The following is a 56,649-nucleotide window of genomic DNA, read 5'->3' on the forward strand; positions in this document are numbered from 1 at the left end:
CTTCGGCAGGGACATCTCCGTGAGCTCCCGCAGCAGGTACATGGCGATCTGCCGCGCCGTCACGAGCGTGCGGGTGCGGGACTTGCTCGTGAGCTCCTCGAGGGTGAGGTTGAAGTACTCCCCCGTCGCGTGGAGGATCAGCTCCGGCGTGATCTCATGCGCCGTCTCGTCCGTGATCAGGTCCTTGAGCACGTGCTCGGCCAGCTCGATGTCCACGGTCTGGCGGTTCAGCGAGGCGAACGCGGTGACGCGGATCAGGGCGCCCTCGAGCTCGCGGATGTTCGTGGAGATGCGCGAGGCGATGTACTCCAACGCCTCCGGCGGCGCCACGAGCCCCTCGGCCTCGGCCTTCTTGCGCAGGATCGCGATACGGGTCTCGAGGTCCGGCGGCTGGATGTCCGTGATCAGCCCCCACTCGAAGCGGGAGCGCAGGCGGTCCTCGAACCCGGAGAGCTGCTTGGGCGGCAGGTCCGAGGTGATGACCACCTGCTTGTTGTTGTTGTAGAGCGTGTTGAAGGTGTGGAAGAACTCCTCGACCGTCGCCTCCTTGTCCGCCAGGAACTGGATGTCGTCGATCAGCAGGATGTCCACGTTGCGGTAGAGCTGCTTGAACGAGGCGCCCTCGTCGTGGCGGATGGAGTTGATGAAGTCGTTGGTGAACTCCTCCGAGTTCACGTAGCGCACCCGCAGGCCCGGGTAGAGGCGGCGCGCGTAATGGCCGATCGCGTGCAGCAGGTGGGTCTTGCCCAGCCCGGACTCGCCGTAGATGAACAGCGGGTTGTAGGCCTTCGCCGGCGCCTCGGCCACCGCGTTGGCGGCGGCGTGGGCGAAGCGGTTGGACGAGCCGATCACGAAGGTCTCGAAGTGGTACCGGTCGTTGAGGCGGCTGGTCTCCGCGGAGGTCGACGGCGGCGCGGGGGTCGGCTTGCCGGCCTGGGCCCCGGCGGCCTCCGGGGGCACGACGTCGGCCGGCGGCTCGGTGCGGAAGCCCGGCAGCTCCTCGGCGACGGCGCGGCGGGAGGGCTCGCCCGTGCCGGCGGACTGCTCCGGGCCCGGGGCCGCGGGCGCGGCCGGGGTGACGGGCTCGCCGGCGAGGGCGGAGCGGCGGGCCTCGGGCTCGGGGGCGCGGGGCGGCTGCAGGTTCGCGTCGATGGAGATGGCCAGCAGGATCTCCTCGCGGAACTCCGCGGTCAGCGCGTCCGTGAGGGCCTCGGCCACCTGCGCGCCCTGGAGGGTCTCGCGGGTGGTCTCGTTGGGCACCGCCAGCAGGAGGGTGTTGCCGATCAGCCCCTGCGGCTGGGCCAGGTAGACGAAGCCCATCAGGCGGGCGCTGACCCGCGCGTCGTCCTCGAGGGCGCCCACCACGGAGCGCCACGAGCTGAGCACGGCCTGGTCTGCCACCACGGAGGCTTCCTTTCCTGGGGCAGACGGCCCGGAGTGGGGGACGGCTGCGCGGCACGGTCGACGGTGCTGGGAGTCTAACGGTTGTCCACAGGGTTGTGCACAGAGGGTGGACAACCCCTATCATCCTGTGGACGACGCTCCGGACGACCGCTGTTCCGGGGCGTCCTCGCGCACCCGTTTGACCCTCCCGCGCCCCCGGCACTAGAGTTGCCTGGTCCCCCGGGCGTCAATCCATCGTGCCCGCCGGGGATTTCATGTCAGAGCCTCACCGGTCCTTCCCCCTGGTTCACCTGCTCAGGTCGACGGTCGAAGGCACACAACACGTCGTGGAGTGATCACAGTGACCAAGCGCACGTTCCAGCCCAACAACCGCCGTCGTGCCCGCAAGCACGGCTTCCGCGCCCGCATGCGCACCCGCGCCGGCCGCGCCATCCTGGCCGCGCGCCGCGGCAAGGGCCGCGCCGAGCTGTCCGCCTGAGGACGCCGCTTCAGGGCCGGCGCGCTCCGTGCTGCCCCGTGACCGGCGCGTCCGCACCCCCGCGGAGTTCCGCCACCTCGGCCGCACCGGCACCCGAGCGGGCCGGCGCACCGTGGTGGTGAGCGTCGCCACGGACCCCGACCACACCCGGTCCACGTCGCCGAGCGTCCCTCGGCCGCGGGCCGGGTTCGTCGTGTCCAAGGCCGTGGGCAACGCGGTCACCCGCAACCGGGTGAAGCGCCGGCTGCGCGCCGTCGTCGCCGAGCAGATGCGCACCGCCCCGCTGCGGGAGCTGCCCGTGCTGGTGCAGGTCCGCGCGCTGCCGCCGGCGGCCGAGGCGGACCACGCACTGTTGCGCCGCGAGACCGTCGGCGCGCTGGCCAAGGCGCTCAGGCCGCACCTGCCCGCCGTCCCCCGGGACGAGGCCTAGATGGCCGTCACGCCCTCGCCGTTCACCGTGCTCGAGCCCTCCCGCGAGTGGGGGCCGGTGCGCGCGCTGCCCTCCGCCCTACTGGCCGGGCTGCTGACCGTCTACCGGGCGGTCGTCTCCCCGCTGTACGGGCAGGTCTGCCGGTTCTTCCCCAGCTGCTCCGCCTACGGGCTGGAGGCCGTGCACGTGCACGGCGCGGTGAAGGGCTCGTGGCTCGCGGCGCGGCGCATCGGCCGCTGCCACCCCTGGAACGACGGCGGCGTGGACCCGGTCCCGCCCGGCCACCGGCGCTGGCCGCCGGGCCGGCAGCCGCGGATCCTCACCCTGAACCACCCTCCCATCCCACCTGATCTCCCGCAGGAGGATTGACCCCCATGTTCGAAGCCATCCTCGCCCCGTTCCGCTGGCTCATGTCCTGGCTGCTCGGGGCGTTCCACACCGTGCTGGAGTTCGCGGGCATGCCCGCCGACTCCGGCTGGACGTGGGCGCTGTCCATCCTCCTGCTGGTGGTGCTCATCCGCACCCTGCTGATCCCGCTGTTCGTCAAGCAGATCAAGGCGCAGCGCGCCATGCAGGCCATCCAGCCCGAACTGCAGAAGCTGCAGGCCAAGTACAAGGGCAAGAAGGACCAGCTCTCCCGCCAGGCCATGGCCATGGAGCAGCAGGCGCTCATGAAGGAGCACAAGGCGAACCCGTTCGCCGCCTGCCTGCCCCTGCTGATCCAGATGCCGTTCTTCTTCGCCCTGTACCAGGTGCTGATCGGCGCGCGCGGCGCGTCCGAGCGCGGCGAGTCCATGGACGCCCTGTCCGCGGACCAGATCCGCTCCTTCGAGGGCTCCACGATCTTCGGCGCCCGCATGTCGGACACCTTCCTGAACTCCTTCGGCGATCCGGGCAGCGCGCCCGTGATCATCACGGCGATCGTGCTGATCGTGCTGATGTCGGGCTCGATGTTCTACATGCAGAAGATGCTCATGACGAAGAACATGACGCAGCAGGCCCTCTCCGGGCCCATGATGCAGACGCAGCAGATCATGCTCTACGCCATGCCCCTGATCTTCGGCATCGGCGGCATCAACTTCCCCATCGGCGTGCTCCTGTACTGGACCTACTCCAACTTCTGGGCCGTCGGCCAGCAGTGGTGGATCATCCGCAACAACCCCACCCCGGGCTCCCTCGCCGAGCAGGAGCTCAACGAGCGCCGCGCCGCCAAGGGCCTGCCCCCGGTCGGCCAGAAGGTCACCGACTCCAAGGCGGAGCCCTCCTCCGCCCACACCCAGGCCGCCGGCGGCGGCACCGCCACGCTCAACGGCGAGCCGGTGCGCGACTCGGGCCAGCGCGTCCAGCCGCAGCGCAAGAACCGCAGGAGGAAGTGAGCATGTCCGCCGAGAACGTGAACCCGGCCGCCGAGGCCGAGGACGCCGTCGTCGAGACCACCCCGGCCCCCGACGCCCCGCAGGCCCCCGCGGCCGAGGAGCGCACGGGCTCGCACGCGGCCGAGGCCGCCGGCGAGGGCGCCGAGTCCTCCGCCGCGGAGTCCGCCTCGGACGGCGTGCGCCGCCTCGAGGAGGAGGGCGACGTCGCCGCCGACTACGTCGAGGAGCTGCTGGACATCGCGGACCTGGACGGGGACATCGACATCGAGGTCCGCGACGGCCGCACCTACGTGTCCGTGGTGTCCGAGGACCACGACGAGCGCCTGAACGCCCTCGTGGGCCGCGACGGGAAGACCCTCGAGGCCCTGCAGGAGCTCGTGCGCCTGGCCGTCCTGGCCGCCACGGGGCACCGCTCCCGCCTCATCCTGGACATCTGCGGGCACCGGGAGCGCCGCGACGCCGACCTGCGCGAGACCGCCCAGGACGCCGTCGAGCGCGTGCGCGCCGGCGAGGGCCCCGTGCACCTGTCCCCCATGGGCGCGTACGAGCGCAAGATCGTGCACGACGTGGTGGCCGACGCCGGCCTCGCCTCCGCCTCGGAGGGCGAGGGCGCCCGCCGCCACGTGGTGATCTCCGCGGATGCCTGAGCAGGCCTCCCCGTACGAGCGCCGGCCCGGCCTGGACCCGAAGGAGCGCGGCGACCGCCCCGCCCCCGTGGGCCAGCCGGCGCCGCCGCTGACCGACGCCCTGCGACCGGCCGCCGTCGAGCTGTTCGGCGAGGACCTGCCCCGGGCCGAGCGCTACGTGGCGCACCTGGCGGACACCGGCATCGAGTGGGGCCTCATCGGGCCCCGCGAGGCGCCCCGCCTGTGGGAGCGCCACGTGCTCAACTGCGCCGTGGTCGAGGAGCTGATCCCCGAGGGCGCCCTCGTGGCGGACGTCGGCTCCGGCGCCGGGCTGCCCGGCCTCTGCCTCGCCCTGGCCCGCCCGGACTGCCGATTCCTGCTGATCGAGCCCCTCGAGCGGCGCGTGGAGTGGCTGGACATGGTGGTCGAGGACCTGGGGCTGGAGAACGTCGACGTGATCCGCGGCCGCGCCGAGCAGGTCTCCGGGAACCTCGACGTCGACGTCGTCACCGCCCGCGCCGTGTCCGCGCTGAAGACCCTCGTGCCGCTGACCATGCCGATGCTGCAGGGCGACGGCCGGCTGCTGGCGATCAAGGGCCGCGCGGCGGCCGACGAGATCGCCGCCGCCCGCAAGGTCCTGCGCAAGTATGGTGGAGACGAGCCCGAGATCCTCACGGTGGGCGAGGGCCTGCTGCCCGAGACCACCACCGTCGTGCGCGTCAGCGCGCGCGCCCGCTGACCCCTCCCCCACCGGGACGTCGGCGACGCCCGACGGCGAGGGATCCGCACACCCCTGACCAGAGAGGTACAGCCGCATGGCCCAGGAGCAGGAGAGCCGGGGCGGGGCCTGGAGGGCCCTGCGCCAGAAGTGGTCCGGCCGGTCCGCCGAGAAGGGCGCCGGCGAGGCCGAGGAGTCCTCGCGGCTCAAGGCGCGCCGCCTGGCGCGTCCGGAGCGCACCCGCGTGTTCACCACGTCCAACCAGAAGGGCGGCGTCGGCAAGACGACGACGACCGTCAACCTGGCCGCGGCCCTCGCCCGGGCCGGGATGCGGGTGATGGTGATCGACATCGACCCGCAGGGCAACGCGTCCACCGCGCTGAACATCCCCCACACCGGCGACGTCGCCTCCGTGTACGACGTGCTGCTGGGCGAGATGGAGATGCACGACGTGGTGCAGGACGCCCCGGACGTGGACGGCCTGCAGGTGGTGCCCGCGACCATCGACCTGGCCGGCGCCGAGATCGAGCTGGTCTCCCTCGTGGCCCGCGAGCAGCGCCTCTCCCGCGCCCTCGAGGCGTACACCGCCTGGCGCGAGGAGAACGGCCAGGAGCGGCTGGACTACGTGTTCATCGACTGCCCGCCGTCCCTGGGCCTGCTGACCGTGAACGCGTTCGTGGCGGCCGAGGAGGTGCTCATCCCCATCCAGGCCGAGTACTACGCCCTCGAGGGCCTCTCGCAGCTGCTTAAGAACGTGCAGATGATCCAGAAGCACCTGAACCCCAAGCTGCAGGTGAGCACGATCCTGCTCACCATGTTCGACGCGCGGACCAACCTCGCCGTCCAGGTGGCGGAGGAGGTGCGCGCGCACTTCCCCGAGCAGCTGCTGGGCACCGCGATCCCCCGCAACGTGCGCATCTCCGAGGCGCCGAGCTACCAGCAGACGGTGCTCACCTACGACCCGACCTCCGCCGGCGCGGTGGCCTACCGCGAGGCGGCCGCCGAGATCGCCGGACGCGGCGCCCCGGCCGCGAAGGGCTGAGGACCGGCACACGCCGCCTGAGGCGGCCGCTGCGCACGAGCACGACGACGGAGCCCGTCGGTGGGAGCGATCCCGCCGGCGGGCTCTGTGCGTGGGCGTGGTGGCTGTGGGCGGGCGTGGGAAGTGCGGGTGTGGAGCGGCGTGCGCGGATGCCGGCGGTGGCGCGGCATGTGTGGGCCGTTGTGGACGCACCGAGGACGGTCACCCGCCCTACTGTGGACATCCATGCCGAAGAGCAAGCAATTAACCTTGATTCGTATTGATACGCATGTTTCACGTGAAACGTGACGCGGCGCTGAGACCCCACGTCCGGCGAGTCCAGGCTGCGAGCGGACACGGTGGTGACGCCGACGACGGATGGCCCCGTCGTCGATGCCTGATGACCGCGGACAGCATGCACGGGCCAGTGGTCATGAGTGGGGCCGTCGGGCCGTCGGGCCGTCGACGCCGCCGGTTGGCGGCCGAGCGGTCTGAGCGACGCCCCGTGCCTGAAGAGGGCGAGGAGGGCGGGCGTACGCTGCGTGCCAGCCATCGGTCCGGGGCCCCGTGAGTCGGGCACGAGCAGGACAGCCGCGCTGACCGATCCCTCCTCGACCACTCCCGTGCCCACGACTCTCCCCGCCGACCGAACCGGGTGTGCGCGGCGCAGCGAGGGCGGCCGGCGCAGATACGGTCCGCCACTCCCCCGGCCCCGCGCCCGGTCCCTCTCCACCGCGCCTGAGCCAATCACGGGAGAGTGCAAGTATGGGTCTGTGGACAGTGCGCCTGCAGTGGTGTGGATAAGTCCTGAGGCTCATACGGGGCTGCGACCGACCACGTCCGCGAGCTGTGCCCTTCAATGTATACACAAACCCGCATCACTGGGAATTCGGGAACGAAGAGCCCCGATCCCCGTGACGTCGAGCTGTTGATATGTGGACAACGTCTGTGGACAACATCGGTGGTGGAGGCCGACTCCGGGTCGATGTCTGTGAAAAGCGAAGGGCTGACGGAGTGACATGGTGCTTCGGAGACCGCGACCCGGGGACTCGACCCGCCAGTCCACTGAGCCCCTGCGTCGTTCAGCGTCAGCCTCCCCGCCCCGCCCCCGCCCCGCAGCGCGTGCATGCCTCCCCTTCGTCCCGTTGCGGGGCGAGTCCGGTACCGGGGGTGGGGCCAGCCGTCGAGTTCCTGGTCTCCGATGCCTCCTCCCCTCAATCCGCGGCACGGCATCGGACGGGCGTCCCGTCTGAGCTCCGAGCCGCCGACACGGCGTGACCGAGGACCCCTGTTTCACGTGAAACGACGGCCTGCGGTGCGGAACGCGCTGGGCTGGCGGTGGTTCTGGTGTCATCTTCAGTGTCCGGTGGCCGCGCAGCAGGTTCCCACCAGCGCCGGATTCGCACGTGGCACCGAGTGTTCGAATTGACCCGGAGTTGCGCCATGGAAGTGGTATAAGTTGATACCGTGGCCATAGCAGCTTCTCATGAGGTAGATCATCTCCTCGAAGAAGGGTGCGGCGAGGCCGGCTAGCCGGCCCCATTGGATCGGTTTTCCGCATCGACGTCCCCACCGGCAGTGGGAACGGTGCAGCCGATCGAACCTCGCGATGAACTCTCCCACGACCGTTGGTGACTACTCCCCACCGTCATGGAACCCTGCATCGTTTCACGTGAAACATGTCCCGGACCTGCTTGGTCGAGGCCTTGCAACCCGTCTGATGATGGACGTTCCGGTGCCTGAGTACCTTTACGTGGCGTGGAGGATCTCTACCTCGAAGCTAGTACGATCTCGCCCGGAGCCGAGGGTGGGGTCTTCCGCATAAGCCGTCCATGCACGCCGCAACACACAACGGAATGCCGCCCGGGATGTTTCACGTGAAACAGGTGCATCTGCACTGGGCGTTCACGAACCCACTGTGGTTGATCCTAACGCGCCGGGTGTATCGGAAGAACCGGAAGAACCGGAAGAACCGGAAGAACCGGAAGAACCGGAAGAGCCTGACGCGCCGCGCGCCAAAGTGCCCGCTGTATGGGCGATACACCGCCCGGGCTAAACCTGGCTCGCTCTGAGCACCCCCACGATCACCGAGGAGAGCACCTCTGCCACACCCCTCGGCCATGTTTCACGTGAAACGCGCATCTGCTCTAACACTTGGCACCACCTTGTCGGTTCGACGGGACATGAGGGTGCAATTCGCATCGGAGGGGAGGGCGGGGATACTGGCGTGCTGTCGCACCGTGCCATAGGTGAAATCTGATCCCGGTCAGGCAGCTCGAATGCGCAGGCCTGGCCATCACCGTTCGGGTCTTCTCGTCCCCCGGCTGCCGACGGTCCGGGGCGGAACGGCAGATGAGGGGAGTGCTGTCGATTCGGCCAGCAATACATCCACCCTGCAAGAGAATCTCGGAAAAAAGCGTAGGATCTAGTGATATAGGTCGGTATCCAAAGCAAAGCTGGCGACGTCCCGGTGTGTGGAGAATGCGTCCGCTGGTTTTGTTTCACGTGAAACATCAGACAATGACCGGCCCGGACACGGGGGAGCGTGGACGCTGAACATGATCGCCGTGAGTCGGGGTCGGAGAAGACGCAGCGGCCCCGTGGCTTCACTGCCTCACGGGATGAAGTTGTCGGGCGCTTCCAGCACGGTGAACGGAGAACACCGTTTCACGTGAAACACAACCCACCGTCTCACCGCCATGAACCAGGAAACTCGAGGCCGCGCAGACACCCTCCACGGCCTAGACTGAAGGCAGACCCATCACAGCAGGAGGACCCGTTGAAGACGAGCCGTCGAGGAGGCCTGGGCCGAGGCCTCGGCGCCCTGATCCAGAGCACCGCCGAACCCGTTGACGAGGCCCCGCAGGAGGCCGACGCCACGGCCGAGGACACCACCGCTCTGACTGCGGCTCCCGCGGAGAAGAAGAAGGCGGCAACGTCCTCTGCGCGACGCTCGTCCAAGGAGACCTCCGAAGCGAAGACACCTGCTCCTCGTGCTGCGTCCGCATCCAAGACCAGCGGCGGGGCGGCCAAGGAGGCCCTCGCGGACAAGAAGGCCGGGTCTGCAGGACGCGCACCCGCGGCAGCGAAGAAGGCCGCCCCCACCACGAAGGCAAGCTCCTCCACTGGGGAAACCAAGGCGAATTCCGCGGCGGCCCCGGCCGAGGCCCGCAAGACGCCCGCCCGGGCGGCGCAGCGGCCGGTCGACGTCTTCTTCTCCCCGGATCCGGAGGACGCGCCCGCCGCTCGCCGCGGCACCAAGGCGCGCCCGGCCATGCCCACGGTGAAGGCGCCGACCAAGCGTGAGGCCGCGGCGTCGTCGTCGGGGGAAGAGGCCGCCGCCGGCGCGCCCACCGCGGCCGAGGGCACCGTCTCCACGGACATCGCCGTGCTGCGGGAGATCCCGGTCGGGGACATCCACCCGAACCCCCGTCAGCCCCGCGAGGTGTTCGACGAGGAGCACATGGCGGAGCTCGTCACCTCGATCCGCGAGGTCGGCATCCTGCAGCCGATCGTCGTGCGCGAGGTGGACGGGGCCACCCCGTACGAGCTGATCATGGGCGAGCGCCGCTGGCGCGCCACCCAGAAGGCCGGGCTCGACGCGATCCCCGCGATCGTCCGTCAGACGCCGGACCAGGACCTCCTGCGTGACGCCCTGCTGGAGAACCTGCACCGGTCCCAGCTCAACGCCCTCGAAGAGGCGGCGGCCTACCAGCAGCTCATGGAGGACTTCGCCTGCACGCAGGAGGAGCTCGCCGAGCGCATCGGCCGCTCCCGCCCGCAGATCTCCAACACCCTGCGCCTGCTCAAGCTGCCGCCGCTCGTGCAGCGCCGCGTGGCCGCCGGCACCCTGTCCGCGGGGCACGCCCGCGCCCTGCTCGGCCTCACCGACCCCTCGGACATGGAGCGCCTGGCCCAGCGGATCCAGTCAGAGGGCCTGTCCGTGCGCGCCACGGAGGAGGCCGTCGCGCAGCTGCAGGGCGGGCTGCGTCCGGGCCGCACCCCGCGGCGCACGGCCGACGACGCCCGTCACGAGCGCCTGGACCACTACGCCACCGCGCTCACCAGCCGCCTCGACACCTCGGTGAAGATCACCCTGGGCGCCCGCAAGGGCCGCATCGCGATCGACTTCACCACCGTGGAGGACCTGAACCGCATCATGGACGTGATCCAGGGGGAGAAGGGCGGCCGGGGGGCCGCGTCCTGACCCCCATCCGCCCCTGGACGGACGAAGGCCCCGGCCTCCGCAGTGAGCGGGTGCCGGGGCCTTCGCGTGGGGAGGGGTCTCAGCCGAGGAGGGCGGAGAACTCCTTCTCCAGGGCCGCCTTGGGCTTGGCGCCCACGGACTCGGCGACCTTCTCGCCGCCCTGGAAGCCCAGCACGAGGGGGATCGAGGTGACGCCGAAGCGGGCGGCGGTGGCCGGGTTCTCGTCCACGTTGAGCTTGGCGATCACGGCCTTGCCCTCGTGCTCCACGGCCATCTCGTCGAGGACCGGGCCCAGCATGCGGCAGGGACCGCACCACTCGGCCCAGAAGTCCACGAGGACGGGCAGCTCGGACTGGAGGACCTTCTGGTCGAAGTCGGCGTCGGTGACGTTGATGGTGCTCATGGCAACCTCCTTGGTGGGAATACGGGTCTGACCTGGGCGGTCATGCTTGTCAGCAACTTCACTCATGACGGAGTGTCAGGAGCGAAGCCGAAGTGGGTCATGCCGGGTTGGCGTCGGAGTCCGGCCCGGCGGGGGCGGCCTCCTCCACGTCGGCCACGGTCGCGAGGTAGTGCTCCACGTCCTGCGCGGCCACGCAGCCGGAGCCGGCGGCGGTGATGGCCTGGCGGTAGGTGTGGTCCGTGACGTCGCCGGCCGCGAACACGCCCGGCAGGGAGGTGCGCGAGGAGGGGTGCTCGATGCGGATGGTGCCGTGCTCGGTGAGCTCCAGCTGGCCCTGCACCAGGTCGGTGCGCGGGTCCTGGCCGATTGCCACGAACAGGCCGGTGACGTCCAGGGTGGACTCCTCGCCGGTCTGCGTGTCCCGCAGGCGCAGGGTCTGGACCTTGTCCCCGCCGATGACCTCGGCGACCTCCGTGTTCCAGCGGAACTCGATCTTCTCGTTCTCCAGGGCGCGGCGGGCCATCACCTTGGAGGCACGCAGCTCGTCCTTGCGGACCAGGACGGTCACCTTGGAGGCGAACTTGGTGAGGAACAGGGCCTCCTCCATGGCGGAGTCGCCGCCGCCGACCACGGCGATCTCCTGCTCGCGGAAGAAGAAGCCGTCGCACGTGGCGCACCAGCTGACGCCGTGGCCGGAGAGGCGCTCCTCGCCCTCCACGCCGAGCTTCCGGTAGGCGGAGCCGGTGGTGAGGATGACGGCGTGGGCGCGCAGCTCGGTGCCGTCGCCCAGGGTGAGCACCTTCGGGGAGGCCGTCAGGTCGGCCTTCACCACGTCCTCGTAGAGCACCTCGGTGTCGAAGCGGCGGGCCTGCGCCTCGAGGTTCGCCATGAGCTCCGGGCCCTGGATGCCCTCCGGGAAGCCGGGGAAGTTCTCGACCTCGGTGGTGTTCATCAGCTCGCCGCCGGCGGTCACGGAGCCGGCCACCAGCACGGGCTGCAGGTGCGCGCGGGCGGTGTAGATCGCGGCGGTGTAGCCGGCGGGGCCGGAGCCGACGATCACGACGTTGTGGACGCTCTGGTCCTGGGCGGTGGGGGCCACGGGTTCCTCCAGGGGATCGGGGTGGTGGGCGCTCGTCCGGGTCAACGGCGCGGGCACGGGCGGGTATTCCGTGGGGCGCGCCCACGGGGCGGCACGGCACGACGGCGGCCGGCGGGTCCGGCGCGCCGTCGTGCGTGCGCGGGGGTCAGCGGACGCCGATCTCCCCGAGGCGCAGGCCGAAGGGCAGGTCGGGGGTGGTGCCGTCGAGGCGGGGCAGAGAGGTGAGGCTGACGATCACGTACTCCGCCTCGGCCTCCGCGCCGTCGAAGGGCACCGGGACGGTGACGGAGTCCTGGTCGAAGGTGCCGTTGCCGATCTCCCTCGCGTTCTCACCCTCCGGGGAGTCGGCGATGTAGGCGAACCAGGCGCCGCCGGTGGCGCCCATGCTCTGCAGGGTCACCTCGTTCACCTCGGCGCGGTCCTCGAGCTCCACCACGAGGTTCATGCTCTCCACGTAGCCGCCGAAGTTGGGGCGGGCGTAGGCGAACGTGCGCCACGCGGTGGAGGGGTCGCCGTCGATGAGGTTGGGCAGCTCGCCGTCGTGCTCGGACTCGTGCGCGGGCAGGTCTGGGACCATGCGCAGGGCGCGGGCCGGCTGCGGGGCCGCGGCGGCGGTCTCGGACTCCGTGGGGGAGGCCGAGGCGCTCGCGGCGGGGGAGGGCTCGGTGGGGGAGGCCGAGGTGCTCGCGGCGGGGGAGGAATCGGTGGGGGAGGCCTCGTCGGATTGCGTGGGGGCGGCCGATGCCGGGTCCGTGCCCTCGGCGGTCTCGGTGGGGGATGCCGGCGGGGCGGCCTGCTCGGTGGGGGCGCCGCGCAGGTTCTGGGCCAGCAGCACGCCGCCGAGGACGAGGGCGCCCACCAGCACGGCGAGCAGCAGCAGGGCCAGCGGCCATCCGCCGCGGCGGGACCCGCCCTGGTCCGGGTCGACGGGGGCGCCGCCGTCGCCGTCCGCGGGGGACGTGCCCGCGGCGGTCGCCTCGGGGGCGGCGGACGCGGTGCTCGGGGCCGACGTGGCCGACGGCGCGGCACCGGCGGGAGCCGCGCTCGCCGCGGTGGCTCCGGCCGCTGCGACGGCGCCCGCACCGGCGGCGGCCAGGGGCGCGCCCGCGCTGCGGGAGCGCTGAGCATCGGGGGAGCGGTCGGCGTCGGGGGTCGTCGGCTCGACGACCATGGCGCGGCGCGGCACCGGCCGCTGACGGCGCACGGGGATCGCCTCGGTGTCCGGCGCGCTGTCCGGCGCGGGGGAGGCCGGGACGACGGGTGCGGGGGCGGTCGGCTCCGGGTCGACTTCCTCGGCGGGGGCGGTCGCCGTGGACTCCGGCTCTGCCGCGGCGGGCTCGTCGGCCCGGGCCTCCGCGGCGTCCGTCTCTGCGGCACCGGTCGCCACGGTCTCCGTCGCCGCGGTCGCGGGCTGAGGGGTCTCAGCGGGCTCGGGGGACTCGGCCGTCTCGGGCTCCGCGGCGTCGGCCTCCTCGGCCTGCGCAGCCTTGCGGGCCTTCGCAGCCGCCGCGGCACCTGCGGCGGCGGCCCCGGCCGCGGCGCCGGCGGCGACCACCGGCAGGGCGGCCGTGCCGGCGTCGGCCTGCGCGGCCGTGCGGCGCTCGTCCTCGTCCAGGGACGGGGTCTCCTCGGCGGCCGTCTCCGCCTCGGCAGCCTCATCGGCTTCGGCGGCGCGGCGCTCGGCCTCCCGGCGCTCCGCCTCCTCGCGGGCGGCGCGGCGGCGCTCCAGCTCGCGGCGCTCGGCCTCCTCGCGGGCGGCGGCCAGGCGGGCCTGCTCGGCCTCCCGGGCGGCCTCGGCGCGTTCCTGCTCCTCGGCCTCCAGGCGCTCGCGCTCCCGACGCTCCTCCGCCTCGCGGCGCTCCTGCTCCTCGCGCTCGGCCCGCTCGCGCTCCTCGGCCTCGCGGCGTTCGCGCTCGAGGCGCTCCTGCTCGGCACGGGCCTCGGCCTCGCGGCGTTCACGCTCGACCCGCTCGCGCTCCTCCGCCTCACGGCGCTCACGCTCCAGGCGCTCCCGCTCGGCGCGCTCCTCGGCCTCGCGGCGCTCGCGCTCCTCCCGCTCCTTGCGCTCGCGCTCCTCCCGCTCGGCCCGCTCCCGCTCCTCCTGCTGGGCGCGGGTGGCGGCATCGGCCGCGGCGAGGGCGGAGGCGCCGGCGGCCGCCTTGGCCGCGGTGCCGTCGGAGGGGCGCACCCGCTCGCTGATGCGCTCCGAGATGCGGTTCAGGAAGCCGGGGCGGCGCTTCGTCTGGTCCTCGTCCGCGCGCAGCCGGCGGTCGAGGTCGGTGTAGTAGACCTCGTCGTCGTCGTAGGCGTGCGGGTCCTCGGTCCGGGACTCGCCGAAGATCTCCGAGCCGAGCGTGTCCGTCTGGAACGGCTCCACGTACACCTCCTGCGGGTACGCGAGCCCCAGCAGGACGTCCGGGTCCGGGCCGCCGCCGGCGATCAGGTAGGTGCGGCCCTCGGAGAGGCCGAGGTCGAGCACCTGCACGTCGTCCGTGCGCTCGCCCGTGGCCAGCTCCCGCGCGGAGGAGGCCACCTGCGTGGCGTTCTCCCGGGAGGCCACGAGCACGGTGACGCGGCGGTTGAGCACCTGGTCCGCGCCCAGGAACACCATGTCCTGGTCCGCGGACGTCACCACGTGCTCCGTGATGCGGTAGCGGCCGCCCAGGACGGCTCCGACGGAGATGGGCTGAGGCACGGGGTCTTCTCCTGACGAAGGGGGGTGGAGTTCCGATGATACGTGGACACACCGTCCCTGCCAGGGAGTCAGCCGACGCGGAGCAGGCGGCCCAGCGCGGGGACGCGGGAGACGACCGGCCGCAGGGCGTCGTCGAGCTCCGGGAACCGCAGCAGCTTCAGCGCCACCACGTACACGGGGGCCATCACCGCGGCCGCCACGGCGCACGTGATCAGCGCGGTGACGATGGTCTCCCACGCGAACCCGCCGGTGTACCCGCCCAGCAGCCACACGACGACGGCGCCCGCGGCCGCCGCGGCCAGCGCGGCCAGGCCGGTCTGGCCGTGGGCGCGCAGCACGGACGCGAACCCGTAGTCGCCGAAGCGGCGCACGGTGAGCACGTGGGTGAGAGCGAACTGGTACACGTACGAGAGGGAGGAGGCGATCGCCACCCACAGGGCCATCGACCACAGGGGCAGCAGCATGGCCCCGGCCCAGGAGAGCAGCAGCATCAGCAGGGACGCGCTGACCTGCACCACCATGGGCACCTTCGCGTCCTCGGCCGCGTAGAACACGCGCAGCAGGTAGAAGGAGCCGGAGCGGAACGGGATGGACAGCGCCAGGGCCAGCAGCACCGCGCCCACCGCGATGCCCGCGACCATGGCGGTCTCCGCCGTCGAGCCGAACACGCGGCCCAGCGGGCCGGCCAGCACGACGATGCCGGCCAGGGAGAACATCAGCGGCACCGTGAAGGCGCGCAGGCCCTGGGCCGTGGTGCGGCGCACCGCGGGCATGTCCTGGCGGGTCATGGCGCGGGCCAGCCGGTTGAACAGCACCGTGGCCAGGGAGAGCACGAACACGGAGTGCGGCAGCACCGCGATCAGCATGGCCATGTTGTAGGCGGCCACGCCGGGGATGGCCGCCTGGGCCATCTCCGTGCTCCACGCCTCGGTGCCGGGGATGCGCAGCTCGCCGCGGTCGCGGGCCTCGGTGGCGGAGGTGACGTACCGCTGACACAGCAGCAGCACCACGTTCGTCACCATCATGGTGACCAGCGTGTAGCCGGCGATCCGGCCGGTCTCCCGCAGGCCGATGCCCTTCCACCCGAACCGGGGGCGCAGCCCCAGTCCCAGGCCGCGCAGCGGCAGGAAGAGGATGACGGCCTGCAGGATCACGCCCAGGGTGTGCCCGCCGGCCAGGACCAGGGTCTGGGTGCTCGTCCAGCCGGCCACGTCCTCGCCCGCCCGGTAGGCGCCGAACATGGCCAGGTACAGGCCGATCGCGGCGATCGCCACCACGTTGTTCAGCACCGGCGCCCACATGTAGGCGCCGAACCGGCCGTTGGCGTTGAGCACCTGGCCCACGAGCGCGTACATGCCGTAGAAGAACACCTGCGGCAGGCACCACAGCGCGAACACCGTGGCCATCTCGAGCTTCTCCGGGGACCAGCCGCGGGTCAGCGCCGTCATGAGCGGGGCGGCGACGGCCATCACCACGAGCGTGCCGCCGAGCATCACCAGCGTGCCCAGCGTCATGAGCCGGGACGTGTAGTCCGCGCCGCGGTCCGCGTCCCGGGCGTGCTTGATCAGCTGGGGCACGAGCACCACGTTGAACACGCCGCCCACGAGCAGCAGGTAGATCACGTTCGGCAGCGAGTTGGCGATCTCGAAGATGTCCGCCATATCCGTGGACAGGCCGATGGCCACCGTCACCAGCATGGCGCGTACCAGGCCCAGCACGCGGGAGATCAGGGTGCCGGAGGCCATGATGGCCGTGGACCGGCCGGCCCGGCGTTCGCCCTCGGGGGTCTCGTCCGGGCGGTCCTCGCGGGCCGGGGCCTCCGGGTCCGTGGCCGGGGCGGGATCGGCGGTGGTGGGCTCCTCGTCGGCGACGCCGGCGCGGGCGGGGTCCTGCGCGGGGCGCGGGGAGGGGCTGCTGCTCAAGGGTCACCCAATCGTGGTCGGACGAGCCCCGCGTGCGGGGCGGAGGATCAGGGGCGGGGGCCCCGGGCGGGGCCCGGGGGGAAGTGCCGGTCGACGACCTGGCGGGCCAGGTCCACGATCCGGCGCTCGTTCGCGAAGGAGAGGCGGCGGGCCACGTCCTCGAGGCGCACCCACGCGACGTCCACGGCCTCGTGGTCCGGGTCGTTCTCCGTGGTCAGCTCGCCGCCCGTGGCGCGCAGCAGGAAGTGGTGCACGGTCTTGTGGACGCGGTGGCGGGAGACGGTGAACCAGTAGTCGATGGCGCCGAGGGGCTCGAGGATGTCCCCGGCGATCCCGGTCTCCTCCTCCACCTCGCGCACGGCCGCCTGCCGGTGGTCCTCCACGCCCTCGGGGTGGCCCTTGGGCAGGCACCACTCCAGACGTCCGCCGCGGTTGTACCGGGCGATGATCGCGACCTCAAGGCCGCCGTCGTGCTCCCGGACGACGACGCCGCCGGCCGAGACCTCCTCCACGGTGGGCAGGCCCGAGGCGGCCGGACGCGGGCCCGGCGCGGGCGCGGGCTCGGGGCGCGCCGGCGGCTGGGGACGGCGGTGCCAGGCCCCCAGCGCGGAGGGCAGAGGGGCGCCCCGGTGCGCGGAGGGATCGGGGCTGGCCATGCCCTCCACTCTAACGCGGTGCCGTGGGCTCGGGGCCGGGGCGGGTCTGGCACGCTTGTACCCATCATGGATCTGACCACCGCCACCCTCGCGCTGCCCGCCGGCTTCCCCGCGGACGCCGCCCTGCCCGCCGTCGTCGTGGAGCTGGGACGGAGGTTCGAGGCGGCCGGCCACGAGCTGTCCCTCGTGGGCGGGCCGGTGCGGGACCTCTTCCTGGGGCGCGTCTCCGGGGACCTGGACTTCACCACGGACGCCGGCCCGGACGCGGCCGAGGCCGTCGGCGCCGGCTGGGCGGACGCCACGTGGGACGTGGGGCGTCGCTTCGGCACCATCGGCTTCCGCAAGGCCGGCTGGCAGCTCGAGGTCACCACCTATCGGGCCGAGCAGTACGACCCCGCCAGCCGCAAGCCGCAGGTGGCCTTCGGGGACAGCCTCGAGGAGGACCTGCTGCGCCGCGACTTCACGGTCAACGCCATGGCGCTGCGCCTGCCCGGCCTCGAGCTCGTGGACCCCTACGGCGGGGTGCGGGACCTGGCCGCGGGCGTGCTGCGCACCCCGGGCGCCCCGGAGGACTCCTTCTCGGACGACCCGCTGCGCATGCTGCGCGCGGCCCGCTTCGCCTCCCAGCTCGGGTTCACCGTGGCGGACGAGGTGGAGGCCGCCATGACGGCCATGGCCGAGCGCATCGGCATCATCTCCGCCGAGCGCGTGCGCGAGGAGCTCGTCAAGCTCGTGTGCGGGGCGCACCCGCGCGCCGGACTCGACCTGCTGGTGCGCACCGGCCTGGCCGACCACGTCCTGCCCGAGCTGCCTGCCCTGCAGCTCGAGTCGGACGAGCACCACCGCCACAAGGACGTCTACGCCCACTCCCTGACCGTGCTGGAGCAGGCCATGGAGCTGGAGGGCGAGTACGCGCCGTCGACCCCCGACCCCGTGCTGCGCCTGGCGGCGCTGCTGCACGACGTCGGCAAGCCGGCCACGCGCCGCTTCGAGAAGGGCGGGGCCGTCACCTTCCGGCACCACGAGACCGTGGGCGCCAAGCTCGTCCGCAAGCGGCTGCGCGCCCTGAAGTTCGACAACGACACGATCAAGGCGGTGGCCCGCCTGGTGGAGCTGCACATGCGGTTCTACGGCTACGGCGACGCCGGCTGGACCGACTCCGCCGTCCGCCGGTACGCCCACGACGCCGGCGACCTGCTGCCCCGCCTGCACGCCCTGACCCGATCGGACGTGACGACCCGGAACAAGCGGAAGGCCGAGCGGCTGGCCCACGCCTACGACGACCTCGAGCGGCGCATCGCCGAGATCGCCGAGCAGGAGGAGCTCGCCGCCGTCCGCCCGGACCTCGACGGCGAGCAGATCATGGCGCTCCTGGGCATCCGCCCCGGTCCCGTGGTGGGCCGGGCGTACCGGCACCTGCTCGAGTGGCGCCTGGACGAGGGCCCGCACGAGCCGGCCGAGGCCGAGGCCGAGCTGCGCCGCTGGTGGGCCGAGCAGCCGGAGGCCCAGCAGGACTGAGGCGGCGCGGCGGGCCTTCCACCCGTCGTCGGGCCGGGACCACACTGGCCGCATGGCTGAGAAGAAGACCGAGAAGAACGGCGCCCCCATGGGCCCCGGCACCTCCAGCATCAAGGACCCCGAGGTCTACGAGGCGCTGCGCCGCGAGGGCGCGAGCGAGGAGAAGGCCGCGCGGATCGCCAACGCGTCCGCCCGGGACGGCCGGGACGAGGTCGCCGAGCGCGGCGGCGAGGCCGGCTCCTACGCGGACTGGACCAAGGACGAGCTCGCGAAGCGGGCCCGCGAGCTCGACATCGAGGGCCGCTCCACGATGGACAAGGACGAGCTCATCGAAGCGCTGCGGAACCACCGACCGGCGCCCGCCCCCCCCGCTTCCGGGGGCGGAATCCGGTGCTTTGGGAGTGGAGTACCGCCGGAAACCGCCCTCAACGCGGTGGGGCGGGCGGGGACAGCCGGAGGCTTTGGCCCATCCAGGTCCGGATGGGATGATCGACCGCTGTGAGTTCCGTCCAGCGCACCGCGTCCGTGCCCCGCCATGCCCTGTCGCCCGAGGACGGCGTGCCCGCCGTCAAGGCCGGCACGCGGGTCAGCCGCGGCCCCGGCCGGGTGACCGCCCTCGACGGGCTGCGGGGGATCGCGGTGCTCGCCGTGCTCGTCTTCCACGCCTGGCCCACCTTCCTGCGCGGCGGGTTCGTGGGCGTGGACATGTTCTTCGTGCTCTCCGGCTTCCTCATCACCACCGGCCTGGTCCGCGGTGTGGACGCGGGCCGGGGCGTGGCGCTGGGCACCTTCTGGATGAAGCGCATCCGGCGACTCGTCCCGGCCATGCTGATGGCGCTCGTGGGCACCACCGCGCTCGCGTGGCTGGCGGTGGACGAGTTCCCCGCGGGCCTGGGCCGCCAATGGTTCGGCGCCCTGACCTACACCAGCAACTGGGTGATGATCCTGCAGGGCGGGGACTACTTCAACCGCGCCTCGCCGCCCCTGTTCGAGCACCTGTGGTCCCTGGCGATCGAGGAGCAGTTCTACATCCTCTGGCCCCTGCTGATCTGGGGGCTGCTCCTGCTCACCTGGCCGCCGCGCAGCACGGTGAACTCGGGGCGGGTGGCGGACCGACGTCGCATCCTGGTGGTCGCGGTCGTGGCCGTGGCCTCCGCGGCGTGGATGGCCTGGGGCTCGTGGCACGGGTTCGAGCAGGCCCGCCTCTACTTCGGCACGGACACCCACGCCTTCGGCCTGCTGTTCGGCGCGTGCGTGGCGATCGGCCTGGCCCATGTTCCCCGGCCCGAGCACGGCGGCCCGGCGCCGCGGACCTCGGCCACGCGGGTGGCCGTCGCGTGGGGCGCCGTCGCGGTGCTCGCGGCGGGCTTCGCCCTGGTCGACGGCGGCCATGCGAGCACGTACCGAGGGGTGCTGGCGGGCCTGTCCGCCGTCGTCGCGTTCATCGTCTGGCACGTGGTGCAGGGTGACCGGCGCGACTCGCTCTCGCGCGCCCTGGGCAACGGGTTCCTGCGCTGGTGGGGGCGCCGCTCCTACGCCGCGTACTTGTGGCACTGGCCGCTGCTCGTGATCATGCGCGTGATGGTGCCCGTGGACGCCCCCGGGTGGGTCGAGCCCGTGGCCGCCGGCGCGATCCTGCTGCTGACCGCCCTGATCGCCGACCTGAGCACCCGGCTGATCGAGGAGCCCATCCTCCACGAGGGGTTCACGGGCGCCTTCGGTCGCTGGGGCGCGGCCGCGCGGCGGGCGTTCACGGGCGGGGCCGGGCCGATCGGCCGGCTCGCGGCCGCCGCCGCGGCGCTGGGGCTCGTGGCCGTCCCCACGGCGGCCGTGGCCGCCGTGGTGCATTCGCCCGCGCAGACCCAGCTCGAGCAGGACATCGCCCAGGCGGAGGAGTCCCTCAAGGCCGCCCAGGCGGCGCAGCAGGCGGCCCGCGAGTCCCGCGCGGCGGAGCAGTCGAAGCGGGCCGAGGCGTCGGCCTCGGGGTCGCCCGGCTCGGCCGCCCCCGGGGACGCGGAGGGCTCCGCCGGCGCGACGCCCTCGCCCGGATCGTCCGCCGAGCCGTCCGGGCTCGGGCTCGGCGACCCGGCCGTCGCGCGCCCCACGTACTCCAAGGAGCAGCTCACCGCGGCCCTGCCGCCGTCCGAGCTCGGCCCGGACGTCACCCTGATCGGCGACTCCGTCTCGCTCTCGGCTGCGCCCACGCTCATGGAGGAGCTGCCGGGGATGCTGCTCGAGGCCGAGGTGGGCTACCAGATCTGGGACGCCGCGGACGAGATCGAGAAGCTCAAGGCGGACGGCCAGCTGAGCGACGTCGTCGTGGTGGCCCTGGGCGCCAACGGCACCACCCACCGGGGCGACTGGGAGAAGATCCTGGCGGCCGTCGGCGAGGACCGGCTGCTCGTGCTCGTGGTGCCGCACGGCCCGATGGACTGGATCGCGGACGTGCAGAGGCAGATGGAGGCGCAGGCCACGGCCCACCCGGACCGGATCGTCCTGGCGGACTGGGACGCCGTGGCGAAGCAGCACGTCACGGACTTCTCCGCCGACGGCGTGCACCCCCGCGCCGACGGCCAGGCCATGTACGCCCAGCTCGTCCGGCTCACCATCGAGGACCGGCTCGGCGCGCGGCGCTGAGCGCGGTGGCCGGGGCGGCACGCGCCCCCACGACGACGCCGGCCCGTCACCTCCACGGGGGAGGTGACGGGCCGGCGTCGTGCACGGTCCGGGCGGGACCGGGCGGGTCAGCGCTCGATGTCGCCGCGGATGAAGGCCTCGACCAGCTCGCGCGCCTCGTCGTCGTTGTGCTGCACGGGCGGGGACTTCATGAAGTAGGAGGAGGCCGAGAGGATCGGGCCGCCGGTGCCGCGGTCCAGGGCGATCTTGGCCGCGCGGACGGCGTCGATGATCACGCCGGCCGAGTTGGGTGAGTCCCACACCTCGAGCTTGTACTCGAGGGACACGGGGGCGTCGCCGAAGTTGCGGCCCTCGAGGCGCACGAACGCCCACTTGCGGTCGTCCAGCCAGGCCACGTAGTCCGACGGGCCGATGTGCACGTCCTTCTCGCCCAGCTTGGCGGAGGTGTTGGAGGTGACGGCCTGCGTCTTGGAGATCTTCTTGGACTCCAGGCGCTCGCGCTCGAGCATGTTCTTGAAGTCCATGTTGCCGCCCACGTTGAGCTGGTAGGTGCGGTCCAGGGTGACGCCGCGGTCCTCGAACAGCTTGGCCATCACGCGGTGGGTGATGGTGGCGCCGATCTGGGACTTGATGTCGTCGCCCACGATCGGCACGCCGGCGGCGGTGAACTTGTCCGCCCACTCGGGGGTGCCGGCGATGAACACGGGCAGGGCGTTGACGAAGGCGACGCCGGCGTCGATCGCGGCCTGCGCGTAGTGCTCGGTGGCCAGCTGGGAGCCCACGGGCAGGTAGCAGACCAGCACGTCCACCTGGGCGTCGCGCAGGGCCTGGGCCACGTCCACGGGCTCGGCGTCGGACTCCTCGATGGTCTCGGCGTAGTACTTGCCGAGGCCGTCCAGGGTGGGGCCGCGCTGCACGGTGACGTCCGCGTGCGGGACGTCGGCGAGCTTGATGGTGTTGTTCTCGGAGGCGAGGATCGCCTCGGACAGGTCCAGGCCGACCTTCTTGGAATCCACGTCGAACGCGGCCACGAACTGCAGGTCGGACACGTGGTAGTCGCCGAACTGCACGTGCATCAGGCCCGGGACGGTGTCGGTCGCCTTCGCGTCGCGGTAGTACTCCACGCCCTGGATCAGGGACGTTGCGCAGTTGCCCACGCCGGCGATGGCGACGCGGATGGGGGTGGTGGCCACGGTCTGGTTCTCTCCTCGGACTTCCGGGTCGGGTGCAGGCGCGCCTGCAGGCGCGCGAGGGGGCTTACGCCTGTTCGGCGGAGCGCTCACCCGGGGATCAACCCCGCCAGTCTACGTCCGACGACGTCGGCCCGGTCCGCAACGGCGTCCGGCCCGCTTCCTAGGATGGGGGCATGAGACCGGCCCCCGCGCACGCCGCGACCCCCAGTGAGCCGCCCACCCACGCCGTGGACGGGCCCTCGTGGGCCGGGCCGGACGGCCGGGCCGAGGCCGGCGGTTCCGCTGTGAGCGCACCCCCCTCCCGGGGCCCCGCCGCGGTCCCCGCGCCGGTGCCGGCCCCGGGCGACCGCGGGGGGCGCTTCCAGCTGCCCGGCGGCCTCGCCGCCAACCGGTTCACGCTCGGCGGGCGCGGCGGCACGGGCTCCTGGGCGAGCCCCGCGGCCCTGGCCGGGGTGCTGGTGGCCCTGGCCGCCGTCGTCACCGTGCTGCAGAAGGCCCCGTGCCTGCTCCACGGCTGGGGCGCACCGAACGTCTACTACGCCGGCTGCTACTCGGACTGGGCGGCGCTGTACGGCGGGCGCGGGTTCGCGGCGGACCCGTGGGCCCCGTTCCAGGCCGGCTCCACCTTCGAGTACCCGGTGCTGATGTCCCTCGTGGGATCCGTGGGGGCGCAGCTCACCCAGTGGCTGCCGTTCGGCGCGGAGCACGGCACGCTCGTGTTCTGGCTCGTGAACCTGCTGTTCGTGGTGGGGCTGTGGGCCGCCGTCGCGGTGCTCACTGTGCGGATGGCCGGGCGCCGCTGGAGCGACGGGCTCATGGTGGCCGTGGCCCCCGGGGTCATCCTCGCGGGCACCATCAACTGGGACCTGTGGGCCGTGGCCCTGCTCGCGCTGGGCATGTACGCGTGGGCGCGCGAGCGGCCCCTGGCCGCGGGCGTGCTCATCGGGCTCGGGGCGGCCATGAAGATCTACCCGCTCCTGATCCTCGGGCCGCTGCTGATCCTGGCCGTGCGCTCGCGGCGGTGGCGGCCGTTCCTGCTGGCCGCCGGCGGCGCCGTGGCGGCGTGGGCGGCGGTGAACGTGCCGCTCATGGTGGCGAACTTCGAGGCGTGGTCCGTGTTCTTCACCTTCTCCGGCGAGCGCGGGCCGGGCCTGTCCAGCGTGTGGCACGCGTGGGACGTGACCGCCGCGCAGGCCGGGTGGGCGTTCGTGCCGGAGGACTCACTGACCCTGCTGGCCTACGGCGCCTTCGCTGTGTGCTGCCTGGGGATCTTCGTGCTCGGCGTGCGGGTGCGGCACACCCCCCGGCTCGCGCAGCTGACGTTCCTGGTGGTCGCGGCGTTCGTGCTCACCAACAAGGTGTACTCGCCGCAGTTCGTGATCTGGCTGATCCCGCTCGTCGCGCTGGCGCTGCCGCGCTGGCGGGACTTCTGGGCCTGGCAGACGGTGGAGGCGCTGCACTTCTTCGCCGTGTGGATGTACCTGGCCAAGGGGGCCTCGGGCTCCATGCCGCAGCACTCCATGGACGACTCCGTGTACGTGGCCGCGATCCTCGCCCACATGCTCGCCGTCCTGTGGCTCTGCGGGCGCGTGGTGTGGGAGATGCTCCACCCCGAGGACGACCTCGTGCGGCGGGACCACCTGGACCTGCCCGGCGGGGACCCCCTCGCGGGGGCGTACCGGTCCGCTCAGGCGTAGTCCCAGCGGTGGATCGGGCAGTCGGGGGACGGGCTGAAGGTGGATGGCCCGGCGGCGGATACGACGGCGGCCCGCGGGTCGTGTGCCTCGGGGGAGGGGGCGTCGGCGCCCGCCGAGGTGCGCGGGCACGTGCACGCCGCCCCGGAGGCGGCCGTGGCGGCCTTCATCTGCTCGCGCCAGTTCGCGTTCGGGTCTGAAGCCGGGTCCACCGGGGCCGGGCCGTGGTGCGCCGGGTGCGCGCCGTCGTCGTCGTGGGGGAGGGCGCGGGAGGCGGCGTCCGAGTCCCGCGTGAAGCCCATGCGGACGATCACCCAGCCGCCCACGGTCCACGCCACCATGAGGAACACCCCCACGGCCACGACGATCATGATCTCCACGGCGGGCTCCTCCTGCGCTGACGGGACTGGCGGGGCGGCGGGGGACGCTCCCCGGCCAGGCTAGCCCGGCGCGATACGGTCGGGGCATGACCGCTGTGACCCGTGACACCGCACCCGCCCCCGAGATGTCCGCGCACCTGCAGGACCTGGCCGCCTTCGTGACCGCCTCGCCCTCCAGCTACCACGCCGCCGAGGAGGTCGCCCGGCGCCTGGTGGCCGTCGGGTTCACCCGCCTCGACGAGGCCGCCGACTTCCCCGCCGCCCCCGGCGGCTACGTGGTGGTGCGCGACGGCGCGGCCCTCGCCTGGGTCGTGCCGACGGGCGCGGGCTCGGACGGGTCGGATGGTGCCGGGGCGGCCGGCGGCTCCGGTGCCGGCGCCGCGGTGCCGGTGTTCCGCGTGCTCGGCGCCCACACCGACTCCCCGGGCTTCAAGCTCAAGCCGAACCCCGCCACCGTCACCGCGGACGGCTGGGTGCAGGCCGGCGTCGAGGTGTACGGCGGGCCGCTGCTGAACTCCTGGCTGGACCGCGAGCTGCGGTTCGCAGGCCGCCTCGCCCTCGACGACGGCACGCAGGTGCTCGCCGCCACCGGCCCCGTGGGGCGCATCCCGCAGCTGGCCATCCACCTGGACCGCGAGGTCAACGACGGCCTGAAGCTGCAGCGCCAGCGCCACACGAACCCCGTGGTGGGCGCGCTCGCGCCGCGCGGCGAGGGCGCCGGCGAGGCCGTGGCGGACGTGTCCGAGGGCGTGGACGGGCGCAGCGCGCCGCTCGAGCAGGCCGCCGGCGCCGACGCCGAGTCCCGTGCCGGTGCGGGGGCGGGCCTGGAGGCGCGCGCCCCGGGCGACGTGCTGGCCGCCCTGGCCGCCGCGGCCGGCGTCGACCCGGCCGCCGTGCGCGGGCACGACGTCATGGTGGCCGACGCCCAGGCGCCCGGCCTGTTCGGCCTGGCCGGCGAGTTCTTCGCCTCCGGCCGCCTGGACAACCTCAGCTCCGTGCACGCCGGGCTCGTGGCCCTCGAGGAGCTGGCCCGGGCGAACGGCGGCGCCTCCGGGGCGATCGCGTACGCCGGCACCGTGGCCGAGGGCGTGGCGGGGGAGGCCGCCGGCGCGCCGGTGATCCCCGTGCTCGCCGCGTTCGACCACGAGGAGCTCGGGTCGGCGTCGCGGTCCGGGGCGGCCGGGCCGCTGCTCGAGGAGGTCATGGGGCGCGTGCTCGAGTCGCTCGGCGTGGCCGGGCAGGGCCGGGCGCGGGCGATCGCGGGGTCCTGGCTGCTGTCCGCGGACGCGGGACACCTGGTGCACCCGAACTACGCGGAGCGGCACGACCCGGTGAACCACCCGCGCGTGAACCACGGCCCGCTGCTGAAGATCAACGCCAACCAGCGCTACGCCACCGACGCCGGGGGCGAGGCCGCGTTCGCCCGCTGGTGCGGGGTGGCCGGGGTGCCGTTCCAGGAGTTCGTGAGCAACAACGACATGCCCTGCGGCTCCACCATCGGCCCGATCTCCGCGACCCGCCTGGGCATCCGCACGGTGGACGTGGGCCTGGGCCTGCTGTCCATGCACTCCGCCCGCGAGATGTGCGGCGTACGGGACCTCGAGCACCTCACCGCGGCCGTGCGGGAGTTCTTCCGCGGCGTGTGAAGGGTGGCAGGGGCGCTGGCGTCAGTCGCGGGCGCCCCGCTGAGCCGAGACCGCGCGGGCCGGCACCGCGCGGGCCGGCACCGCGCGGGCCGGGCGCACTACTGCCGAGTACTTCCGCTGCTACCTGGCAGTAGTGCCCCCAGCTGCACGGAGGCAGGGTGCGTCGCACCGGCGGTGGGATGAGCGGCCGGCGTCCGGCACCGGCGGCGCTCCTGCACAGCGCTCGGGAAGGGCCCGCTCGTCCCCACCGTCCGGCGCCCCTCGTCCACGACGGCGCGGCACGCGGTCCACTGCCAGGGTGAGCGATCCCCTCGACGCCGTATCCGAGTCCGTCTTCCCCGTCGCCCGCGCCGTCGCGGCCGGACTGGCGACCAGCCGGGCCCGACGGCACGACCTCGTCGCCGTCAGTCGCGGGCTCCGTCGTCGTCGGAATGTGCCTGCGGCCCCGCTCGACGTCGCTCTTGCCCATGCCCGTCGAGACCGGAGCCTGGTCGTGAGCCACGCCTCGGCGGCTCAGGCCTGGGGGATGTGGCTGCCCGCCGAGGCGGAGCAGCGGGTTCACCTGTCGCGCGTGCGGCCCGGTTCGCAGCCCCGCATCGCCGGGGTGGCCGGCCACCGGATCCGGATCGATCCGGCCACCGGACTGACTGTGCTGGGCGTCGGTGACAAGTCCTTCACCGTGACCACGCCGGAGCGGACGTGGACGGACCTGGCGTCCATGGGGCTCACCCGGGAGGACCTCATCGTCGCGGGGGACGCGCTGCTGCGCCGGCGCGACGGGCCCGGCGGCGAGGTGGCGGCCGGGCGCCAGCACCCGCTCTCGAGCCTCGCGGACCTGGGCGTCGCCGTCGCCGAGGCTCGAGGCGTCACGGGATGGCGCCTGCTCGGCGAGGCCCTGCCGCACCTGAGGGAGCGGTCCGACTCGCCGCAGGAGACGCGCCTGCGGGTGCGGCTCGTGGGCGCCGGCTTCCCCGAGCCGCAGGTGAACCCCGAGGTCCCGCTCGTCTGGGATGCGTGGGGTCGGATCCTCCGCTCCACGCCGGTGGACCTCTACTTCGCGGCGGCGAAGGTCGCGCTCCAGTTCGAGGGCGAGCATCACTTCTCCCGAGCCCGCCAGTACCGCAGGGACATGCGACGCGACGAGGAGCTGCGCGATGTGGGGGTCGAGACGGTGCGCGTCGACAGCGCGGTGTTCGGCGCGGGGGAGTGGGCGCGGTTCATGGCGCGCCTGCAGCGGCTCCTCACGACGCGCGGCGGTGCGTGATGGGCGGGCGACGGTGAGGCCGGGCGCACTACTGCCAGGTACGTCGAGATCTACTTGGCAGTAGTGCGCCCAGGGCAGGGAGGGGGGTGGGCATGGGCCGGTACCACGGGGGTGGGCGTGGGTTGGCCCCACGGGGCGGGGGATCGGGTCAGCGGTCGGCGAGGACCCGCACGGTCGCGAGGTTGCGGGCCGTCCCCACGCGGCGCTGCGCCGGCGGCGCGTCACCCGAGGCCGCGCGCTCGATCCGCGGCAGCCCCAGGCGGGAGGAGTGCGAGGGCCCCGCATAGCGGACCCACACGCCCCGGCCCACGACGACGGCGCGGTCGTCCCCGGCGTCCACCGCGGCCAGGGCCTCGCCCGCCTCGGGGTGCGGCACTGTGTCCAGCAGCACGAGGTGGACGGCCTTGGAGTCCACCGAGTCCAGGGTCTCGCCCGGCGCGAGCAGGTCCGAGGCCAGCAGGCCGTCCACCAGGGCCGACAGCTCTGTGCGCGCGGCGGCGTGCACGGACGTGTCCACCCCGAGGCGCTCCGTCAGGAGGGTGCGCAGGCGCGCGGCGACGTCGTCGACGTGGTCTCCGGCGTCCGGCGTGCCGAGCACGTTGCCCGAGTTCAGGGGGACAGCCACGTCCGCGAGCCCGGCCTCGGCGGCCAGCTCCGCGAGATCCGCCTTCGGGACCCTGTTGCGGCCGCCCACGTTCACGGCGCGCAGCAGCAGGACGTGGGTGGGGGAGGCGGGGTGCTCGCTCATGGCCCGATCCTCCCAGCCGGAGGCCTTCCCTGACGGTGGTAGAGTGGATCAGGTTGTCTGTGTGCCGCCGAAGAGCGCGGAGCATCGCACGGACGACGAGCACAGAACCTCCTGCCGCGGAGAGACCGCGGCCGCAAGCCCAGAGGAGGTGGGTTCGCATGCGTGCTTATGAGCTGATGGTGCTGATCGACCCTGAGGTCGACGAGCGCACCGTGGAGCCGACCCTCAAGAAGTACCTCGAGGTCGTCACGAACGCCGGCGGCACCGTCGACAAGGTCGACGTGTGGGGTCGCCGCAAGACCGCCTACGAGATCCAGAAGAAGTCCGAGGCCATCTACGTGGTCGTCGACTTCCACTCGGAGCCGGCCGCCACCCAGGAGCTGGACCGTCTGCTGAACCTCAACGAGACGATCCTGCGCACCAAGATCATCCGTCCGGAGGAGCAGAAGATCACCGCTGAGTGATCCTCGTACCGTGTCCGGCGGGTCTGAGAGCATCGGATCAGTCCCCGACGCCCCCACCGGAACCCCGCCGCCCGCACACCGGATCCCCTGATCCGGCGGACGGACGGAAGAACCCCCGAAGACAGGAGTGACCATGGCAGGCGAGACCGTCATCACCGTGGTCGGCAACCTCACCGCCGACCCCGAGCTGCGCTTCACCCCGAACGGCGCGGCCGTCGCGAACTTCACCGTCGCGTCCACGCCCCGCACGTTCGACCGTCAGACCAACGAGTGGAAGGACGGCGAAGCGCTGTTCCTGCGCTGCTCGGTCTGGCGCGAGGCCGCGGAGAACGTGGCGGAGTCGCTGACCAAGGGCATGCGCGTGATCGTGCAGGGCCGCCTCAAGGCGCGCTCCTACGACGACCGGGACGGCAACCGCCGCACCAGCTGGGAGCTGGACGTGGACGAGGTCGGCCCGGCCCTGAAGTTCGCCACGGCCAAGGTCACCCGCGCCCAGCGCAGCGGTGGCGGCGGTGGCGGCGGCTTCGGCGGCGGCCAGCAGGGGGGCGGCTTCGGCGGCGCCCCGGCCGGCGGCGGCTTCGGCGGGAACAACGACGGCGGCTTCGGCGGCGCCCCTCAGGGCGGCGGCTGGGGCGGCCAGCAGCAGGGCGGCGGCCAGGCCGCACCGCAGGACCCCTGGTCCGGCGGCGGCGGTGGCGGCGGATGGGACACCCCGTCCTCCAACGAGCCCCCGTTCTGATCCTGCGCTGACCGGCCGCGGCCCCTCCCCGGGGCCGCGCCGGACACGGACCACACGGACCTCTCCGTCCGGGCGCACGTCGCCCGGAGGGCCGCCACCGCGGCCCACCCCGCGACCCGGCACCGCCGGGCCGCACCGCACACGGCCCCGTGCGCCGCACGGGACACCGCGTGATCCCATCCCGCAGAACCGTTCTGCGGGCTCCAGAGAACTCTGAAGGAGCACCACGATGGCGAAGGCTGAACTCCGCAAGCCCAAACCGAAGTCCAACCCGCTCAAGGCCGCCAAGATCACCGAGATCGACTACAAGGACGTGGCCCTGCTGCGCAAGTTCATCTCCGACCGCGGGAAGATCCGCGCCCGTCGCGTGACCGGCGTGACCGTCCAGGAGCAGCGCAAGATCGCCCAGGCCGTCAAGAACGCGCGCGAGGTGGCCCTGCTGCCGTACGCCGGCGCCGGCCGCGGCTGATCGAGCGAGCGAAGGAAGGAACACCCAGATGGCAAAGCTCATCCTGACCCAGGAAGTGACCGGTCTCGGCACCTCCGGTGACGTGGTCGAGGTCAAGAACGGGTACGCCCGCAACTACCTGCTCCCGCGCGGTTTCGCCACCGTGTGGACCAAGGGCGGGGAGAAGCAGGTCGAGTCCCTGCAGAAGGCCCGCGCGGCCCGCGCCGTGGCGAACCTGGAGGACGCTCAGGCCCAGGCCGAGAAGCTCCAGTCCGCCACCGTGAAGCTCGAGCGCACCGCCGGTGCGGAGGGTCGCCTCTTCGGCGCCGTCCAGGCCGCCGACGTCGCCGAGGCGATCGAGGCCGCCGGCCTCGGCTCCGTGGACAAGCGCGCGGTGACCCTGCCGGCGCACATCAAGTCCGTGGGCAACCACCAGGCGCAGGTGCGCCTGCACGAGGACGTCGTGGCCGTCGTCGACCTGCAGGTCGTCGCCGCCAAGGCCAAGAAGTGATCATCCTCTTCTGAGCCCGTCGCGCACGCGACGCACCCGAGGCCCCGGTCCGCTCTTCACGAGCGGGCCGGGGCCTCGTGGCGTGGGGGAACATGGAGGCCATGCCCTCCGCCCCACCGCCCTCCGACCCCGCCGGCTCGACGGCGGCCCCGCGCCCGCCGCTGTGGACGCGCCCGTTCATCCTCGTCAGCGCCACCTACCTGTTCGTGGCGATGATCTTCTACACGCTCATGACCGCGATGGCGCTCTACGCCGTCACGTCCTTCGGCGCGTCGGACGCGGAGGCCGGCGTCGTGGTGGGGGCGTTCGTGCTGGGCGCGGTCCTCACCCGCATGACGACGACGCCCGCCACCTTCGCGTGGGGGCGGCGGCGGGTCCTGCTCGTCGCCTTGGCCTGCTACGTCCTCACGACGGCGGCGTACCTCTGGGCGGACTCCCTGGCCGCACTGACCGCGGTACGCCTGCTCAACGGCATGTGCTTCGGCGCGGCCGGCACCGTGCTGGCCACGGCCGTGCAGCGGATCGTCCCGCCCGTGCGCCGCTCCGAGGGCACCGGCTGGTTCTCCACGTCCATGACGCTCGCGGGCGCCGTCGGGCCGATGGTGGCCCTGCAGCTGAGCACCACCCTCGGCTACGACGCCCTGTTCCGGGCGTGCATCGGCTTCACGGGCATGGCCCTGCTGATCGCCCTGTTCCTGCGCGTGCCCGAGCCACCGCGGACGGGCCGGTTCCGGCTGCACCGGGCGGACGTGTTCTCCGCGGAGGTGGCACCGGCGGCGGGCGTGGCCCTGGCCTCCGGGTTCATGTACGGCGGCATCCTCGCGTTCATGGCCACGTTCGCGCAGCAGCAGGGCTACCCGGCGATGGTGCCGAGCCTGTTCTTCCTGCTCTTCGCCGCGGGCACCCTCGTGGGCCGCGCCGTCCTGGGCGTGCTGCACGACCGGCACGGGGACAACGCCGTCGTCTACCCGATCCTCGCGGGCATGGCCGTCTCCTACGCGGTGCTGGCGCTGTGGCGGGAGCCGGCGGGCATGCTCGTGGCCGGCGCCCTGCTGGGGCTGACCTACCGGCCCGTGGTGAGCGTGTTCCAGACCATCGCGATCAAGGTGGTCCGGCCCACCGAGATCGGCGTCGCCACGGGCACGTTCTTCCTGCTCCTGGACCTCGGCACCGGCCTCGGCCCCATGGTGCTCGGCGCGGTGGCGGCCGCCGTCGGGATCCCGGTGATGTACCTGCTCTCCGGCGGCGTCGGGGTGGCGTTGATGCTCTACTACCGGCTCGTGCACGGCGGCCGGGCCATCGCCCGGCGCCCGTCCCCGGCCTGAGCGGGGCCGGGGCCTCGTGGCGTGGTGGTGCTCATGCGTCCCATCCTCCGATATGCACGAGGGCGTCGCCGCGGTGCACCAGGGGTGCCTCGGTGCGGCCGATGACCACGCCGGTCAGCTCGGCCTTCACGTGCGCGAGGCGGCGGCCGAACGAGTTGTAGAGCGCGCCGATGCGGTCCCCGGCGCTCACGCGTTCGCCGAGCGCGACGTGCAGGTGCACGAGGCCGTCCGCGCGGGCGCGCACCCACGTGGACTGCCACACCAGGTAGGGGGCGTCCTGCTCGCCGTCGACGACGTCGGGGTGGACGGCGGCGGTGTCCTCGCCGGTGGCGTCGGTCGCCTCGGGCACGTCCGTGGTCCGCTCCTCGGGGACCTCGCCGGGCAGCGGTCCGGGGGCGTCGACGACGGTGTCCGGCCCGGGCTCGGTGAGCCCGACGTCCGCGGGGTCCACCATGTCCAGGGCGGCGAGCACGCGCAGGACCCCGTCCACGCCGGGGGCGATCGCGTACTCGTCGAACCGCCAGGCCTCGCCGGCCTCGTAGAGGAGAACGCGCGCGCCAGTCTCGCGGGCCGCGGCGCGCAGGGAGCCGTCCCGCAGGCGGGCGTGGAAGAGCACGGGGGCGCCGAACGCCTCGGCGAGCGCGCGGGTTTGGGGGTCCTCCAGGTCGCACCGGATCTGCGGCAGGTTGGAGCGGCGGTCCGCGCCGGTGTGCAGGTCGATGCCCACCGTGCAGCGGCCGATCACCTCGGTCATCATCAGGTGCGCGATGCGCGAGGCGAGCGAGCCCCGGGCGGAGCCGGGGAAGGAGCGGTTCAGGTCGCGGCGGTCCGGCAGATAGCGGTCCCCGGCCATCACGCCGAGCACGTTGACGATGGGCACGGCCAGCAGGGTGCCGCGCAGGTGCTTGGGCTGCAGGCGCTCCAGGACGCGGCGGACGATCTCGATGCCGGCCACCTCGTTCCCGTGGATCGCGGCGGAGACCCACACGGTGGGCCCGTCCTGGCGGCCGTGCAGCACGTGCACGGGCAGGGTGACGTCCGCGCCGGTGACGAGCTGGGAGATCGGCAGGGACAGCTCGTGGCGGCGGCCGGCCAGGATCTCGACCCCGCCGAACGCGAAGGGGGCGCGGGCGGGGCGACGGCTCACGCGCGTCCCCTGTTCCGGCGCCGCACGCCGCGCGGCGGCTGCCCGCCCACGTACGAGGCGGCGGGGTCCACGAGGAGGCCGCCGGCGGCCAGCGCGGTGCGCCCCACGAGCATGCGGAAGCCCATCTCGTCCCGGTGGGTCAGGGTCACCTCCGCCTCGATCGTGCGGCCGGCCAGGGTCAGCGGCATCACGACGACGACGCGCTGCTGCGCCTTGCCGTTCGAGGAGCGGACCGTGCGCAGGTCGGCCACCGGCAGCTCGGCCGTCCGCGCGTCCGCGGCCGAGGTCTGCCACGGGTGCACCTCGAACCGCACCCACGCGGCGCCGTCGCGGGTGAACCGCTCGATGCCGAAGGCGTGGAGCGCTGAGGTGCGGGCGCCGGTGTCGATCTTGGCCTTGAGCCAGGGGGTGTGGGCGGCGGGCAGGCCGACCCATTCGCGCCAGCCCACCAGCCCCGGGCGGGCGGCGCCGTCGTCGATGGGGGGCATGCCGTCGGGGGCCGGGGCCGTGTGCTTAGATTCAGACACGCCCCTCATCCTCCCAGGAAAGCGGTCATGAAGCTCGCCATCCTCTCCCGTTCCCTGCGCGCCTACTCGACGCAGCGACTCAAGACCGCCGCGCTCGAGCGCGGCCACCAGGTGAAGGTCCTGGACACCCTGCGCTTCGGCATCGACCTCAGCTCGGACGAGCCCGATCTGATGTTCCGCGGCCGCCCCCTCTCCGGCTACGACGCGATCCTGCCGCGCATCGGCAACTCGGTGACCTACTTCGGCACCGCCGTGGTGCGCCAGTTCGAGCAGATGGATGTCTACACGCCCAACACGGCCGCCGGGATCATGAACTCGCGGGACAAGCTGCGGGCCACGCAGATCCTCTCCCGCCACGAGATCGACATGCCCGCCACCGTGTTCGTGCGCAACCGCGGCGAGGTGTCCACGGCGATCGACATGGTGGGCGGGGCGCCCGTGGTGATCAAGCTGCTCGAGGGCACCCAGGGCATCGGTGTGATCCTGGCGCCGACCAAGAAGGTGGCCGAGGCGATCATCGAGACGCTGCACGGCACCAACCAGCAGGTGCTCATCCAGCGGTTCGTGGAGGAGTCCAAGGGCAAGGACATCCGCGCGCTCGTGGTGGGGGACCGCGTGGTGGCCGCGATGCGCCGCCGGGCCCAGGGGGACGAGTTCCGCTCCAACGTGCACCGCGGCGGCACCGTGGAGCGCGTCGAGCTCTCGCCCGAGTACGCGGAGACCGCCGTGCGGGCGGCCCACATCATGGGTCTGCGCGTGGCGGGCGTGGACATGCTCGAAGGTGAGCACGGCCCGCTGGTCATGGAGGTGAACTCCTCGCCGGGGCTGCAGGGGATCGAGGCCGCCACGGACCTGGACGTGGCCGGCGCGATCATCGACTACGTGGCGGATCAGGCCGGCTTCCCGGACATCGACGTGCGCCAGCGCCTGGCCGTGTCCACCGGGTACGGGGTCGGTGAGATCACCGTGCACGCCGGCTCCGGGTGGGTGGGCCAGTCCATCGAGGACTCCGGGCTGCTCGCGAAGGACCTGCAGGTGCTCACCCTGCACCGCGGCACCTCCGTGTTCCCCAACCCCGCGGACACCAAGGCGCTCGAGGAGGGCGACCGGCTGCTCTGCTTCGGCAAGACCGAGAACATGCGCGCCCTCATCCCCGCCCGCGCCCGCCGCCCCAAGCGCGTGCGGAAGCTGCCGGCCACCCCGATCCTCGCGTCCGTCGCCGAGGAGGCACCGGCGCCCGAGGCGCCCGCCGACGACGCCTGAGCCCGGGCGCGGGGCTCAGCGGGCCGGGGCGAACGCGCCGATGCCCGTGAGGTGCCGGCCGAGCGTGAGCTGGTGGACCTCGTCCGTGCCCTCGTAGGTCCGCACGGACTCGAGGTTGTTCGCGTGGCGCAGCGGCGAGTGCTCCAGGGTGATGCCGTTGCCGCCGAGCATCTCGCGGGCGTCCCGGGCGATCCCGATGGCCATGCGGCAGTTGTCCAGCTTGCCGGCGGAGATCATCGCGGGGGTGAGCGGGCCGGCGTCCTTGGCGCGGCCGATCTGGTGCGCCAGCAGGTAGCCCTTGCCGATGGCCACGGCCATGTCCGCGAGCTTGGCCTGCGTCAGCTGGTGGGAGGCCAGCGGCACCCCGAACTGCTGCCGCTGCATCGCGTAGTCGAGGACGGCGTCGAAGGAGTCGCGGGCGGCGCCCATCGCGCCCCAGATGATCCCGTAGCGGGCCTCGTTGAGGCATTGGAAGGGGCCCTTGAGCCCGACGGCGGAGTCGGCCGGGAGGATCGCGTCCGCAGGCAGGCGGACGTCCTCCAGGTGCAGCTCCGTCTGGATCGAGGCGCGCATGGAGAGCTTGCCCGTGATGGCCTCGGCGGTGAAGCCGGGGGTGTCCGTGGGCACCACGAAGCCGCGGACCCCGCGGCCGTCCCCGATCTCCCCGGTCTGGGCCCAGACGATCGCGACGTCGGCGATGGTCCCCAGCCCGATCCACCGCTTGGTCCCGTTGAGGACCCAGTCCCCGCCGGCCTCCTGGCGGGCCGTGGTGGTCATGGACGCCGGATCGGAGCCGGCGCCGGGCTCGGTGAGGCCGAAGCAGCCCACCGCCTCGCCCGCCGTCATCCGCGGCAGCCAGTGCTCCTTCTGCTCCTCGGAGCCGTGCTTGTGGATCGCGCCCATGGCCAGGGAGCCCTGGACGGAGACGAAGGTGCGCAGGCCGGAGTCGCCGGCCTCGAGCTCCTGCGCGGCCAGCCCGTACTCCACCGCGGAGCGGCCGGGGCAGCCGTAGCCGGTGTAGGGCATGCCCAGGACGCCGAGCCGGCCCATCTCCGGGACGATCTCCCGCGGGAAGACCGCGTCCTCGTACCAGGAGGCGATGTGCGGGCGGATGTGCTCGTCCACGAAGGCGCGGACGGCCAGCGCGGTGGCCTTCTCCTGCTCGGAGAACAGGGCGTCCAGGCCGACGACGTCGACGCGGCCGAGGAAGGAGTCGGACTCGGCGTGGAAGGGGGTGCTCATGATCGGTGTCCTCTCGGGGGGTGGGTCGGTCAGCGGTGCTTGCGGGTGAAGGCGGAGATGCCGGTGATCTCGCGTCCCACGATGAGGGCCTGCATCGAGTCGGTGCCCTCGTAGGTGGAGACGACCTCCATGTCCGTCATGTGCCGGGCGATGTGGTTCTCCAGCAGCAGGCCCTGGCCGGCCAGCATGTCCCGGGCCTCGCGGCACATGGCCAGTGCCTTGCGCGAGGTGGTCATCTTGACCAGGGAGGCCATCGGGTCGGTGAGTCGGTCGTCCTCGGCGAGCTCGGCCATGCGCCGACACATCAGCTGCATCGAGACGAGGTCGGAGAGCATCGTGGCCAGCTTCTCCTGCACGAGCTGGTAGGAGCCGATCGGGGCGGAGAACTGCTCGCGCTCCAGGGAGTACCGGGCGGCGATCTCGAAGGCCGCCATGCCGTGGCCCAGCGCCTCCCAGGACGCGCCGCCGCGGGTCGCCTTGAGGACCCGGTTGACGCCCGCGAAGGACTCGCAGTTCGCCAGGCGGTTCTCCTCCGGCACGCGCAGGCCCTCGATCCGGATGTCGGCCTGGTGGATGGCCCGCTTGGCGACCTTGCCGGTGATCACCTCGGGGGAGTAGCCCTCCGGGTAGCGGCCGTCGTCGTCCTTCTCGACCACGAACGCCTTGACCTGGCCGTCCGCCTCATCCCGGGCATAGAGGACGATCACGTCGCCGGCGGCGCCGTTGCCGATCCAGCGCTTGTGGCCGTCGATGATCCACGAGTCCCCGTCCCGCCGGGCCGACGTCTCGAGGGACACGGAGTCGGACCCGTGCGCGGGCTCGGTCAGGGCGAACGCGCCGGTCTTCTCCAGGCGGGCCATCGCCGGCAGCCAGCGCTGGCGCTGCTCCTCGTCGCCGAGGATGTAGATGGAGCCCATGCCGAGGTTGGCGTGCACGCCCAGGAACGTGTTCACCGAGCCGTCCACGCGGCCCATCTCCCTGGCCACGATCCCGGCCTGCAGCCGCGACATCCCCGGGCAGCCGTAGCCCTGGATGTACGTGCCCACGATCCCGGTCTCGCGCAGGGCCGGGAGGATCCCGTAGGGGAACTCGGCGCGCTCCCAGTGGTCGTTGATCACGGGCTCCACGTGCTCGAGCGCGAAGGACCGCACCCGGTTCCGCAGGGCGAGCGTGTCGGCGTCGAGCTCCTCGTCCAGGAGGAGGAAGTCCGGGTGCTCGATGACGGGGGTGAGGGATGCCATGTCGGGGTCTCCTGTCGGCGGGGCGTCGGTGCGCCGGGGTCAGTCGGTGGAATCGGTGGTCGGGCGGGCATCGGCCGCGGCCGTGACCCCGGGACGGTGCACGGACTCGAGGATCCCGCGCAGGTCCGCCTCCAGCGGCCGCGAGCGCGAGTGGTCCGGCTCGAGCTGCACCACCGTGGCCTCCGCGGTGACCACGGGGATCCCGTCCTGAACCAGGGCGTGCTGCATGACGAACGAGGAGCCGCCGATCCGGGACACCCACAGGCGGCCGGTGAGGGCGCCGCGGTGGTGGACGGCCCGGCGGAAGTCCACGGTCAGGGTGCGCACCACACGGGGCAGCCCGGAGTCCGGGGTGGAGTCCAGCCATGCCAGGTAGGCCGCGATCCGGATCTCCTCGAGGAGGGTCACCACGCGTGCGTTGTTGACGTGGCCGTTCGCGTCCTGGTCCGACCAGCGGACGGGGACGGGGCACTCGAAGACGCCGCCGCTCACCGGGCCGCCTCCGGGTCGGCCGCCCGATCGCCGTCGTGCCGGCGGGCCGGGGTGGCCTCGAGCCAGGCGCGGACGTCCGCGGCGTCCTCGTCCAGGTGCGGGGGCGCCTTCGGATAGGCCACGGGGGTCCGGCTGAAGGAGACGGGGTTGCGGATCAGCGGGACCTGACGGGTCCCGGGCGCGCCCACCGGGACCACCGGCTCCAGCCCGAGGTCGTCGGCGCGCTGCACGCCCTGGGCGATGTCTAGGATCGGGGCGCAGGGCACGCCCACCGCCTGGAGGCGCCGGAACCAGTGGTCGGCGGTCCCGGCGGCGAGCGCCCCCGCCATCAGGATCCGCAGCTCGTCCCGGTTCTCGTTGCGCAGCAGCACGGACTCGAAGCGCGGGTCGTCGGCCAGCTCCGGCACGCCCAAGGTCTGGACGAGGCGGGCGAACTGGTGGTCGTTGCCCACGCAGATGATGAGGTCCTGGTCCGCCGCGGGGAACGGCCCGTAGGGGTACAGGCTGGGGTGGTCGTTGCCGAGCCGCTGGGGGTTGTCCCCCGCCGCCGCGTAGCCCGTGGTCTGGTTGACGAGCCCGGACAGGGCGGAGGAGAGCAGGTTCAGGGCCACATGCTGCCCCAGGCCGTCCCCGCTGCCCTGCCGCTCCAGCAGGGCGGCCAGGATGCCGACGGCGGTGTGCAGGCCGGTGACGACGTCGAAGATCGCCACGCCGGCCCGCTGGGGGTCCGCGTCCGGGTGGCCGGTGACGTGCATGAACCCCGACATCCCCTGCACGAGCAGGTCGTACCCCGGCATGGACGCGCCCCCTGCCGTGCCGAAGCCGGTGATGCTGGCGTGGATGAGGCGGGGCCAGCGCTCGCGGACGGACTCGGGGTCGAGGCCGAACCGGGCCAGGCCGCCGGGCTTGAAGTTCTCCACGAACACGTCGGCGCGGTCCAGGATCGCGTACGCCGTGCGCAGGTCCTGCCCGTCCGCCAGGTCCAGGGCGATGGAGCTCTTGTTGCGGTTCACCGAGAGGTAGTAGGTCCCGATCCCGTCCCGCTCCGGGGGCATCCACAGGCGGGTGTCGTCCCCGCCCGGGGACTCCACCTTGATGACGGTGGCGCCCATGTCCGCCAGGAGCATGGTGGCGTAGGGCCCGGCGAGCACGCGGGAGAAGTCGGCGACGACGATGCCGTCCAGCGGTCGTCGTGGCGACGCGGCCTGGGATCCGGGCGTGCTCATCGGGGGGCTCTCCTCGCTGTGATGTCCGACACGGTGTGGACACCACCAAACCAGGGTGATTAGATCCTGTCTAATACATATTCCGAAGGTCGGCGATGCGCTCTCAGCATCGATCTCCCGGCCCCGGCACGGAGCGAGGAGGACGGACGTGGACGTCCACCACGCGAGGGCCTTCCTGGCCGTCGCCGAGGAGCTGCACTTCGGCCGGGCCGCTGCCCGACTCCGCATGGCCCAACCGGCCCTGAGCCGGCTGATCAAGGCGCTGGAGAAGGACCTGGGCGCCCCGGTGTTCGAGCGCAGCACGCGCCACGTCTCCCTGACCCCGGCCGGTGCGGCCCTCGTGGAGGTGGCGCGGGAGCTGGTGGCTGTCTCCGAGCGCGCCCGGGACACGGTGCGCGGCGCCGTGACAGGGGAGACAGGCGTCGTCCGCCTGGGCTTCGCCGGCGCCTCCATCAACCGCAGCGTGGCACGGCTGGCGCGGGAGGTGCGGGCCCGGTGCCCGGGGGTGCGCCTCGAGCTGCACAGCTCCCAGTTCTCCCCGCAGGGTCTGGAGCGGGTGATCAGCGGGGACCTGGACCTCTCCGTGGGTCGGTGGGACTTCCTTCCCGCGGACGTGCGCTCCTACCTGGTGGGGCGGGAGCGGCTGATCGTGGCGATGCCCAGGACGCATCGGCTGGCCTCGGCGTCCTCGGTGGCCATGGCGGACCTGGCCGAGGAGGAGTGGATCACCCTGCCCGGCGGGTCCATGTCCGCCCTGAGCAACCGCCTGCAGAGCCTGGCCCGCACCGCCGGGTTCGTGCCCCGCGTGCGGGAGCACGCGCCCGACTCGTGGACGCAGACCCTCCTGGTGGACGCCGGCGTCGGGATCGCGCTGACGCTGGATTCGGTGCGGGACAACATCGGCGCGGACGGGGTGGCCTGGCTGCCGCTCGACCCGCCCGGACCGCCGCTGGAGGTGCGGCTGATCTGGCGGGAGCACGACGACAACCGGGCGGTGGAGCGGGTGACCCGCATCGCCGCGGCGATCTTCCCGGCCCGCCCCGCGGCGGGCTGAGCCGGTCAGGACTGCGGGTACTCGTACCAGCCACGCCCCGTCTTCCGGCCGAAGTCGCCGGCCTCGTACTTCTCCTTGATGGAGGCCGCCGGCAGGGAGGCGGGGTCGCCGGTCTGCTCGTACTCGGCCAGACGGATCAGGTGGACGACGTCGATCCCCACCAGGTCCATCAGCTCGAACGGGCCCATGGGGTGGCCCAGGGCCGTCTTCGCGGCCACATCGATGTCCTGGAAGTCGGCGATGCCGGCCTCGTACAGCTCGAGGGCCTCCCGGCGGAGGGCACCGAGGAGGCGGTTGGCCACGAAGCCGGGGATCTCCTGCTTGAGGCGCACCGGCGTCTTCCCGAGGGACTCGACGAAGGAGACAATCCGGTCCACGGTCTCCGGGGCGGTCCCCGGATGGGGGACGACCTCCACGCAGACCATCACGAGCGCCGGGTTGAAGAAGTGGAGGTTGCACACCCTGTCCGGCCGGGACGTGGCGTCGGCGACGCGCGAGGAGACGATGTTGGAGGAGTTCGTCACCAGCAGCGTGTGGCCCGGGCAGACGGCATCCAGCTCGGAGAAGATCGTCCGCTTGACGGAGAGGTCCTCCACGGCGGCCTCGATCACCAGGTCGGCCGTGGCCGCGGCGGCGTCGCGGTCCGTGGTCAGGGTGAGCCGGTCCCACGCGGCGTCCACGTCCTCGCGCGTGCGGCGGTCCTTCTCCACGTCCCGGGACAGACGCTGCTCGAGCTGCGTCCGGGCGCGGTCCAGCTGGTCCTGGCTGATGTCGACGAGGGAGGTCCCGTACCCCGCCAGGGCGCAGACGGCGGCGATCTGGGACCCCATGGTCCCGGCGCCGAGGACGACGACGGTGCGGATCTCGGTGGTCATGGGGGCTCCTTGATGTGGGTATGGGCGGCTCAGCGGTAGCGGGGGGCGCGCTTGTCGAAGAAGGCGGCCGTGCCCTCGTCCCGCTCGGTGTGGGCGTAGAGGATGCCCACGGAGAGGCGCTCCAGCAGCAGGCCGGTCTCGCGGTCCACGTCGAAGGCACGCTCGATGACCGTCTTGGCCAGCCGGTTGGCCAGGGGGCCGCGGGAGGCGATGGCCTCCGCGGTCTCCCGGGCCCGGGCCAGGAGGTCCTCCGGAGCGGTGACGGCGGTGACCAGGCCCATGCGCAGGGCCTCGTCCGCCGGCACGCGCCGGCCGGTGAGGATCATCTCCGTGGCGTGCCCCACGCCCACCAGGCGGGCGAGGCGCTGACAGCCCCCGGCGGCGGGCATGATGCCCAGTCCGGTCTCCGGGAGGGCGAACTGCGCCCGCTCCGAGGCGATCCGGACGTCGCAGGCCAGGGCCAGCTCGCAGCCGCCCCCGAAGGCGTAGCCGTTCACGGCGGCCACGGTGGGCGTCTCCATGGCCGCCATCCGGGAGTACAGCCCCTGCATGCGCCCGGCCAGGCCGTCCAGGGGGCCGCGGGAGGCGATCTCCCCGATGTCCGCCCCCGCCACGAACGCCTTGTCCCCGGCGCCGGTGACGATCAGGACGTGCACGTCCTCCCGCCGCTCCACCTCGTCGAGCACCTCGCGGACGGCGGCCTGCACGGCCTGGTCCATGGCGTTGCGTGCCGCGGGGCGGTTGATCGTCATCGTGCCGATCCCGTCCTCGGTGGTGAACAGCACCAGGGGCTCGGCGGGGGTCGCGGGGTCGGGGCTCATGGGATCTCCTTCGGGGCAGGTCGGGTCGGTGCGGGGAGCCGCGGCGCTCAGACGTGGGCGGGGACCGGGCGGTCGACGCCGTCGGTGAGCCCGTCGGGGTCCACCACCGGCTCCGGGGGCAGGTCGCCGGGGACGGTCAGCCGGACGAGCACCACCACCACGGCGGTGAGGGCCAGGCCGAGCAGCGTCACCCACATCTGCGGCAGGAACATCATGAAGCCGCCGACGACGAGCGCCGCCCGGGCCCACAGGGGCACCCGGCGCTCCACGAGGGCCAGGTGGCCGCCCAGGGCGCCGGCGATGGCGTAGACCGCCACCAGGCTGAAGACGAACGCCACGGCGACCCGTCCGGGGTCGTCCTGGGCCACCAGGGCCGGATTCAGGGCGAAGCCGAACGGCACGATGTACTTCACCGCGCCGAGGCGCATGGCCTCGACGCAGGTCGCCATGGGAGACGCCTTGGAGATGCCGGCCGCCGCGAAGGCGGCCAGGCCCACGGGCGGGGTGATGTAGGAGACCGAGGCCCAGTAGATGACGAACAGGTGCGCGGCGAGGGGGTTCACCCCGAGGGCGACGACGGCCGGGACCATCACGATGGCCAGGAACACGTAGGCCGCGGAGATGGTCAGGCCCATGCCGAGCACGAAGCAGACGGCGGCGCCGGCGACGAGCAGCAGCACCACGTTGTCCCCGACCAGTGCCAGCAGGTCGCGGGAGAGGGACAGGGCGACGCCCGTGGCGGAGAGGCCGCCGAGGATCAGGCCGACGCCGGCGATGATGCCGATGATCTGCGCGAGGGTGCGGCCGCAGTCCACCGCCAGGTCCAACCACTGGCGCCTGCCCATGCGCACGCGGGGGCTGAGGACGGCGATCAGCAGCAGGACTCCGGTGATCCAGTAGGGGACCTGCGCCTCGGAGTCCAGGATGAAGAGCAGGACGGTCAGCAGGACCAGCGCGGTCAGGTAGGGCCATCCCTCGACGAGGGACCGGCCGAGGCGCGGAAGGCGGTCCCGGGGGACCCCCCGCAGGCCGTGGACGGCCGAGTAGGCGTCCACCTGCAGGAAGATGCCGAGGAAGTACAGGATCGCCGGGATCGTCGCGGCGACGAGGATGGTGGTGTACGGCACGCCCACGAACGACACCATGAGGAACGCCGCGGTGCCCATGATGGGCGGCGTGATGGAGCCGCCCGACGAGGCGGTGGCCTCGACCGCTCCGGCGACGCGCGGGGTGAACCCGGAGCGCACCATCGCCGGGATGGTCATGGGGCCGGTGGTCAGCACGTTGGACACCGCGGATCCGGACATCATGCCCATGGTGGCGGAGGACGCCACGGCCACCTTGGCCGAGCCGCCGCGGTACCGCCCGAAGAGTGCCGTGGAGACGTTGTGGAAGAAGTCGGCTCCACCGGTGTGCTGCAGGACCGTGCCGAAGAGGAGGAATCCGACGAGGATCGTCCCGGCGGTCTGCAGGGGGAGGCCGAGGATGGACTCGGTCCCCATGGCGTGGATCTGGGCCAGGGTGAGGGCGTCGTAGTCGATGCCCTGGAGGATCCCGATGGGGATCTGACCGGCGATCATGGGGTACAGGGAGAACACCAGGGCCAGCGCCGCGACGATCCACCCCGCCGACCGCCGCAGCACCTCCACGATCAGGAGCCAGAACACGACTGAGAGCACGGTGGCGGTGAGGGGGGCGTTCCACTCCCACCCGTACTCCTGGATGTCCAGGCCGTTCGCCGCGAAGTACAGACAGCAGACCTCCACGAGGAGGATGAGTGCGACGTCGTACCAGGGGACGCCGGTGCGCCGGTCGGTCATCTGATCGGTGGGCTGGTCCGCCTCGACGATCCGCATCGCCCCGGTGCCGGGCGGAGGAGCGGTGCGCCGCTCCTTTCGTCCTCCGCGGCGGTGTGTGGCAGGGGTGACGATGAAGATGATCGGGAGGAAGGTGGCGAGGAGGAGATACAGGAACGTGTTCTCCAGCAGGGTCACACCCCCCAGATTCCAGAAGAACACCTGGTTCATGGTCGCGAGGACGCCCAGTACGGTCAGGACGACCGTGACGACGCTCCAGAACGGCGTCAGCCGGGGGTTGCGCCGGGTGACCGCGATGGCGTCGGCGGGGGTGGTCGTGGTCATGCGTCGTCTCCCTGCGTGTCGGCGGCGGACGCGTCGTCCTCCGGGAGGTCCTCGATGGGGGGCAGGTCCGGAAGGTTCTCCTGCTTCCAGTCGAACCACTTCTGGGCGGCGGCATCGTCCTCGCGGTGCTGCTCGAGGAACGGCGGCCAGGCGTCGAGGAGGAGCCCCTCCCGGTCCAGCAGGGCCTCGTGCCGACGCTGCATGTGCGGCGTCCACACCCCCAGGTCCAGGAACACCGACCGCGCGCCGTCGTGGAACGGGACGACCATCGGGTCGAACATGATCTTGTCCAGGGCGAACATCTTGGCGTCCTGCGTGGCGTCCTTGTAGCGGTCGAAGTTCTCGTGGATCTGGGTGGCCAGCTGCGCGACCTCGTCCGCCGGCCGGGTGGACAGCGTCGTCAGGGGGATCGAGTACTGCATGTTCACCGCGGACTCGCCCTTCGCGAGACCGGCGCCGCCGGTGAACCTGCCCGGGCGGGCGATGGGGGCCAGGCGCTCCCAGGACTCGAAGCGGCTGGGGTCCTCACTGCTCAGGTCGAGCCAGCGGATGGGGTACTGGGAGGCGAGCTCCTCGACGTTGGAGCCCACGACGTTCTGGTAGAGCGCGTCGAGCTGCCCGGTCTTCAGCATCTCGATCTGGCCTGCGTAGGTGGTGTTGACGAGGTTCGTGTCCGCACGGGTGAGACCGCCGTAGTTGAGGAACGCCTCGAGCTTGCGGTTGATGGACGTGGCACCCACGAGGTTGGGGTAGTTGCGCCCCTCGAGATCCTCGACGGTCTCGATGCCGCTGTCCTTCCGGACGAGCACGCCGTAGTTGCCGCGCGGCGTCCACACCTGACGGATGGGCTGAGGGCCCCACGTCGGCGAACAGAACTCGTCGTCGCCCTCGAAGGCGTAGTAGTACTCGTCGCCGGAGCGGGCGAAGTCGGCGGTCCCGTTGATCAGCGGGGCCATGCGGCCCATGCCGGTGGAGGAGGTCATGAGGCGCACCTGGCGGCCGTTGACCTGCGTGAGGGTGTTCGCCACCGCCGCGAGGTCGTTGTACGTGCCGGTGCCCACGCCGTAGGTGGACCACACGCTCTGCTGGGAGCCGTCCGTGGGGGAACACGCCGTCAAGGCGCCGAGGCCCGCGAGCGCGCCGGCGCCGCCGAGGAAGCTGCGGCGAGACAGGGACATGGGGGTTCCAATCGCTGGGGGACGTCGACCGGAGTGGGTCGGGCGTGATGACCATTGATGCACGTCAAGCGTGATCCGCGCCACAGAGAGAGGGCACTGATGCGCAAAGAGAATGACTGGACAGAGATGAGAGCAAAACACGGCGGTCGCCAGAAGCGCCGAGGGCGCCTGGAGTGGTGACGCAGAGGTGGCGGGGCAGTGAACGCCCGGGCACGGGGGTGCGTCAACTCGGCCGTCCCCAGATGCGGGGCGGTTGTCCACACGCGTTGTCCACAGGTGTGGAGAGTGTGGACGAGGTGTGGACAGCGTTGTGCCAGACGCTGTGACGGAGGCGCCAAAGGGCCGTCTGTCAAGTCGGAAACCGGGTGCCGGTGGGCGGGAGGGAAACTTTCCCCACAGGCTGTACTATCGCATCGTCGCAGGTCAGAGCGCGGTCGGGGCGGGGATGGGGGAGTTGTCCCCAGCGTGGTCCCCAGGGGATCCACACGACACGCCGCTGAATCCACATGTTGTCCACACGTGCTGTGGGAAACGCGGTTGCTCCGCCTCCCCGCCGCGCGTAGTGTCCCGTGGTATCCCCAACGCGAGGGCGGGTATTGGCCGCAGGTGACCACTGACAGGCGCGCATCCGCTCCCAGCGTCGCCCGGGGTTCGTCGCGCGTCCGCCAGCAGGGGGAGGTGCGGCGGCACGGGCCGGGGAGTGCAAGAGGAATCGGGGCCGGGAAGACCGGCCGAGGGCCGTCGTCGTGCGGGCTGTGGGAAGGGAGTCTCCGGAAGTTGACTGAAGACTACGGAGACTCGGGCTCCTACGACGGCGGCCGTTCCTCTGAGCGGTTCCTTCCGCCCCAGGACCTGGAGGCGGAGCGCTCGGTGCTGGGCGGCATGATGCTGTCCAAGGACGCGATCGCGGACGTCGTCGAGCTGCTGCGCGGCCACGACTTCTACCGCCCCAGCCACGAGATGATCTACGAGGCGATCATCGACCTCTACGGCCGCGGCGAGCCCGCGGACGCCGTCACCGTGGCGGACCTGCTGAACAAGCGCCAGGAGCTCTCCCGCGTGGGCGGGCCCGCCGTGCTGCACGAGCTCATCCAGACCGTTCCCACCGCCGCCAACGCCAGCTTCTACGCGGAGATCGTGGCAGAGAAGGCCGTGCTGCGCCGCCTCGTCACCGCCGGCACCAAGATCACCCAGCTCGGGTATCAGGGCGACGGCGAGGTCGAGGAGATCGTCAACGAGGCCCAGTCCGAGATCTACAAGGTGGCGGAGAACCGCCAGTCCGAGGACTACGTGCGCCTCTCCGAGATCATGGAGCACGCGGTCGACGAGATCGAGGCCGCCGGCAACCAGGGCGAGGGCCTGACGGGCGTCCCCACCGACTTCTACGACTTCGACGAGCTCACCCAGGGCCTGCACGGCGGTCAGATGATCGTGATCGCCGCGCGCCCCGCCGTCGGCAAGTCCACCCTGGCGATCGACTTCGCCCGGGCCGCCGCCATCCACCACAACATGGCCACCGTGTTCTTCAGCCTCGAGATGGGCAAGAACGAGATCGCCATGAGGCTGCTGAGCGCCGAGGCGACGATCGCGCTGCAGGACCTGCGCAAGGGCACCATCCGCGACGACCAGTGGTCCAAGATCGCGGCGACCGTGGGGCGGCTGAACGAGGCGCCGTTCTTCATCGACGACTCGCCCAACATGACCATGATGGAGATCCGCGCGAAGTGCCGTCGGCTCAAGCAGAAGAACAATCTCAAGATGGTGGTGCTCGATTACCTGCAGCTCATGAGCTCGGGCAAGAAGGTCGAGTCCCGCCAGCAGGAGGTCGCGGAGTTCTCGCGTGCGCTGAAGCTCCTGGCCAAGGAGCTGGACGTGCCGGTGATCGCGCTGTCGCAGCTGAACCGTGGCTCGGAGCAGCGCACGGACAAGCGGCCCCAGGTGAGCGACCTGCGCGAGTCCGGCTCGATCGAGCAGGACGCGGACATGGTGATCCTGCTGCACCGCGAGGACGTGTACGACAAGGAGTCCCCGCGCGCCGGCGAGGCGGACCTGATCGTGGCGAAGCACCGCAACGGGCCCACCAAGACCATTGTGGTGGGGTTCCAGGGTCACTACAGTCGATTCAGCAACCTCGCACAGGATGGCGGGGGTTCGGGGGGGTTCTGACCGTCAGAAGCAGCGCTCCTCCGCGCAGTACGGCCTGATTTATCCGGCCGCCCTTCGTGTGACGCCACCCGTGCGTTGATATCTTCGATGGAGTGAGTTTATATGGATTATCTATTCCCTCAGAGTAAATGGCGGCAGCTCGGTTATCGTGCCAATCTCTACTCCACTGATCCCATTGAAGTCAGCGATTCCGGTAGGGCACTTCTTGTCGGCAGGGAGATGGAACTCGCGAAGATCCATCAGCATCTTGTAGACGGTGCGAGTGTCGTTGCGCTTGAAGGGGACTATGGAGTTGGCAAAACGAGCCTGGCCGCCGTCGCGGCATTTGAGGCCAGTAAGTGGAGGGGTCATGGAGGACCCCTGTTCCTCCCCGCCATTCATAAGCTGAGCTTGCGGCCAGAAGACACGCGAGAATCGTTTGAAAAACGAGCGATGAGGGTTGTTGCCAGCACTATTCTTCGATCGGCGCCGGTGCTCATGGCAGAGGGTAGAGAGCTGCCTGGGTCCGATGCTGTAAACCGCTGGTTGAACTCGCCGGAGCTCGTCAGTCGCAGTGGTCAGGTAAACGTGTCCATCCTCGGAAATGGAGGGGGTGCCGGTTATGGCGAAAGCCGTTCCCTTAATGAAGGTTCGGGGTTCGACGATTCGGGCCTAATATCCTTGGTTGATGATTGGCTTACCTCCCTTTTCCCGGATCGGGAATCTGGCGGAGTAATTCTTTTCCTGGAGAATCTGGAGGAGCTTCAGGATAGTCGGACCGCCCTAAATGTCATGGAGCCTTTGCGCGACCCATTATTTAAGCGCCCCGGTCTGCGTTGGATGATTACGGGTGCCGAAGGAATGGTTCGAGCGGCGTATGCAAGTCCGAAAATGACTGGTGTATTCCTTAATCCAATTGAGGTTTCTCCCCTTGCGGATGAAGCGGCACCTCAGGTTATCCAGGCTCGTGAGGCTGAACTCAGAGAGGATGCAGACGCGGTTACACCTGTGACGGCGGAAGCGTTCGCAGACCTTTATAATATTATTGGGAAAAACTAGCGCTACTCGCTAAACCTGGCTGAGCGCTATTCCGCCGATGCCGACGTTTCTGCGCTCCGAGACTTATCGGCGAGTGAGCGTGATCTCTTGTTTAGGGATTCAATGCTATCTGAATCAAAGCGAGTTTACGACGCTTATGCCAATGATGTTACCAAGGCGGACTGGAAGGTTTTTGGAACCCTTATTGGAGAGAAGGCCGGGTCATGCAGCCCGAGCGATTATGCCGACTTTGGCTATGCTAATCCTTCCCCGTTGATCGTTCGCGTGCGATCGTTGGAGCAAGCACAGCTGGTCACTTACACCGTGGATGACTCGGATCAACGAAGAAGGAATATTTCTGTAACCGATCATGGCCGGTTGGCCTACTATTGGAAGGTGCATCTTTCCAAGGGGTGACCGAATGAGTTCACAGCGGACGGAATGCTAATGACCGAGGCTCATTCGACCGCGGTGGATGTATGCGTCCATTAATGTAGAAATCTTGCAACTGGGAGTCACTGGGGTAGACGGCTCGGGGTATGTTTTCCTGCGTCCAGTTGCATCATTCCCAACCGAGAAGAACCACTCGCTTTGAGTGGCGGGTCGGGAGGAGGCAGGGGCTCCAGTTAAACGATTGATTTTCCCCCCCTGGAGGCGGACACCCGTTTCACCGGGTACGACGTGCTCCTCCTGCCCACGGGCCGATCCCGGCCCCGGAGGTAGGGGCGCGCAACGGCGAGTTCGGCGGCGGCTGGACCGACGCGGTCCTGGCGCTGCTCAGTCTCACCACCCCGTTCAGCTTGCTCGGCTGGCCCGCCCTCGCGGTCCCCGTGCCGGGCGGCGGCGAGGGCCGTCTCCCGGCCTCCGTGCAGCTGGTGGCCCGGCCCGGCCGGGAGGAGCAGCTGCTGAGAGCGGCGCTGGTGCTGGAGGACGAGCTGCGCGGCTGAGCCTGCGAGTGCCGTCGTCGTCACGTCTGGCAGGAGCGGGCCAGCAGAAGTCCCAGGTGTAGAGCACCTGGGAGTAGTCCCGGGCCTTCGCCTGCTCCTCGGTGACGAAGAAGTGCCCGACGCCCATGTCGCCCTAGCAGAGGCCGGACTCGTCCGAGTCCAGCTGGAGCAGCTGCACGGTGTACGGGCGCAGCTCGTCCTCCCACGGCCGCGGGTCCTCCTGCACGAACAGGGCGTGACCGCCCAGTCGGTGGCCCGCTGCGTGCTCGAGATCTGTGGGGGCGGCGGGGGAGAAGCGCAGCGCGAACTCTCGCTCGGGGGCCTCGCCGCCCTCCACGGTGGTGCCCGTGGGCAGCGGCGTGTAGTCGTCACCCCCCTCCTAGCGCTCGAGCACGTCCTCCGCGGTCACGGACTGGTCCGGGTCCTCTATGTGCAGCACCGCCACCGCCGACTCCAGCGGGTCGTCCAGGTCCGCGCCCATCAGGTCGTCCGTGCCGTGCCAGAACTGCAGCAGCCCGGACTCCGGCAGGAATTCGTTCGGCGGCAGCTCCTCGCAGCGGATCTGCAGCAAGAACATCAGCGGCTCGCCGTCCTCGTCCCGCGGCTGCTCCGCGTCCGGGGCGAGGTAGGGGACGCCGCCGAGCTTGCTGGCCGTCACCGGCAGAGGGGCGGACTCCTCCAGGGTCAGCTCAATCCCCGGCAGGGAGATCGCCGCCGGAACGATGTCGGTGTCGTCCTGCTCGTAGGTTGCGTCCTCGGACACGGACTCCTCCTCCTGGCGGCGTGCGGCTGCGCGGTCATGCCGACGGCGCCCGCCGCCGTCGTGCTCGGCCCACTGGAGGCACAGGTGGGGCCCGGGGGATAGGCCAGGGGCCCTGCCGGCGGCGGTAAGCAGGGCAAGCAGAATGGGGTCCCATGGAGTCCACCCAGCCCGTCCCCGAGCCCTTCGTCCTCTCCCTCGGCGCCGTCCTCGCCGCCGCGGGCCTCAACCCGCATGACGTCCTGGCCATCCGCCACACCTACAAGGAGTCGGGGCTGCCGTCGCGGGCCGCGGCCACGCCGGAGCGCGTGCTCGCCTACACGCGGGAGCAGCACCACGTGGGGAAGTTCCCGAAGGAGCCCGCCCGCTACTGGCTGATCTTCATGGGGGAGGGCGGGCGTCGCTCCCGCCTCACCGCGGTGTACGAGAACCGGGGTGAAGCGGTGGCCGAGCGCACGGAGCGGAGTCGGTTCTACGACGTCGTGCCGATGCCGCTGCTGGCGTTCCTCGAGGAGCGCCTGGTGGTGGAGTGGTCCGCAGACCCCGTGAACTGGGCCAAGCGCGGCCCCCTGGCGGCGCGGTTCCCCGTCCTGGAGATCGCCGACCCCACCACCGAGGCGTTCCCTGGCTTCGACCACGTGCTGCTCAGCTACGGGGACCTGCAGTCAATGGTGACCGAGACCCGCTACGCGGGCTGGCGCACCGCCCTGCAGGCCGTACGCGGCATCTACCTGATCGCCGATGAGACCGCGGGCCAGTGCTACGTGGGCAAGGCCGACGGTGAGCGTGGTGTGCTCGGGCGGTGGGAGGCCTACGCCCGTGACGGGCATGGCGGAAACGTCGCCCTCCGGGATGCCCTGGAGCTCGATCCCACCCAGCCGGAGCGGTACACGTTCAGCCTGTTGCGCGTGTTCGGCTCCAATACCCCGCAGGCCCAGATCGACGCCGCGGAGAAGCACTACAAGGAGGCTCTGATGACGCGCCGGTTCGGGCTGAACCGGAACTGAACGGACTTCATTGTCCAGGGGGAGGCGACGTCAGACGGGGGATGGAATGCCCGCGCCGAGCCTCGGAGCATCTGCAAGCCGCCCGAGCGGCCATGCTCGCGAAGGCGCGCCATGGGGCCTGAGATGTGAGGATGTCGGCATGGGAGACACTCGGGGGAGAACTCAGCAGGACATCGTGCGCTTCTGGCAGCTGCAGGAGCTGTTCGACCCGCAGCCACTGCCGAAGCTGACCCCGCGGACGACGCCCCCCTTCGGCAAGCGCGTGATCACGTGGCGGGCGGAGGACGGGGACGTCGCTCTGCCCTGGAACCGGCTCGCCCCGCCGCCCCCCACGACGAAGGGAGCGGCGCGAGAGTGGCGGCACACGCTCTACCTGGGGATCTACGCACTCGAGGACGCCTACCAGACACTGCACTCGGCGTTCCCGGCTGACGCTGACGCCTATGACGAGCGACCCGGTGGACGCAGCGCGGCCGCCGGCGCGCTCGTGGACGCAGACGGGCGCCTGATCGGCGGCGCGGGCGTCCTGTCCTCCGCGCTGTGGGGGATCGGCCGGCTCTGCCGAGGCGAGGGGTTCGATGACTCGCTGGTCGATGGCTTCGAAGTGGCGGGGGAGGCGTTCGTGGACGCCGCGGACCGAGCGGCGGGCGTGCCGGACGATGACGCCTTCGGAGAACAGCCCGTGCTGACCGCCGGCATGCTCGTGGCGCTCATCCGGTTGGCCCAGCACAGCGCCGGCGTGGAGGGGATGCCCGCGTTGGCCGGCCACGAGGTCCGTATCGCCAGCCAAGTGGTCTCCGCGTCGTCCGGAGACGAGACCCCCGACATCGACTTCCTCAACAGCTTCTACCTGTCCGACCTGCACCGCGTGGGTGAGGCGATCGCGCGGGGCGACGTCGGACCCGCCCTCGATGCCTACCTCACACCGGATGGCGACGTCGACACCCAGCGACGGGTCGACGTCGTCACCCGGCCCGACATCGTCGACGCCGGTGTGGAGCCCGCCCGCGTCCCGGCCGGTCGGTGGCCTGCGAAGCCGTCGCATGCTCTGGCGCGCAGCCAGCAGTTCGCGGTCAACCAGGCCCTGAACGAGCTCGGAGCCGAGCCCGGGTTGATGGGGGTGAACGGGCCACCCGGGACCGGCAAGACAACGATGCTCCGGGACATCCTGGCCGCCAACGTCGTCGAGCGAGCGCGACGGCTGGCTGGCTTCGCGGATCCGTCCGAGGCCTTCACCGGACGGACCCTGGCATGGACCGGGGAAGGACGGAGGCACCGGACGGTGCACGAGCTACAGCCGGAGCTCACTGGATTCGAAATGGTGGTGGCCTCCGCGAACAACGCCGCCGTGGAGAACATCTCCGAGGAGATCCCCCACCGCGACGCCATCAAGGACTCCGGCCGTGCGGACGCGGACTACTTCGCCGATCTGGCGACCGCCGCCCTGGGACTCGGTGTGGAGAACGCGGACGAAGACGGGGCCCCGGGCGCCGGCGACGGCCCGGCAGCGGAGCAGCCCGCTGCCGCCAGTCCGGGCGCCTGGGGACTCGTGGCGGCGCGGCTCGGCAATAAGGTCAACCGCGCACGCTTCCGTGACGCCGTCCTCTTCGGAGGGGCGAGCGGAGGCCGGGGCGCACAGGGGCGGGGGCTGGACACTCTGCTGAAGGACTGGGCGGCGTCCCCCTCCGCCCCGGTCCAATGGACTGCCGCCCGGGAGGCCTTCCATCGAGCGCTCCACGAGGTGGACCGCGGTCTCACCGAGCGCCGGGACGCCGCTCAGCGGACGGTGAGGACTGCCGCGGCACGGGAGGCCGTTCGGGACGCCGAGCGGCGTCTCGCCGAGCTCAGCCGCCAGCGAACGGCGAAATGGGCGGGCGCCGAAGCGATCCGCCGCGAACACTCCGCAGCGCAGGCGGAGGCCGGTCGGATCAGGGATGCACTCGACCTGCACCGTGACGCCAAGCCGGGGTTCTGGGAGACCATCACGAGCTTCGGGGTGGCCGGCCAGCAGTGGCGCGAGACCTATCAGCCCTTGCTGGAGGCGTGGAGCACGGCCGATGCCGACCGGGCCGCCCTCGCTGCCGACACCGAGGCGGCCGAACGACGTCTCAGCGAACTGGAGGCGCAGATCGTGCACCTCGACGGCGACTGCGCCCGGAGACGAGGGGATCTCGCGGACCTCGAGGCCGCCGTGCGCGCCGACGAGGAACGATTCGGCGGCCGGCACCCCTCCGCCGTCGTCGATGCGCAAACGCGCGAGACGACCACGCCGTGGCTGGACGAGGAAATGGAGAAGGCCAGGACGGAACTCTTCCTGGCCGCGCTCGAGCTGCACCGTGCGTTCATCGCGGCCGCGGCCCGTGACCTCCGGCCCTCCCTCCAGGCGGCCATGGAAGTCATGGCGGGCGCTGCGCCCCGAGACCTTGAGGCGGAGAAGCGTCGGGCAGCCTGGCAGGTGTTCTTCCTCCTGGTGCCGCTGGTCTCGACGACCTTCGCGTCCTTCGACCGAATGTTCACCGGCATGGGCCGTGAGTCCCTCGGCTGGCTGTTCGTGGACGAGGCCGGGCAGGCGTCACCCCAGTACGCGGCGGGGGCGATCTGGCGGGCGAACCGTGCCGTCGTGGTCGGTGATCCGCTGCAGCTGGAGCCCGTGGTGACGATCCCGGTGACTGTCTCCCGAAGCCTGGCCAAGGCGCACGGTGTCTCCTCGACGTGGATCGCGCCGGAGGCCTCGGTACAACGGCTCGCGGACCGCGTCTCCCGGTACGGCACCACTCTGCCGCAGGGTGAGGATGACGTCTGGGTGAGCTCGCCCCTGCGCGTGCACCGGCGATGTGACGACCCGATGTTCACCTTGAGCAACGAGCTCGCCTACGACGGGCTCATGGTCTCCGGAGTGCAACGCAAGGGGCCGGAGGAGGACCCCTTCGAGAGGACCGGTGACGGGGAGATCTTCGCGAGTTCGTGGATGGACACCCCGGCGAGAACCCCTGGCACACACCTCCAGCCCAACCAGATCGAGCGCGTCAGGCGGGGCATTGAAGCGTGTCGTCGCTGGGGGATCCCCTGCACGGAGATCATCGCGATCTCTCCGTTCCGCGAGGTCGCGGATACCTTGCGGGTGCTCTCGGACGAGTTCCCGGGCCTGACGGCCGGCACGATCCACACGGCTCAGGGCCGAGAAGCCGACGTCGTGTTCTTCGTGCTCGGGGGAGCCCCGGACAAGCCCGGCGCGCGGAACTGGGCGTCGAGTCGGGTGAACCTGGCCAACGTCGCCGTCAGCCGGGCGAAGCGACGGCTGTACGTCATCGGAGACCGCGAGGCATGGTCGCGGCACAATTACTTCCGACAGATCGCGGAGGCGCTTCCGCGAGCTGCGGAACCCGATGCAGGACGGGAAAGGTGAGCGGGGCATGACGGTGGATGCGGGCGTCCTGGTCGGCGAGAACGGGAGGGTGCGAGGCATCCGTGCGAGCTCGTGGACGCCGGAGCGGCAGAGACGGGTGGAACGGCTTCTGCGCGTGGTCGAGGCGGCGGCTCTCCTGCTCTTCGGCGTCTGCGCAGCCGTACTTCTCCTCACTGAGCCCAGGCTCTCGGGCACCATCCGCTCGGTCAGCGTGGAGGGTGTGGGGGCTCGTCTGTACCGATACGGCCTCCTGTTCGCCGCGGCGGTGATCACCTATGTGCCACGGAGGTGGAAGTGGGCCTTGCCTGGGTATGCCATTTCGGCGCTGTTCGTCGTCGGGATGGTGAAGATGCTGGAAGGCGCCCCTAGCGAAGGGTTCCCGGGCCTCCAGGTGTTCCGGACTGATCTGCCGTGGCTCATAGGCCTGCTCCTTGTGCCGCAGGTGGCGGGGGTTGCGCGACGAGCTGGGCTGTCGGTCAGGCGCAGGTATGCCAGTGCCCTCGCATGGACCGCTTTCGTCGAGGGCGCGGGCGCGGGCCGGAACGACTGTGGCTGCGTCGAGAATCGCGTCGTCCAGAACGGTGCTCAAGAGACCCGCGTTCTGCTGCAACGGTTCGACGGCACACGACGTTCGGGCCAGGTCTGGGGAGTGGTGGAACCCTCTGAATGCATTGAAGTCGACGCTGCACGGGCCGTTGTCGCCAGGACGGACTGGCGGAATGCTCTGAGCTGGGCGGCGTTGGACCGCTGGGGCCGGCGGCTTCCTGGGCGGGAAGAAGCACAGAGGTCGTAGCCGGTCGGGATCTGTGCGCTCGGAGGCGATGCCGTCCCCCGACCGCTCCGGCCGGCCCCGCCCCTCACGCCCAGCGCAGTGACGCCGCCCCGTAGCCGGCCACGTCCCGCTCGACGGTCGCCCCGTCCAGCGTGAGCGGCGGCGGCACGGTGTTCAGCGTGCCCGCGGCGGACCGCACCGTCACGCGCGGCACGCCCAGCTCCGCCACCGGTTCCTCCGGCGGGGCGGCGCATCCGAGCAGCGTCCGGGCCGCGCCCAGCAGGCTCGCCCGCACGACGCCGGCCCGCCCCTCCGCCAGCAGGCGCACCACCCCGGCCGCCAGGGCGTACCCGGTCGCGTGGTCGAGCGCCTGCACGGGCAGGGCGCCGGGGGTGGCGCCGTCGTCCGGGGAGCACGCCAGCGCGGTGCCCGAGGCGGCCTGCACGATCGAGTCGAAGCCCGCCCTCTGCGCCCACGGGCCGCGCTCGCCCCAGGCCGAGAGGGACCCGACCACCAGGTGCGGGTGCCGCTGCGCGAGCGCGTCCGGACCCAGGCCGAAGCGGTCCAGGGACCCGGGCCGGTAGCCCAGCAGGACGACGTCGGCCCCCGCCAGCAGCGCCTCCAGCTCGGTGCGGTGCTCGGCCAGGTCCGCGGTGGCGGACCGCTTGCCCATTCCGTTCGAGAGGAACTGGGCGTCGATCTCGGGCCGCGCCGGCGGGTCGATGCGCAGCACGTCCGCACCGAGGCACGCCATGAGCTGCGAGCCGGCCGGCCCGGCGATCACGCGGGTCAGGTCCAGGACGCGCACGCCGTCCAGGGGCAGTGCCCCGCCGGAGAGCGGAGCGCGCTCGCTGCCGGCGTCCACCGAGACCCACGGCTCGTTGCTCGTCGCCACGCCCTGCGGGTGCGCGGCCCACTGCGTGGCGCGGCGGACGGCCACGGCGATTCCTCCGGCGTCGTGCACCGCCTCCTCCACGTCCAGCGCGGTTCGCCCCGCCACGGCCCGCTCCAGGCTCGCGCGGTCCCGGGCACCGAGCGCGCGGCCGAGGGCGGCCGCGTGGTGCGGATAGTTCGCGTGGGTGCGCACCCAGCCGTCCGCCGCGCGGACGAAGCCGGACATCGGAGCCCAGGACGCCACGGGCTCACCGCCCACCCGCAGGTGCTTGATGGCGGCGAAGGAGCCGGCGACGAGCTCCGGCGTCGTGCCGACCCGCCACCCCTGGCCCCGCGCGTCGACCAGCGCCTGGACCGCGTCCCGGGCGTCACTGACGGCGGTCCAGGCCAGCTGTTCGACGTCCAGCGGGCCCGCCCACCAGCGGCGGGGGGCGGGGACGGGGGCGGAGACGCGCGGCATGCGGCGAGCGTAGCGGGGAGGTGCGGTCGAGCGACGGCCTCGCCCGCGCCGTGTTCAGGCCTTCCGCGCCTCCACCCCCATCAGTCGGTCTGTGGCCTCGACGAACGGCGTGCGGTGCCAGTCGCCGGAGATCCGCTCGACGGTCAGCCCCACCGCGTCCAGGTCGGCGCGCACCTGCGCTGCCGAGCGGAACTGCAGGCGCTGCTCCGCTTTCACCACGGTGCCCTCCACCGCGGTGCCCTCGACGACCGCACCCGCCCCCGCGGCGCCCGTGTCCAGAAACTCGGTCCGCATTCGCATGAGCACCACGCCGTCCGCGTCCGGCGCGGTCACGGTCTCGGTTTCGAGGAGGCGACCGGCCGGCGTCGTGCGCTCAGCGGGGCCGTGGCTTCAGCCCTCCCACGCGCGGAG

General features: G+C 71.9%; 50 protein-coding genes and 2 pseudogenes (2 of these 52 cut by a window edge). 28 read left to right on the forward strand and 24 right to left on the reverse strand.

Annotated elements, in window-relative coordinates; genetic code table 11:
• A protein-coding gene (dnaA, locus tag HDA33_RS09880) for a chromosomal replication initiator protein DnaA (RefSeq protein ID WP_184172900.1) crosses the window boundary here: on the reverse strand, positions 1-1,404 show its 5' portion. It extends 147 nt beyond the left edge of the window; only the first 1,404 of its 1,551 coding nucleotides appear in the window; the start codon lies at positions 1,402-1,404; its stop codon lies off the left edge, out of view.
• Between the two features lie 340 nt (positions 1,405-1,744).
• Here dnaA and rpmH point away from each other — a divergent pair, with 340 nt between their 5' ends.
• The 8 genes from rpmH to HDA33_RS09920 all read left to right on the forward strand — a co-directional run bounded on the left by rpmH (position 1,745) and on the right by HDA33_RS09920 (position 10,260).
• Positions 1,745-1,882, forward strand: a complete 138-nt coding sequence (rpmH, locus tag HDA33_RS09885; protein ID WP_017489453.1) for a 50S ribosomal protein L34 — start codon at positions 1,745-1,747, stop codon at positions 1,880-1,882.
• A gap of 28 nt (positions 1,883-1,910) precedes the next feature.
• Positions 1,911-2,312 (forward strand): ribonuclease P protein component, encoded by a 402-nt coding sequence (gene rnpA / locus HDA33_RS09890; RefSeq protein WP_184172902.1) that lies wholly within the window; start codon positions 1,911-1,913, stop codon positions 2,310-2,312.
• Positions 2,313-2,681 carry a membrane protein insertion efficiency factor YidD gene (gene yidD / locus HDA33_RS09895; RefSeq protein WP_017489451.1) on the forward strand — a complete coding sequence of 123 codons (369 nt, stop codon included), beginning with the start codon at positions 2,313-2,315 and terminating at the stop codon, positions 2,679-2,681. It begins immediately after the preceding gene.
• A 5-nt stretch (positions 2,682-2,686) separates the two neighbouring features.
• On the forward strand, positions 2,687-3,688 hold the full coding sequence (gene yidC / locus HDA33_RS09900) for a membrane protein insertase YidC (protein WP_184172904.1): 1,002 nt from the start codon (positions 2,687-2,689) through the stop codon (positions 3,686-3,688).
• A 2-nt stretch (positions 3,689-3,690) separates the two neighbouring features.
• Positions 3,691-4,335, forward strand: coding sequence for a Jag family protein (locus tag HDA33_RS09905; protein ID WP_017489449.1), 645 nt, complete (start codon positions 3,691-3,693; stop codon positions 4,333-4,335).
• Positions 4,328-5,053 carry a 16S rRNA (guanine(527)-N(7))-methyltransferase RsmG gene (gene rsmG, locus HDA33_RS09910; protein ID WP_158493160.1) on the forward strand — a complete coding sequence of 242 codons (726 nt, stop codon included), beginning with the start codon at positions 4,328-4,330 and terminating at the stop codon, positions 5,051-5,053. The genes HDA33_RS09905 and rsmG overlap by 8 nt, the downstream gene beginning before the upstream one ends.
• 76 nt (positions 5,054-5,129) lie before the next feature.
• The gene (locus HDA33_RS09915) at positions 5,130-6,074 is read left to right on the forward strand and encodes a ParA family protein (RefSeq protein WP_246416932.1); all 945 of its coding nucleotides are present in this window, start codon (positions 5,130-5,132) and stop codon (positions 6,072-6,074) included.
• Positions 6,075-8,832: 2,758 nt separating this feature from the next.
• Positions 8,833-10,260, forward strand: coding sequence for a ParB/RepB/Spo0J family partition protein (locus HDA33_RS09920; protein WP_184172906.1), 1,428 nt, complete (start codon positions 8,833-8,835; stop codon positions 10,258-10,260).
• A gap of 79 nt (positions 10,261-10,339) precedes the next feature.
• Here HDA33_RS09920 and trxA read toward each other — a convergent pair whose 3' ends face one another.
• The 5 genes from trxA to HDA33_RS09945 all read right to left on the reverse strand — a co-directional run bounded on the left by trxA (position 10,340) and on the right by HDA33_RS09945 (position 17,035).
• Complete coding sequence (gene trxA / locus HDA33_RS09925) at positions 10,340-10,663, reverse strand: thioredoxin (protein ID WP_017489444.1); 324 nt, start codon at positions 10,661-10,663, stop codon at positions 10,340-10,342.
• Positions 10,664-10,760: 97 nt separating this feature from the next.
• The gene (trxB, locus tag HDA33_RS09930) at positions 10,761-11,762 is read right to left on the reverse strand and encodes a thioredoxin-disulfide reductase (protein ID WP_184172908.1); all 1,002 of its coding nucleotides are present in this window, start codon (positions 11,760-11,762) and stop codon (positions 10,761-10,763) included.
• A gap of 145 nt (positions 11,763-11,907) precedes the next feature.
• Positions 11,908-14,457, reverse strand: coding sequence for a hypothetical protein (locus HDA33_RS09935; protein WP_184172910.1), 2,550 nt, complete (start codon positions 14,455-14,457; stop codon positions 11,908-11,910).
• A gap of 68 nt (positions 14,458-14,525) precedes the next feature.
• Positions 14,526-16,379, reverse strand: a complete 1,854-nt coding sequence (gene murJ / locus HDA33_RS09940; protein ID WP_184172912.1) for a murein biosynthesis integral membrane protein MurJ — start codon at positions 16,377-16,379, stop codon at positions 14,526-14,528.
• Positions 16,380-16,426: 47 nt separating this feature from the next.
• Positions 16,427-17,035 (reverse strand): NUDIX hydrolase, encoded by a 609-nt coding sequence (locus HDA33_RS09945; RefSeq protein ID WP_184172914.1) that lies wholly within the window; start codon positions 17,033-17,035, stop codon positions 16,427-16,429.
• Between the two features lie 66 nt (positions 17,036-17,101).
• On the opposite strand from HDA33_RS09945, the gene HDA33_RS09950 reads away from it, so the two are divergent.
• The 3 genes and pseudogenes from HDA33_RS09950 (at position 17,102) to HDA33_RS12570 (ending at position 21,190) form a co-directional block, all read left to right on the forward strand.
• Positions 17,102-18,553 carry a CCA tRNA nucleotidyltransferase gene (locus HDA33_RS09950; protein WP_184172916.1) on the forward strand — a complete coding sequence of 484 codons (1,452 nt, stop codon included), beginning with the start codon at positions 17,102-17,104 and terminating at the stop codon, positions 18,551-18,553.
• 52 nt (positions 18,554-18,605) lie between these two features.
• Positions 18,606-18,902: pseudogene (locus HDA33_RS09955) on the forward strand (DUF7218 family protein); the annotation flags it as partial.
• Positions 18,903-19,051: 149 nt separating this feature from the next.
• A complete protein-coding gene (locus HDA33_RS12570; RefSeq protein ID WP_221432994.1) occupies positions 19,052-21,190 on the forward strand; it encodes an acyltransferase family protein in 2,139 nt (712 codons plus the stop codon).
• A 107-nt stretch (positions 21,191-21,297) separates the two neighbouring features.
• On the opposite strand, the gene HDA33_RS09970 is transcribed toward HDA33_RS12570, so the two are convergent.
• Positions 21,298-22,383 carry an inositol-3-phosphate synthase gene (locus tag HDA33_RS09970; protein ID WP_184172920.1) on the reverse strand — a complete coding sequence of 362 codons (1,086 nt, stop codon included), beginning with the start codon at positions 22,381-22,383 and terminating at the stop codon, positions 21,298-21,300.
• A gap of 173 nt (positions 22,384-22,556) precedes the next feature.
• On the opposite strand from HDA33_RS09970, the gene HDA33_RS09975 reads away from it, so the two are divergent.
• Complete coding sequence (locus tag HDA33_RS09975; RefSeq protein ID WP_184172922.1) at positions 22,557-24,080, forward strand: glycosyltransferase family 87 protein; 1,524 nt, start codon at positions 22,557-22,559, stop codon at positions 24,078-24,080.
• Here the strand turns inward: HDA33_RS09975 and HDA33_RS12770 are convergent.
• Positions 24,071-24,448: a hypothetical protein gene (locus HDA33_RS12770; RefSeq protein WP_246417218.1), complete on the reverse strand. Its 378-nt coding sequence runs from the start codon at positions 24,446-24,448 to the stop codon at positions 24,071-24,073. The genes HDA33_RS09975 and HDA33_RS12770 overlap by 10 nt on opposite strands.
• Before the next feature lie 95 nt (positions 24,449-24,543).
• Here HDA33_RS12770 and HDA33_RS09985 point away from each other — a divergent pair, with 95 nt between their 5' ends.
• Together HDA33_RS09985 and HDA33_RS09990 are read left to right on the forward strand one after the other, a co-directional pair.
• Complete coding sequence (locus tag HDA33_RS09985; RefSeq protein WP_184172924.1) at positions 24,544-26,103, forward strand: M18 family aminopeptidase; 1,560 nt, start codon at positions 24,544-24,546, stop codon at positions 26,101-26,103.
• A gap of 493 nt (positions 26,104-26,596) precedes the next feature.
• Positions 26,597-27,367, forward strand: coding sequence for a hypothetical protein (locus tag HDA33_RS09990; protein WP_184172926.1), 771 nt, complete (start codon positions 26,597-26,599; stop codon positions 27,365-27,367).
• 148 nt (positions 27,368-27,515) lie between these two features.
• On the opposite strand, the gene HDA33_RS09995 is transcribed toward HDA33_RS09990, so the two are convergent.
• Positions 27,516-28,115 (reverse strand): DUF1697 domain-containing protein, encoded by a 600-nt coding sequence (locus HDA33_RS09995; RefSeq protein WP_184172928.1) that lies wholly within the window; start codon positions 28,113-28,115, stop codon positions 27,516-27,518.
• Between the two features lie 158 nt (positions 28,116-28,273).
• Between HDA33_RS09995 and rpsF the strand changes: the two genes are divergently transcribed.
• The 5 genes from rpsF (at position 28,274) to HDA33_RS10020 (ending at position 31,602) form a co-directional block, all read left to right on the forward strand.
• Entirely contained in the window at positions 28,274-28,579 is a 306-nt protein-coding gene (gene rpsF, locus HDA33_RS10000; protein ID WP_158492327.1) for a 30S ribosomal protein S6, read from the forward strand.
• A 133-nt stretch (positions 28,580-28,712) separates the two neighbouring features.
• A complete protein-coding gene (locus HDA33_RS10005; RefSeq protein WP_158493752.1) occupies positions 28,713-29,318 on the forward strand; it encodes a single-stranded DNA-binding protein in 606 nt (201 codons plus the stop codon).
• Between the two features lie 229 nt (positions 29,319-29,547).
• Positions 29,548-29,787, forward strand: coding sequence for a 30S ribosomal protein S18 (gene rpsR / locus HDA33_RS10010; RefSeq protein ID WP_002857788.1), 240 nt, complete (start codon positions 29,548-29,550; stop codon positions 29,785-29,787).
• 28 nt (positions 29,788-29,815) lie between these two features.
• Positions 29,816-30,277: a 50S ribosomal protein L9 gene (gene rplI, locus HDA33_RS10015; RefSeq protein WP_158492325.1), complete on the forward strand. Its 462-nt coding sequence runs from the start codon at positions 29,816-29,818 to the stop codon at positions 30,275-30,277.
• Between the two features lie 101 nt (positions 30,278-30,378).
• Complete coding sequence (locus tag HDA33_RS10020; RefSeq protein ID WP_246416933.1) at positions 30,379-31,602, forward strand: MFS transporter; 1,224 nt, start codon at positions 30,379-30,381, stop codon at positions 31,600-31,602.
• Positions 31,603-31,633: 31 nt separating this feature from the next.
• Here the strand turns inward: HDA33_RS10020 and HDA33_RS10025 are convergent, their stop codons facing one another.
• The gene (locus tag HDA33_RS10025) at positions 31,634-32,749 is read right to left on the reverse strand and encodes a succinylglutamate desuccinylase/aspartoacylase domain-containing protein (RefSeq protein ID WP_184172932.1); all 1,116 of its coding nucleotides are present in this window, start codon (positions 32,747-32,749) and stop codon (positions 31,634-31,636) included.
• A complete protein-coding gene (locus HDA33_RS10030) occupies positions 32,746-33,276 on the reverse strand; it encodes an ATP-dependent zinc protease family protein (RefSeq protein WP_338104332.1) in 531 nt (176 codons plus the stop codon). The genes HDA33_RS10025 and HDA33_RS10030 overlap by 4 nt, the downstream gene beginning before the upstream one ends.
• 27 nt (positions 33,277-33,303) lie before the next feature.
• Here HDA33_RS10030 and rimK point away from each other — a divergent pair, with 27 nt between their 5' ends.
• Positions 33,304-34,539 (forward strand): 30S ribosomal protein S6--L-glutamate ligase, encoded by a 1,236-nt coding sequence (gene rimK, locus HDA33_RS10035; protein WP_184172934.1) that lies wholly within the window; start codon positions 33,304-33,306, stop codon positions 34,537-34,539.
• A gap of 15 nt (positions 34,540-34,554) precedes the next feature.
• Here rimK and HDA33_RS10040 read toward each other — a convergent pair whose 3' ends face one another.
• The 4 genes from HDA33_RS10040 to HDA33_RS10055 are packed head-to-tail and all read right to left on the reverse strand — an operon-like array spanning position 34,555 to position 38,740.
• Positions 34,555-35,781 (reverse strand): acyl-CoA dehydrogenase family protein, encoded by a 1,227-nt coding sequence (locus HDA33_RS10040; protein WP_184172936.1) that lies wholly within the window; start codon positions 35,779-35,781, stop codon positions 34,555-34,557.
• A gap of 29 nt (positions 35,782-35,810) precedes the next feature.
• The gene (locus tag HDA33_RS10045; RefSeq protein ID WP_184172938.1) at positions 35,811-37,022 is read right to left on the reverse strand and encodes an acyl-CoA dehydrogenase family protein; all 1,212 of its coding nucleotides are present in this window, start codon (positions 37,020-37,022) and stop codon (positions 35,811-35,813) included.
• 39 nt (positions 37,023-37,061) lie between these two features.
• On the reverse strand, positions 37,062-37,514 hold the full coding sequence (locus HDA33_RS10050; RefSeq protein WP_184172940.1) for an acyl-CoA thioesterase: 453 nt from the start codon (positions 37,512-37,514) through the stop codon (positions 37,062-37,064).
• The gene (locus HDA33_RS10055; RefSeq protein ID WP_184172942.1) at positions 37,511-38,740 is read right to left on the reverse strand and encodes a CaiB/BaiF CoA transferase family protein; all 1,230 of its coding nucleotides are present in this window, start codon (positions 38,738-38,740) and stop codon (positions 37,511-37,513) included. Before HDA33_RS10055 ends, HDA33_RS10050 begins: the two co-directional genes overlap by 4 nt.
• Before the next feature lie 148 nt (positions 38,741-38,888).
• Here HDA33_RS10055 and HDA33_RS10060 point away from each other — a divergent pair, with 148 nt between their 5' ends.
• A complete protein-coding gene (locus HDA33_RS10060) occupies positions 38,889-39,794 on the forward strand; it encodes a LysR substrate-binding domain-containing protein (RefSeq protein WP_184172944.1) in 906 nt (301 codons plus the stop codon).
• A gap of 5 nt (positions 39,795-39,799) precedes the next feature.
• On the opposite strand, the gene HDA33_RS10065 is transcribed toward HDA33_RS10060, so the two are convergent.
• From HDA33_RS10065 to HDA33_RS10080, 4 genes are read right to left on the reverse strand one after another with little or no spacing between them, the layout of a single operon-like run.
• Entirely contained in the window at positions 39,800-40,669 is an 870-nt protein-coding gene (locus HDA33_RS10065) for a 3-hydroxyacyl-CoA dehydrogenase family protein (RefSeq protein WP_184172946.1), read from the reverse strand.
• Between the two features lie 29 nt (positions 40,670-40,698).
• On the reverse strand, positions 40,699-41,490 hold the full coding sequence (locus tag HDA33_RS10070) for an enoyl-CoA hydratase/isomerase family protein (RefSeq protein ID WP_184172948.1): 792 nt from the start codon (positions 41,488-41,490) through the stop codon (positions 40,699-40,701).
• 47 nt (positions 41,491-41,537) lie between these two features.
• Positions 41,538-43,631 (reverse strand): TRAP transporter permease, encoded by a 2,094-nt coding sequence (locus HDA33_RS10075; RefSeq protein ID WP_184172950.1) that lies wholly within the window; start codon positions 43,629-43,631, stop codon positions 41,538-41,540.
• The gene (locus HDA33_RS10080) at positions 43,628-44,809 is read right to left on the reverse strand and encodes a TAXI family TRAP transporter solute-binding subunit (RefSeq protein ID WP_184172952.1); all 1,182 of its coding nucleotides are present in this window, start codon (positions 44,807-44,809) and stop codon (positions 43,628-43,630) included. The genes HDA33_RS10075 and HDA33_RS10080 overlap by 4 nt, the downstream gene beginning before the upstream one ends.
• 777 nt (positions 44,810-45,586) lie before the next feature.
• On the opposite strand from HDA33_RS10080, the gene dnaB reads away from it, so the two are divergent.
• The 4 genes from dnaB (at position 45,587) to HDA33_RS13040 (ending at position 48,939) form a co-directional block, all read left to right on the forward strand.
• Positions 45,587-46,975, forward strand: a complete 1,389-nt coding sequence (gene dnaB, locus HDA33_RS10085) for a replicative DNA helicase (protein ID WP_184172954.1) — start codon at positions 45,587-45,589, stop codon at positions 46,973-46,975.
• Positions 46,976-47,077: 102 nt separating this feature from the next.
• Positions 47,078-48,013 (forward strand): hypothetical protein, encoded by a 936-nt coding sequence (locus tag HDA33_RS10090; protein WP_184172956.1) that lies wholly within the window; start codon positions 47,078-47,080, stop codon positions 48,011-48,013.
• A gap of 102 nt (positions 48,014-48,115) precedes the next feature.
• Positions 48,116-48,409: a helix-turn-helix domain-containing protein gene (locus HDA33_RS10095; RefSeq protein ID WP_184172958.1), complete on the forward strand. Its 294-nt coding sequence runs from the start codon at positions 48,116-48,118 to the stop codon at positions 48,407-48,409.
• Between the two features lie 383 nt (positions 48,410-48,792).
• Positions 48,793-48,939 (forward strand): hypothetical protein, encoded by a 147-nt coding sequence (locus HDA33_RS13040; RefSeq protein WP_338104333.1) that lies wholly within the window; start codon positions 48,793-48,795, stop codon positions 48,937-48,939.
• A gap of 61 nt (positions 48,940-49,000) precedes the next feature.
• Here HDA33_RS13040 and HDA33_RS12945 read toward each other — a convergent pair.
• Positions 49,001-49,276: pseudogene (locus HDA33_RS12945) on the reverse strand (DUF1963 domain-containing protein); the annotation flags it as partial.
• Between the two features lie 42 nt (positions 49,277-49,318).
• The gene (locus HDA33_RS10110) at positions 49,319-49,702 is read right to left on the reverse strand and encodes a DUF1963 domain-containing protein (protein ID WP_184172962.1); all 384 of its coding nucleotides are present in this window, start codon (positions 49,700-49,702) and stop codon (positions 49,319-49,321) included.
• Positions 49,703-49,854: 152 nt separating this feature from the next.
• Between HDA33_RS10110 and HDA33_RS10115 the strand changes: the two genes are divergently transcribed.
• The 3 genes from HDA33_RS10115 to HDA33_RS10125 all read left to right on the forward strand — a co-directional run bounded on the left by HDA33_RS10115 (position 49,855) and on the right by HDA33_RS10125 (position 54,905).
• Positions 49,855-50,706 carry a GIY-YIG nuclease family protein gene (locus tag HDA33_RS10115; RefSeq protein ID WP_184172964.1) on the forward strand — a complete coding sequence of 284 codons (852 nt, stop codon included), beginning with the start codon at positions 49,855-49,857 and terminating at the stop codon, positions 50,704-50,706.
• A 175-nt stretch (positions 50,707-50,881) separates the two neighbouring features.
• On the forward strand, positions 50,882-54,112 hold the full coding sequence (locus HDA33_RS10120) for a DEAD/DEAH box helicase (RefSeq protein WP_338104334.1): 3,231 nt from the start codon (positions 50,882-50,884) through the stop codon (positions 54,110-54,112).
• Positions 54,113-54,119: 7 nt separating this feature from the next.
• The gene (locus tag HDA33_RS10125; protein ID WP_184172968.1) at positions 54,120-54,905 is read left to right on the forward strand and encodes a hypothetical protein; all 786 of its coding nucleotides are present in this window, start codon (positions 54,120-54,122) and stop codon (positions 54,903-54,905) included.
• A gap of 64 nt (positions 54,906-54,969) precedes the next feature.
• Here the strand turns inward: HDA33_RS10125 and HDA33_RS10130 are convergent, their stop codons facing one another.
• The 3 genes in view from HDA33_RS10130 to HDA33_RS12785 are tightly spaced (at most 57 nt apart) and all read right to left on the reverse strand, a layout consistent with a single transcriptional unit that may run on beyond the window.
• Positions 54,970-56,238 carry a CoA transferase gene (locus HDA33_RS10130; protein ID WP_184172970.1) on the reverse strand — a complete coding sequence of 423 codons (1,269 nt, stop codon included), beginning with the start codon at positions 56,236-56,238 and terminating at the stop codon, positions 54,970-54,972.
• 54 nt (positions 56,239-56,292) lie between these two features.
• Positions 56,293-56,571, reverse strand: a complete 279-nt coding sequence (locus tag HDA33_RS12780) for a hypothetical protein (RefSeq protein WP_246416934.1) — start codon at positions 56,569-56,571, stop codon at positions 56,293-56,295.
• A 57-nt stretch (positions 56,572-56,628) separates the two neighbouring features.
• On the reverse strand, positions 56,629-56,649 hold the 3' end of the coding sequence (locus HDA33_RS12785; RefSeq protein WP_246416936.1) for a class I SAM-dependent methyltransferase. It continues 444 nt past the right edge of the window; the window shows 21 of its 465 coding nt (coding positions 445-465); its start codon lies off the right edge, out of view; the stop codon is at positions 56,629-56,631.

Source organism: Micrococcus endophyticus, from assembly GCF_014205115.1.
GTDB lineage: Bacteria > Actinomycetota > Actinomycetes > Actinomycetales > Micrococcaceae > Micrococcus > Micrococcus endophyticus.

Excerpts from the sequence above, each read along its gene's own strand:
- yidD (WP_017489451.1), top strand. The coding sequence starts at position 2,313 with ATGGCCGTCACGCCCTCGCCGTTCACCGTGCTCGAGCCCTCCCGCGAG.
- yidC (WP_184172904.1), top strand. The coding sequence starts at position 2,687 with ATGTTCGAAGCCATCCTCGCCCCGTTCCGCTGGCTCATGTCCTGGCTG.
- HDA33_RS09905 (WP_017489449.1), top strand. The coding sequence starts at position 3,691 with ATGTCCGCCGAGAACGTGAACCCGGCCGCCGAGGCCGAGGACGCCGTC.
- rsmG (WP_158493160.1), top strand. The coding sequence starts at position 4,328 with ATGCCTGAGCAGGCCTCCCCGTACGAGCGCCGGCCCGGCCTGGACCCG.
- HDA33_RS09915 (WP_246416932.1), top strand. The coding sequence starts at position 5,130 with ATGGCCCAGGAGCAGGAGAGCCGGGGCGGGGCCTGGAGGGCCCTGCGC.
- trxA (WP_017489444.1), bottom strand. The coding sequence starts at position 10,663 with ATGAGCACCATCAACGTCACCGACGCCGACTTCGACCAGAAGGTCCTC.
- HDA33_RS09945 (WP_184172914.1), bottom strand. The coding sequence starts at position 17,035 with ATGGCCAGCCCCGATCCCTCCGCGCACCGGGGCGCCCCTCTGCCCTCC.
- HDA33_RS09950 (WP_184172916.1), top strand. The coding sequence starts at position 17,102 with ATGGATCTGACCACCGCCACCCTCGCGCTGCCCGCCGGCTTCCCCGCG.
- HDA33_RS09975 (WP_184172922.1), top strand. The coding sequence starts at position 22,557 with ATGAGACCGGCCCCCGCGCACGCCGCGACCCCCAGTGAGCCGCCCACC.
- HDA33_RS12770 (WP_246417218.1), bottom strand. The coding sequence starts at position 24,448 with ATGATCGTCGTGGCCGTGGGGGTGTTCCTCATGGTGGCGTGGACCGTG.
- HDA33_RS09985 (WP_184172924.1), top strand. The coding sequence starts at position 24,544 with ATGACCGCTGTGACCCGTGACACCGCACCCGCCCCCGAGATGTCCGCG.
- HDA33_RS09995 (WP_184172928.1), bottom strand. The coding sequence starts at position 28,115 with ATGAGCGAGCACCCCGCCTCCCCCACCCACGTCCTGCTGCTGCGCGCC.
- rpsF (WP_158492327.1), top strand. The coding sequence starts at position 28,274 with ATGCGTGCTTATGAGCTGATGGTGCTGATCGACCCTGAGGTCGACGAG.
- HDA33_RS10005 (WP_158493752.1), top strand. The coding sequence starts at position 28,713 with ATGGCAGGCGAGACCGTCATCACCGTGGTCGGCAACCTCACCGCCGAC.
- rpsR (WP_002857788.1), top strand. The coding sequence starts at position 29,548 with ATGGCGAAGGCTGAACTCCGCAAGCCCAAACCGAAGTCCAACCCGCTC.
- rplI (WP_158492325.1), top strand. The coding sequence starts at position 29,816 with ATGGCAAAGCTCATCCTGACCCAGGAAGTGACCGGTCTCGGCACCTCC.
- HDA33_RS10020 (WP_246416933.1), top strand. The coding sequence starts at position 30,379 with ATGCCCTCCGCCCCACCGCCCTCCGACCCCGCCGGCTCGACGGCGGCC.
- rimK (WP_184172934.1), top strand. The coding sequence starts at position 33,304 with ATGAAGCTCGCCATCCTCTCCCGTTCCCTGCGCGCCTACTCGACGCAG.
- HDA33_RS10040 (WP_184172936.1), bottom strand. The coding sequence starts at position 35,781 with ATGAGCACCCCCTTCCACGCCGAGTCCGACTCCTTCCTCGGCCGCGTC.
- HDA33_RS10045 (WP_184172938.1), bottom strand. The coding sequence starts at position 37,022 with ATGGCATCCCTCACCCCCGTCATCGAGCACCCGGACTTCCTCCTCCTG.
- HDA33_RS10055 (WP_184172942.1), bottom strand. The coding sequence starts at position 38,740 with ATGAGCACGCCCGGATCCCAGGCCGCGTCGCCACGACGACCGCTGGAC.
- HDA33_RS10065 (WP_184172946.1), bottom strand. The coding sequence starts at position 40,669 with ATGACCACCGAGATCCGCACCGTCGTCGTCCTCGGCGCCGGGACCATG.
- HDA33_RS10070 (WP_184172948.1), bottom strand. The coding sequence starts at position 41,490 with ATGAGCCCCGACCCCGCGACCCCCGCCGAGCCCCTGGTGCTGTTCACC.
- HDA33_RS10075 (WP_184172950.1), bottom strand. The coding sequence starts at position 43,631 with ATGACCACGACCACCCCCGCCGACGCCATCGCGGTCACCCGGCGCAAC.
- HDA33_RS10080 (WP_184172952.1), bottom strand. The coding sequence starts at position 44,809 with ATGTCCCTGTCTCGCCGCAGCTTCCTCGGCGGCGCCGGCGCGCTCGCG.
- HDA33_RS10090 (WP_184172956.1), top strand. The coding sequence starts at position 47,078 with ATGGATTATCTATTCCCTCAGAGTAAATGGCGGCAGCTCGGTTATCGT.
- HDA33_RS10095 (WP_184172958.1), top strand. The coding sequence starts at position 48,116 with ATGCTATCTGAATCAAAGCGAGTTTACGACGCTTATGCCAATGATGTT.
- HDA33_RS10115 (WP_184172964.1), top strand. The coding sequence starts at position 49,855 with ATGGAGTCCACCCAGCCCGTCCCCGAGCCCTTCGTCCTCTCCCTCGGC.
- HDA33_RS10125 (WP_184172968.1), top strand. The coding sequence starts at position 54,120 with ATGACGGTGGATGCGGGCGTCCTGGTCGGCGAGAACGGGAGGGTGCGA.
- HDA33_RS10130 (WP_184172970.1), bottom strand. The coding sequence starts at position 56,238 with ATGCCGCGCGTCTCCGCCCCCGTCCCCGCCCCCCGCCGCTGGTGGGCG.